At 73.4% G+C, this 57340-nt stretch carries 52 protein-coding genes, 1 other RNA gene and 1 pseudogene (2 of these 54 running past the window's edge); 36 read left to right on the plus strand and 18 right to left on the minus strand.

What is annotated here, in order from left to right:
* Positions 1-682, plus strand: partial view of a septum formation family protein gene (locus AB0M79_RS08415; RefSeq protein WP_364209538.1) — the 3' portion only. 11 nt of this gene lie to the left of the window's left edge; the window shows 682 of its 693 coding nt (coding positions 12-693); its start codon lies beyond the left edge, outside the window; its stop codon occupies positions 680-682.
* 59 nt (positions 683-741) lie between these two features.
* Here the strand turns inward: AB0M79_RS08415 and AB0M79_RS08420 are convergent, their stop codons facing one another.
* Positions 742-990, minus strand: a complete 249-nt coding sequence (locus AB0M79_RS08420) for a DUF3040 domain-containing protein (RefSeq protein WP_357537800.1) — start codon at positions 988-990, stop codon at positions 742-744.
* Between the two features lie 435 nt (positions 991-1425).
* Between AB0M79_RS08420 and AB0M79_RS08425 the strand changes: the two genes are divergently transcribed.
* The 5 genes and pseudogenes from AB0M79_RS08425 to AB0M79_RS08445 form a co-directional block, all read left to right on the plus strand.
* Positions 1426-3537, plus strand: a complete 2112-nt coding sequence (locus AB0M79_RS08425) for a DUF1800 domain-containing protein (protein ID WP_364209542.1) — start codon at positions 1426-1428, stop codon at positions 3535-3537.
* 20 nt (positions 3538-3557) lie between these two features.
* Positions 3558-4928: a DUF1501 domain-containing protein gene (locus AB0M79_RS08430; RefSeq protein ID WP_364209545.1), complete on the plus strand. Its 1371-nt coding sequence runs from the start codon at positions 3558-3560 to the stop codon at positions 4926-4928.
* A complete protein-coding gene (locus tag AB0M79_RS08435) occupies positions 4925-6349 on the plus strand; it encodes a ferric reductase-like transmembrane domain-containing protein (RefSeq protein WP_364209548.1) in 1425 nt (474 codons plus the stop codon). Before AB0M79_RS08430 ends, AB0M79_RS08435 begins: the two co-directional genes overlap by 4 nt.
* A gap of 9 nt (positions 6350-6358) precedes the next feature.
* Positions 6359-6964 (plus strand): FMN-binding protein, encoded by a 606-nt coding sequence (locus AB0M79_RS08440; RefSeq protein ID WP_364209551.1) that lies wholly within the window; start codon positions 6359-6361, stop codon positions 6962-6964.
* Positions 6965-7022: 58 nt separating this feature from the next.
* Positions 7023-7703 (plus strand): annotated as a pseudogene (locus AB0M79_RS08445) (FAD:protein FMN transferase); the annotation flags it as partial.
* 331 nt (positions 7704-8034) lie between these two features.
* On the opposite strand, the gene AB0M79_RS08450 reads toward AB0M79_RS08445, so the two are convergent.
* Positions 8035-8700, minus strand: a complete 666-nt coding sequence (locus AB0M79_RS08450) for a bifunctional DNA primase/polymerase (RefSeq protein ID WP_364209554.1) — start codon at positions 8698-8700, stop codon at positions 8035-8037.
* Between the two features lie 298 nt (positions 8701-8998).
* Between AB0M79_RS08450 and AB0M79_RS08455 the strand changes: the two genes are divergently transcribed.
* From AB0M79_RS08455 to rnpB, 7 genes are all read left to right on the plus strand, one after another.
* Positions 8999-10225: a helix-turn-helix domain-containing protein gene (locus tag AB0M79_RS08455; protein WP_364209557.1), complete on the plus strand. Its 1227-nt coding sequence runs from the start codon at positions 8999-9001 to the stop codon at positions 10223-10225.
* A gap of 37 nt (positions 10226-10262) precedes the next feature.
* A complete protein-coding gene (locus tag AB0M79_RS08460; RefSeq protein ID WP_364209560.1) occupies positions 10263-10808 on the plus strand; it encodes a flavoprotein in 546 nt (181 codons plus the stop codon).
* Between the two features lie 142 nt (positions 10809-10950).
* Positions 10951-11811 carry a Nif3-like dinuclear metal center hexameric protein gene (locus AB0M79_RS08465; RefSeq protein ID WP_364209927.1) on the plus strand — a complete coding sequence of 287 codons (861 nt, stop codon included), beginning with the start codon at positions 10951-10953 and terminating at the stop codon, positions 11809-11811.
* The gene (locus AB0M79_RS08470; protein WP_364209563.1) at positions 11808-12548 is read left to right on the plus strand and encodes a C4-type zinc ribbon domain-containing protein; all 741 of its coding nucleotides are present in this window, start codon (positions 11808-11810) and stop codon (positions 12546-12548) included. The genes AB0M79_RS08465 and AB0M79_RS08470 overlap by 4 nt, the downstream gene beginning before the upstream one ends.
* Positions 12545-13819 (plus strand): bifunctional RNase H/acid phosphatase, encoded by a 1275-nt coding sequence (locus tag AB0M79_RS08475; RefSeq protein WP_364209566.1) that lies wholly within the window; start codon positions 12545-12547, stop codon positions 13817-13819. Before AB0M79_RS08470 ends, AB0M79_RS08475 begins: the two co-directional genes overlap by 4 nt.
* Positions 13820-14057: 238 nt before the next feature.
* Positions 14058-15401, plus strand: a complete 1344-nt coding sequence (locus tag AB0M79_RS08480) for a glycoside hydrolase family 18 protein (protein WP_364209569.1) — start codon at positions 14058-14060, stop codon at positions 15399-15401.
* Between the two features lie 167 nt (positions 15402-15568).
* Positions 15569-15983: RNase P RNA component class A (gene rnpB / locus AB0M79_RS08485), an RNA gene on the plus strand.
* A gap of 29 nt (positions 15984-16012) precedes the next feature.
* Here the strand turns inward: rnpB and AB0M79_RS08490 are convergent.
* Positions 16013-16474 (minus strand): DUF1707 domain-containing protein, encoded by a 462-nt coding sequence (locus tag AB0M79_RS08490; RefSeq protein ID WP_364209572.1) that lies wholly within the window; start codon positions 16472-16474, stop codon positions 16013-16015.
* 159 nt (positions 16475-16633) lie between these two features.
* On the opposite strand from AB0M79_RS08490, the gene AB0M79_RS08495 reads away from it, so the two are divergent.
* The 5 genes from AB0M79_RS08495 to AB0M79_RS08515 all read left to right on the plus strand — a co-directional run bounded on the left by AB0M79_RS08495 (position 16634) and on the right by AB0M79_RS08515 (position 20672).
* Positions 16634-17056, plus strand: a complete 423-nt coding sequence (locus tag AB0M79_RS08495; RefSeq protein WP_364209575.1) for a hypothetical protein — start codon at positions 16634-16636, stop codon at positions 17054-17056.
* A gap of 127 nt (positions 17057-17183) precedes the next feature.
* Complete coding sequence (locus AB0M79_RS08500; protein WP_364209578.1) at positions 17184-17387, plus strand: hypothetical protein; 204 nt, start codon at positions 17184-17186, stop codon at positions 17385-17387.
* 161 nt (positions 17388-17548) lie between these two features.
* Positions 17549-19006 (plus strand): RNB domain-containing ribonuclease, encoded by a 1458-nt coding sequence (locus AB0M79_RS08505; protein ID WP_364209581.1) that lies wholly within the window; start codon positions 17549-17551, stop codon positions 19004-19006.
* A gap of 193 nt (positions 19007-19199) precedes the next feature.
* Positions 19200-19898, plus strand: coding sequence for an NADPH-dependent F420 reductase (npdG, locus tag AB0M79_RS08510; protein WP_364209584.1), 699 nt, complete (start codon positions 19200-19202; stop codon positions 19896-19898).
* Between the two features lie 21 nt (positions 19899-19919).
* Entirely contained in the window at positions 19920-20672 is a 753-nt protein-coding gene (locus AB0M79_RS08515; RefSeq protein WP_364209587.1) for a helical backbone metal receptor, read from the plus strand.
* A gap of 174 nt (positions 20673-20846) precedes the next feature.
* On the opposite strand, the gene panB is transcribed toward AB0M79_RS08515, so the two are convergent.
* From panB to AB0M79_RS08530, 3 genes are all read right to left on the minus strand, one after another.
* Positions 20847-21734 (minus strand): 3-methyl-2-oxobutanoate hydroxymethyltransferase, encoded by an 888-nt coding sequence (gene panB / locus AB0M79_RS08520; protein WP_364209590.1) that lies wholly within the window; start codon positions 21732-21734, stop codon positions 20847-20849.
* Between the two features lie 127 nt (positions 21735-21861).
* A complete protein-coding gene (locus tag AB0M79_RS08525) occupies positions 21862-23670 on the minus strand; it encodes an NAD+ synthase (protein ID WP_364209593.1) in 1809 nt (602 codons plus the stop codon).
* Positions 23652-24581: a hypothetical protein gene (locus tag AB0M79_RS08530; RefSeq protein WP_364209596.1), complete on the minus strand. Its 930-nt coding sequence runs from the start codon at positions 24579-24581 to the stop codon at positions 23652-23654. The genes AB0M79_RS08525 and AB0M79_RS08530 overlap by 19 nt, the downstream gene beginning before the upstream one ends.
* A 182-nt stretch (positions 24582-24763) precedes the next feature.
* On the opposite strand from AB0M79_RS08530, the gene glnA (AB0M79_RS08535) reads away from it, so the two are divergent.
* The 4 genes from glnA (AB0M79_RS08535) (at position 24764) to AB0M79_RS08550 (ending at position 28292) form a co-directional block, all read left to right on the plus strand.
* A complete protein-coding gene (glnA, locus tag AB0M79_RS08535; RefSeq protein ID WP_357521476.1) occupies positions 24764-26116 on the plus strand; it encodes a type I glutamate--ammonia ligase in 1353 nt (450 codons plus the stop codon).
* A gap of 80 nt (positions 26117-26196) precedes the next feature.
* Positions 26197-26481, plus strand: coding sequence for a hypothetical protein (locus AB0M79_RS08540; protein WP_364209600.1), 285 nt, complete (start codon positions 26197-26199; stop codon positions 26479-26481).
* Positions 26482-26484: 3 nt separating this feature from the next.
* Positions 26485-27645, plus strand: a complete 1161-nt coding sequence (locus tag AB0M79_RS08545; protein ID WP_364209603.1) for a histidine kinase — start codon at positions 26485-26487, stop codon at positions 27643-27645.
* Positions 27642-28292, plus strand: coding sequence for a response regulator transcription factor (locus AB0M79_RS08550; RefSeq protein WP_364209606.1), 651 nt, complete (start codon positions 27642-27644; stop codon positions 28290-28292). The genes AB0M79_RS08545 and AB0M79_RS08550 overlap by 4 nt, the downstream gene beginning before the upstream one ends.
* Before the next feature lie 24 nt (positions 28293-28316).
* Here the strand turns inward: AB0M79_RS08550 and AB0M79_RS08555 are convergent, their stop codons facing one another.
* Positions 28317-29249, minus strand: a complete 933-nt coding sequence (locus tag AB0M79_RS08555) for an LD-carboxypeptidase (protein WP_364209609.1) — start codon at positions 29247-29249, stop codon at positions 28317-28319.
* Positions 29250-29412: 163 nt separating this feature from the next.
* Between AB0M79_RS08555 and AB0M79_RS08560 the strand changes: the two genes are divergently transcribed.
* Positions 29413-29838 (plus strand): DUF350 domain-containing protein, encoded by a 426-nt coding sequence (locus AB0M79_RS08560; RefSeq protein ID WP_357537762.1) that lies wholly within the window; start codon positions 29413-29415, stop codon positions 29836-29838.
* A 61-nt stretch (positions 29839-29899) separates the two neighbouring features.
* On the opposite strand, the gene AB0M79_RS08565 is transcribed toward AB0M79_RS08560, so the two are convergent.
* A complete protein-coding gene (locus AB0M79_RS08565; protein WP_364209612.1) occupies positions 29900-30535 on the minus strand; it encodes a TetR/AcrR family transcriptional regulator in 636 nt (211 codons plus the stop codon).
* Between the two features lie 129 nt (positions 30536-30664).
* Between AB0M79_RS08565 and AB0M79_RS08570 the strand changes: the two genes are divergently transcribed.
* The 5 genes from AB0M79_RS08570 (at position 30665) to mptB (ending at position 38715) form a co-directional block, all read left to right on the plus strand.
* Complete coding sequence (locus tag AB0M79_RS08570) at positions 30665-31594, plus strand: SDR family NAD(P)-dependent oxidoreductase (protein ID WP_364209615.1); 930 nt, start codon at positions 30665-30667, stop codon at positions 31592-31594.
* A gap of 79 nt (positions 31595-31673) precedes the next feature.
* Positions 31674-32441, plus strand: a complete 768-nt coding sequence (locus AB0M79_RS08575) for a type 1 glutamine amidotransferase (protein ID WP_364209618.1) — start codon at positions 31674-31676, stop codon at positions 32439-32441.
* Between the two features lie 8 nt (positions 32442-32449).
* Positions 32450-35494 (plus strand): bifunctional [glutamine synthetase] adenylyltransferase/[glutamine synthetase]-adenylyl-L-tyrosine phosphorylase, encoded by a 3045-nt coding sequence (locus AB0M79_RS08580; RefSeq protein ID WP_364209621.1) that lies wholly within the window; start codon positions 32450-32452, stop codon positions 35492-35494.
* Positions 35487-37148, plus strand: a complete 1662-nt coding sequence (locus tag AB0M79_RS08585) for a hypothetical protein (RefSeq protein ID WP_364209624.1) — start codon at positions 35487-35489, stop codon at positions 37146-37148. Before AB0M79_RS08580 ends, AB0M79_RS08585 begins: the two co-directional genes overlap by 8 nt.
* Before the next feature lie 4 nt (positions 37149-37152).
* On the plus strand, positions 37153-38715 hold the full coding sequence (gene mptB / locus AB0M79_RS08590; protein WP_364209627.1) for a polyprenol phosphomannose-dependent alpha 1,6 mannosyltransferase MptB: 1563 nt from the start codon (positions 37153-37155) through the stop codon (positions 38713-38715).
* Here the strand turns inward: mptB and AB0M79_RS08595 are convergent.
* The 3 genes from AB0M79_RS08595 to glnA (AB0M79_RS08605) form a co-directional block, all read right to left on the minus strand.
* A complete protein-coding gene (locus AB0M79_RS08595; RefSeq protein ID WP_364209630.1) occupies positions 38712-39683 on the minus strand; it encodes a hypothetical protein in 972 nt (323 codons plus the stop codon). The two genes, mptB and AB0M79_RS08595, sit on opposite strands and share 4 nt — an antisense overlap.
* Complete coding sequence (locus AB0M79_RS08600; RefSeq protein WP_364209633.1) at positions 39680-40066, minus strand: helix-turn-helix transcriptional regulator; 387 nt, start codon at positions 40064-40066, stop codon at positions 39680-39682. The genes AB0M79_RS08595 and AB0M79_RS08600 overlap by 4 nt, the downstream gene beginning before the upstream one ends.
* 849 nt (positions 40067-40915) lie before the next feature.
* The gene (gene glnA, locus AB0M79_RS08605) at positions 40916-42340 is read right to left on the minus strand and encodes a type I glutamate--ammonia ligase (protein ID WP_364209636.1); all 1425 of its coding nucleotides are present in this window, start codon (positions 42338-42340) and stop codon (positions 40916-40918) included.
* 254 nt (positions 42341-42594) lie between these two features.
* Here glnA (AB0M79_RS08605) and AB0M79_RS08610 point away from each other — a divergent pair, with 254 nt between their 5' ends.
* The 6 genes from AB0M79_RS08610 (at position 42595) to AB0M79_RS08635 (ending at position 48652) form a co-directional block, all read left to right on the plus strand.
* Complete coding sequence (locus tag AB0M79_RS08610) at positions 42595-43011, plus strand: RDD family protein (RefSeq protein ID WP_364209639.1); 417 nt, start codon at positions 42595-42597, stop codon at positions 43009-43011.
* A gap of 249 nt (positions 43012-43260) precedes the next feature.
* Positions 43261-44898, plus strand: coding sequence for an ABC transporter substrate-binding protein (locus tag AB0M79_RS08615; RefSeq protein WP_364209642.1), 1638 nt, complete (start codon positions 43261-43263; stop codon positions 44896-44898).
* Positions 44895-45872 (plus strand): ABC transporter permease, encoded by a 978-nt coding sequence (locus AB0M79_RS08620; RefSeq protein ID WP_364209645.1) that lies wholly within the window; start codon positions 44895-44897, stop codon positions 45870-45872. Before AB0M79_RS08615 ends, AB0M79_RS08620 begins: the two co-directional genes overlap by 4 nt.
* Positions 45865-46947, plus strand: coding sequence for an ABC transporter permease (locus tag AB0M79_RS08625; RefSeq protein ID WP_364209648.1), 1083 nt, complete (start codon positions 45865-45867; stop codon positions 46945-46947). Before AB0M79_RS08620 ends, AB0M79_RS08625 begins: the two co-directional genes overlap by 8 nt.
* Positions 46944-47999: an ABC transporter ATP-binding protein gene (locus tag AB0M79_RS08630; protein ID WP_364209651.1), complete on the plus strand. Its 1056-nt coding sequence runs from the start codon at positions 46944-46946 to the stop codon at positions 47997-47999. The genes AB0M79_RS08625 and AB0M79_RS08630 overlap by 4 nt, the downstream gene beginning before the upstream one ends.
* Positions 47993-48652, plus strand: a complete 660-nt coding sequence (locus AB0M79_RS08635) for an ATP-binding cassette domain-containing protein (protein ID WP_364209654.1) — start codon at positions 47993-47995, stop codon at positions 48650-48652. Before AB0M79_RS08630 ends, AB0M79_RS08635 begins: the two co-directional genes overlap by 7 nt.
* A gap of 191 nt (positions 48653-48843) precedes the next feature.
* Here AB0M79_RS08635 and AB0M79_RS08640 read toward each other — a convergent pair whose 3' ends face one another.
* The 4 genes from AB0M79_RS08640 to lipA all read right to left on the minus strand — a co-directional run bounded on the left by AB0M79_RS08640 (position 48844) and on the right by lipA (position 53615).
* Complete coding sequence (locus tag AB0M79_RS08640; protein ID WP_357537733.1) at positions 48844-49533, minus strand: DUF4191 domain-containing protein; 690 nt, start codon at positions 49531-49533, stop codon at positions 48844-48846.
* A gap of 10 nt (positions 49534-49543) precedes the next feature.
* Positions 49544-51076, minus strand: coding sequence for a hypothetical protein (locus AB0M79_RS08645; protein ID WP_364209657.1), 1533 nt, complete (start codon positions 51074-51076; stop codon positions 49544-49546).
* The gene (locus tag AB0M79_RS08650; RefSeq protein ID WP_364209660.1) at positions 51073-52548 is read right to left on the minus strand and encodes an NAD(P)/FAD-dependent oxidoreductase; all 1476 of its coding nucleotides are present in this window, start codon (positions 52546-52548) and stop codon (positions 51073-51075) included. The genes AB0M79_RS08645 and AB0M79_RS08650 overlap by 4 nt, the downstream gene beginning before the upstream one ends.
* 146 nt (positions 52549-52694) lie before the next feature.
* Complete coding sequence (gene lipA / locus AB0M79_RS08655) at positions 52695-53615, minus strand: lipoyl synthase (RefSeq protein ID WP_364209930.1); 921 nt, start codon at positions 53613-53615, stop codon at positions 52695-52697.
* Positions 53616-54041: 426 nt separating this feature from the next.
* Between lipA and aspS the strand changes: the two genes are divergently transcribed.
* The gene (gene aspS / locus AB0M79_RS08660) at positions 54042-55328 is read left to right on the plus strand and encodes an aspartate--tRNA(Asn) ligase (RefSeq protein ID WP_364209663.1); all 1287 of its coding nucleotides are present in this window, start codon (positions 54042-54044) and stop codon (positions 55326-55328) included.
* Between the two features lie 128 nt (positions 55329-55456).
* Here aspS and lipB read toward each other — a convergent pair whose 3' ends face one another.
* On the minus strand, positions 55457-56095 hold the full coding sequence (gene lipB / locus AB0M79_RS08665; RefSeq protein WP_357537727.1) for a lipoyl(octanoyl) transferase LipB: 639 nt from the start codon (positions 56093-56095) through the stop codon (positions 55457-55459).
* A gap of 73 nt (positions 56096-56168) precedes the next feature.
* Here lipB and AB0M79_RS08670 point away from each other — a divergent pair, with 73 nt between their 5' ends.
* On the plus strand, positions 56169-56630 hold the full coding sequence (locus tag AB0M79_RS08670; protein WP_364209667.1) for a hypothetical protein: 462 nt from the start codon (positions 56169-56171) through the stop codon (positions 56628-56630).
* 12 nt (positions 56631-56642) lie between these two features.
* Here AB0M79_RS08670 and AB0M79_RS08675 read toward each other — a convergent pair whose 3' ends face one another.
* Positions 56643-57038 carry an NUDIX domain-containing protein gene (locus tag AB0M79_RS08675; RefSeq protein ID WP_364209933.1) on the minus strand — a complete coding sequence of 132 codons (396 nt, stop codon included), beginning with the start codon at positions 57036-57038 and terminating at the stop codon, positions 56643-56645.
* A 7-nt stretch (positions 57039-57045) separates the two neighbouring features.
* A protein-coding gene (locus AB0M79_RS08680; RefSeq protein WP_364209936.1) for a DUF2079 domain-containing protein crosses the window boundary here: on the minus strand, positions 57046-57340 show its final stretch. Its footprint extends 1526 nt past the window's final position; 295 of the gene's 1821 nt are visible here — the last part of the coding sequence; its start codon lies beyond the right edge, outside the window; it ends in the stop codon at positions 57046-57048.

Genomic DNA, 57340 nt, shown 5'->3' on the forward strand with positions numbered 1-57340 from the left:
CCCACCCCCACCTTCAGCCCCACCGGCCTACCCCGTCCACCCGGGGGCGCACCATCCGGCACCCGGCGGCTACGGCCCGCCCGGTATGCCGCAGCCGCCGCGACCGGTCAACGGGTTCGCCATCGCGTCACTGGTGCTGGCCCTGCTGACCCTCATCCCGCTCAGCGTGATCACCGGCATCGTCGCGCTGGTGCAGATCCCCCGCCGTGGGCAGCGCGGCAAGGGGCTGGCCATCGCCGGCATCGCGATCAGCGGAGCCATTCTGCTGTCGGCCATCATCCTCGGGGTGGCCGCCGAGTTCGCCGGAGCGGGGGACCAGGACGCGCCGGAGCGGGCGCCGCAGTCGCGCTACACGATGCAGTATGTGCCCGGCGACTGCATCGAACAGGTCGACGAGAACAGGACGGTCGACCCGCCGCCGGTCAAGTGCGGCGAACCGCACCAGGGCGAGGTCTTCGCGGTGTTCGACATGTCCGGATCAGCCTATCCAGGCGACGAGGCGGTCTGGGAGTACGCCACCAAGGGGTGCGACGAGCGGCTGCCCGGCTATGCCCCGTCCGCCGATCCGGACGCCGAGTACATGATCTACTTCCCGACCGCCGAGTCCTGGGCCGACGGTGACCGCTGGGTTGTCTGCGTCGCGTTCGACGAGACCCCGCGTACCGGGTCCATCCGGGACTGAACCGATCGTCGGGCCGGTGCCATCCGCACCGGTCCGCCGTCGGGCCGCCGCGCGACAACTCAGCGGCGCAGCCAGAACGTCAGCGCGCCGGCCACGCCGAGCAGCACGGCACAGATCGTGGCGGCCAGCCAGCCACCGACGACGACGAGTGGCGGTACGGCGGCCCACAGGGCCACCACGACCGCGGCGACCAGTCGGCGGCGCCGGGTCGACGCCCGGTCGCCGACTCGGGCCACGAACTCCGGGTCGGTGCTGCGCAGCCGGCGGGTGATCTGTTCGAACCGGCGCTGGTCCTCTCTGCTGAGCATGGGTACTGGCCTTTCCCTCACGTCAACGGGCCGCTGCCGGGATACCCGTTCGGCGGGCCCCTAACTGCTTCTCCTGTTCCTTCTTCGGGTCCCGCTTAGTGCTTCCTTAAGTTTGGCTGTGCCGTCCGGACCGCCCACCGATCCGGCGATCCGCCCCAGGCGGCGCGCTTGCGGACATCGGCGCTGCTCACGGTCATCCGGTCGCAGACCCGCCGATCCGGCGCGTCCGTACCCGTCTGAACGCTGTCTTAAGTGCCCGGTCAGGGCCGGTCCGGGTGACCTTGATGCGGTCCGGGTGGCTGGCTACCGTCCGTGCAACCGGGCGCAGGGCGACACACCCCCTGGGCACCGGAAACCCCCGAAGCGGACGCCGACCGCACCCGCCCGTCGTCGCGGCGGTCGTGCCGGTGCCAGCCAGAGAAGACGGAACGGTACATGCCTGACCAGAATGTGCCATCACACCGGTCGCGTGACGACGGTCGACGGGTCGGCCGCCCGCGATCCGCCGCCGACCCCCACGACCGTCCCGACGACCGGTACGGCCCGTACCCCCGCGACGGCCACGCCACGCGCGGGTACGGCGAACGTGCCCACGCCGGACCCGGCCGTACCGGCGACGGTTACGCCGGCGACGGTTACGCCGACCCCCGCCACGAGCCCCGCCCGGGTCCGCGCTGGGTCGGCCCGCAGGGCGACGGCGTCATCCAACCCGGACGGTCCACCACCGACGTACTCCCCGATCTCGACGACGACGAGGACGACGACCGGCGGCGGCGCGGCCGGCGCCGGGCGCTGGTCGCGCTGACCGGAACGGCCGCCGTCGTCGCCGGCGGTGCCGCCCTGGCCATGTCGCCGCAGGGGGCCGGGCTGATCGACTCGCTACTCGGCCGCGGCGGCGGCCCGGACGCCACCGCCCCGGCGGTCACCGACGGCAGCGCCGCCCGGCCCAGCGGCCAGCAGCCGAGCACGGTGCGTACCTACACCGAGCAGAACGAGAGCTACATGGGCTCGCGGGCCGGTGAGGTGCTGAAGAAGAACTCGCCGGTCACCGGCAAGAGCCACCCCGGGCCCGCGTCGGCCGCCGCGGAAACCAAGGTGACCGTCAAGACGGTCCTGGCCAAGGACCCGATCCGGCACCTCGCGCAGCGGGCCACGTTCGGCGCGACGCCGAAGGTGCTGGCCGACATCAAGCGGATGGGTATCGACGCCTGGCTGCGCGAGCAACTCGACCCGGACAAGATCGCGCCGACGCCGGCCGAGCTGAGGCTCGCCGACCTGAAGACCCTGCGCATGTCGATCCCGCAGTTGCGCGAGCGGCGCGAAGCCCTCGACGCCGACGGTGTGCACGCCGACGACGAGACGGTGTGGGCGACCATCGCCCGGCAGATCTGGTCCGACCGTCAACTCTTCGAGGTGATGGTCGACTTCTGGACCGATTTCCTGCATGTGGCGGCGTACTTCGAGGGTTCGCGGACGCAGCGGGCCTCGTTCGAGACCGAGGTGATCCGCAAGCACGCGCTCGGCAACTACGCCGACATGCTGGTCGCCGCCAACCGGCACCCGGCCCTGCTGACCTACCTCAACCAGAGCCAGTCGAGCAAGGACAAGGTCAACGAGAACCTGGCCCGGGAGAACCTCGAGCTCTACTCGGTCGGGGTCGACGGCGGCTACACCGAGGCCGACGTACGGCAGGCCGCCCTGCTGCAGACCGGCCGGGGGGTCCGCGAGGACCAGTACGTCTACCGGCCCGAGCGGCACTACGTCGGCGAAGTACGGATCATGGGCTTCCAGCACGCCAACAACAGCGCCGAGGGCGGCGAGGCGGCCGCCGACGCCTACTTCCGCTACCTGGCCCTGCACGACTCGACGGCCCGCTACATCGCGACGAACCTGGCCACCCGCTTCGTCTCCGACACCCCGCCCAGGTCGCTGGTCGACCGGCTGGCCAAGGCGTACACGGCCGGCAAAGGCGCGATCAAGCCGGTCCTGATGAGCCTCTTCAGCGCCTCGGAATTCTGGGCGTCCGTCGGCCAGAAGGTGCGCCGGCCGATGGAGTACCTGGTGGCGACGTACCGGGTGCTCGGGGTGTCGGCCGAGACCCCGGCCGGCTACCAGCACTCCAACCCCAACCGGACGGCGTTCGCCGAGGGCCTGCGGCAGATCAAGGGAAAGCTGGAGGAACTGGGCCAGTTCCCGGCCGGCCAGCCCACCCCGAACGGCTACCCGGACGTCTACGTCGCGTGGACCTCGGCCGGCACGATGGTCAACGGCTGGAACGAGGCCGGCAACATCCTCACCGGCAACCGCAAGATGTTCACCTACCGCAAGCCGCAGGAACTGGTCCCGGCGCCGCCGGCCACCGCCGGCGCCTACCTCGACGCCCTGGCGCAGCGGCTGGTGTTCCAGAAGCTGACCGACGGACAGCGGAAGCTCATCCTCGGCATCGCCGGGGTCCAGGCCGACACGAAGGTCGACGCGACGTTCAACGGCGCCATCGTCGCCGTCGCGCGGGCGATCCTCGCTTCCCCCATGCACCACCTCCGGTGAGGCACCCGATGGAGACCAACGTGCGATACCCGCTGCATCCGACCTGTCCCGACCTGCGCCGGCTCGGACCCACCCGGGCCGACGCGCTCCTGCGGGCCGAGGCCGCCGCCGTCGCGGCCGAGGATGCCGCCGAGCGCGACCGCTTCCGGACGCTGAACGACGAGGAGGAGGCCCAGCAGGACGGGCGCGGGGTGACCCGGCGTACGTTCGTCGCCGGCGCCGCCGCCACCGTGACGGCCCTGGCCACCACCCAGTTCGTGTCGGCGCGGGCGTCGTTCGCGGCGACGCCGGGCGGCACGCTGGTGCACGTCTTCCTCTACGGCGGGCTCGACGGGCTCAGCCTCATCGCCCCGGCGGACGAGGACGACCTGCTCGCCAAGGTACGCCCCGACCTGGTCCTGCCCGACAACGACTCGATCGCGCTGGACCGCAACTTCAAGCTGACCGGCGCCTTCCGGCCGCTGGAGAAACACCTGAAGGCCGGGCAACTCGGCTTCGTACCGGCGGTGTCCGACCCCCGGCTGTCCCGCAGCCACTTCCAGGCCGCCGACGCCTGCAACCTCGGCGGGCTGCCCAATGAGACCGGCGGCCGCGGCTTCCTCGACAGCCTGGTCGACGTACTCGGTCCCGGCACCGCCTTCCGCAGCGTCGGCATCGGCAGCACGCTGCCCCGGTCACTGGTCGGCACCAACGGCGCGATCTCGCTGAACAGCGTCGGGTCGCTGAACCTCAACGGCGACGGCCGGTTCCGCGACGCCACCGCCGAGGCGATCAAGGGCCTCTTCACCGGAATCAACCACCCGGTGGAGGAGTCGGTGCACGCCGGCCTCGCGGCGCTCGCCACCGCGCGGAAGCTCGCCGCGCAGGGCTACGAACCGGCCGAGGGCGTGACGTACGAGGGCGTCGGCAACGCCTTCCGCCAGCTCGCCCACCTGATCAAGGGTGGCGCCAACGTCCGGGTCGCCACGATCGGCATGGGCGGCTACGACACGCACGAGAACCAGGGCACCCGTGACGGCGGCTACCTGTACCGCCGGCTCGGCGAGCTGGCGTCGGCGCTGGCCGCGTTCTTCGACGACCTCGGTGACACGGCCGCCGACGTCACCGTCATGGTCTCCAGCGAGTTCGGCCGCCGGGTCGCCCAGAACGGCAGCGGCACCGACCACGGCCACGGCGGCGTGGTCACCGTGCTGTCCGGCCGGAAGCTGGCCGGCTCGCTGCTCGGCGACTGGCAGGGGCTGGACAAGCTCGACAGCGGCGACGTGCCCGAGTTCAACAACATGTTCCACGTCTACGGATCGGTGGCGCAGGGCCGCTTCGGCCTCACCGACGCCGAGGTGGAGAAGATCTTCCCGCGGCAGAAGTACACACCGGTGAAGCTGTTCGCGTGACCAGCCACCACACCCGGTCCGCCGCGCGTCGGCGGGAGACCCCGGCCCGGACCGGCACCGGGCCGTCCGCGCCGCCGGCCGTACCGGTCGCGGTTCCGTCGCGGCGCGGGGCGGCCGGCCGGCGCGGCGTCGCGGTGCTGCTCTGGACCGGCCTGGCGGCCAGCGTCGTGCCGTGGTGGCTGGGCACCCCGGCCGGGTCGCTCGACAGCACCGGTGAACTGCTGACCGCCGCCGGCCGGATCACCGGGCTCTTCGCCGGCTACGTGCTGCTGGTCCAGGTCCTGCTGATGAGCCGGCTGCGGCCGCTCGAACGGTGGATCGGCGCCGAGCACCTGACCCGCTGGCACCGCGAGATCGGCGCCACCCTGGTCGTCGCCGTGCTCGCCCACATGGCCCTGATCGTCCTCGGCTACGCCAGCCTGGACCGCATCTCGGTGCCCGGCGAGGTGCGGCTGCTGCTCACCGAATACCAGCACATGGTCGCCGCCTTCGCCGCCGCCGGCGTCATGGTCCTGCTCGGCCTCACCGGCATCCGGGCGGTCCGCCGGGTCCTGCCGTACGAGCTGTGGCACGTCCTGCACCTGTCCGGCTACGCCGTACTCCTGCTCGGGTTCGGGCACCAGTTCGCGCACGGCCAGCAACTCTTCCGGCCCGGCCCGGTCCGCACCCTGTGGATCGCGATGTACGCGGGGGTGCTCGTCGCCCTGCTGTGGGGCCGGATCGTCGAGCCCCTGGTGTTCAACTTCCGGCACCGGCTGCGGGTCGCCGACGTGGTCGCCGAGAGCCCGGACACCGTCTCGGTCTACCTGACCGGCCACCGGCTCGACCAGCTCGAGGCGCTCGGCGGCCAGTTCTTCCGCTGGCGGTTCCTCGCCCGCGGCTGCTGGTGGCAGGCCCACCCGTTCTCGGTCTCGGCCGCCCGCAACGGCCGCTGGCTGCGGATCACCGTCAAGGTCGTCGGCCGGCACACCGCCGACCTGCGCGACCTCGACCCGGGTACGCGGGTCTGGGCCGACGGTCCGGCGGGCACCTTCACCGCCGCCCACCGCACCCGCGACAACGCCCTGCTCATCGCCGGCGGCAGCGGCATCGCCCCGGTCCGGGCCCTGCTGGAGGAGCTGCCGCCGGGCGCGGCGCTGATCTACCGGGCCCGTACCACCGCCGACGTGCTGCTGCGGCGCGAGCTGGACTGGCTGGCCCGGGCCCGGCACGCCGACGTCTGGTACGTCATCGGCTCCCGCGACGACCCCGGCCCCCGGCAGGTGCTCAGTGCCGCCGGGCTGCGTCACCTCGTACCCGACGTGGCCCGCCGCGACGTCTACCTCTGCGGCCCGCCCGGCCTGGTCGAGGCGTCGGTACGGGCGCTGCGCCGGGCCGGTGTGCCGCGCCGGCAGATCCACGTCGCCACGTTCGAGCTGTAGGGAGATCCGATGCGTCGCGCCGTCCTCGGCCTCGCCGGCCTGGCCGCCGGCACCACCCTGCTCGTGGTGGTCAAGGGCGCCGCCGCCTCCGGTCCGGCCGCCCCGCCTCCGGTCCTGGCCGGGCCGACCGGCGCGGTGCCGTCCGGTCCGGTCCCGCCGTCCGCCGACCCGGCCACCCCGTCGCCGGCGCCGTCGGCGACCCCGGCGGACGAACCCGCCCCGTCGGCCCGACCGTCCCGGTCCGCGCCGGCCGGGCAGCCGACCCGGACCGCCGCGGCGCCCGGCCCGGCCCGCACCACGCCGGCCGCGCCGTCGCCGGCGGCCGGTCCGCACAAGGTGACCGGGCCGATCGCGGCCAACGACTACGGCGCCGTCCAGGTGCAGATCACCGTGACCGGCGACCGGATCACCGAGATCCGCACGCTGGAGATGCCGGAGAGCTCGTCGCGCTCCAGCCAGCTCAGCGCCCGCGCCGAACCGCTGCTGCGGGCCGAGGCCCTGCGTGAGCAGGGCGCCGACCTCGACACCGTCTCCGGCGCCACCTACACCAGCCAGAGCTACCGGGAGTCGCTGCAGGGCGCGATCGACACCGCCGCCCGGGGAGAGCGGGGCTGACATGGGGGTCCGGCCCGGCCGGCGGCTGCGGCCCGGCCTGCGCCGGGTCGAGCACGTCATGGGTACGGCGGTCAGCCTCGACCTCGCCGACCCGCTACGGCCATCCACACTGGACGAGCTGGCCGACGGGGTGTTCGCCTGGCTGCGCCTGGTCGACGCGCGGTTCAGCACCTACCGCGACGACAGCGAGGTCAGCCGCCTCGACCGGGGGACGCTGTCGCTGCCGGACGCCTCGGCCGACCTGCGGGCCGTACTGGAGCGCTGCGCCGAACTGTGGGGTGAGACCGACGGCTACTTCGACGCGTACGCCACCGGCCACCTCGACCCGTCCGGCTACGTCAAGGGCTGGGCGGTGCAGGTCGCCTCGGACCGGCTGCTCGCCGCCGGCGCGGCCAACCACTGTCTCAACGCCGGTGGCGACGTACGGGTGCGCGGCCACGCCTCGTCGGGACGGCCGTGGCGGATCGGCGTACGGCATCCGTGGAACGCCACGAAGGTCGCCTGGGTGCTGGCCGGCACCGATCTCGCGGTGGCCACGTCCGGGGTCTACGAGCGCGGCCACCACGTCGTCGACCCGCGCACCGGTCGACCGGCCCGCGGCCTGCGCTCGGTCACCGTCGTCGGCGCCGACCTCGGGGTCGCCGACGCCTACGCGACGGCGGCGGTGGCGATGGGCCGCTCCGGCCCGGACTGGCTGGCCGGGCGGGCCGGCCACGAGTGCGCGGTGGTCGCCGACGACGCGACGTGCCTGCGTTCCGCCCGGCTGCCGGTCGTCGGCGACGGCGGACCGATCGACGGCGAATCGGCCAGCGGAGAATCGGCCAGCGGAGAATTGATCGGCGGCGGGTCGAAGGGCGGCGCGGCGGACGGCGGCGGGTCGGCCGGCGGTGCGGCGGACGGGGCCGGATCCGGCGGGACCCGCGCAGGTCGAGGGGCGGATACGCCGTTCAGGGGATCGACCCATGATCGTTATCGCACTACGTTGTGACCTGACATGGCTGACCCCGCCCGCGCCGAGCCCGCGACCCCGGTCCCCGACCGGGCACCGCGGCGCGGGCCGGCACCGGGGCTCAGGCGGCGTTGTGCAGTGTGGATGGTTGCCGGGCCAGCGCCCGGAGCGCCGGCCGTGGCGGGCCGAGCGCGTCGACCAGCATCGCCTGTACGGCGTACGAGTCGGGCAGCCGCCACCGGCACTCGTGCGGCGCCACCATCCAGCGCACCGGCCCCTCGGGCAGCCGGGTCGGTGGCGCGGGCACCCACGAGCCCGGCCCGTGCCGGACCACGTCGAGGCTCTCTTCGAGTTCGGGACGCAGTGGGTCGCCGGGGCGTACCAGGAACATCCAGCGGGCCGTCGGCGTCACCGCGACCGGGCCGCGGACCCGGAGCTGGCTCGAGCCGAGCCCGGCGTGCAGGCGGGTCGCCCCGAGCACCCGCAGGCCGAGAGATGCGGGCACCTCCAGTGCGTCGAAGGTGTGCCCGGTCGCCAGCAGCACGGCGTGCGGGCGGCGGCGCCACCACCGGCTGATCCGGCCCCGGTCGGCGCTGGCGGTACGCTCCCAGTGCTCGTCGGCCGGGTGGCAGCCGGTCGTCGGGCAGCCGGCCCGGTCGCAGGTGAACCGGCGGCCGGCGAGATAGGCGCCCGGGGTCACCGGCCAGCCGCGCTCGGCGAACCGGTCCGCGGCTCGCCGCAGGCGCAGCCGGTCGAGGGTCGGGAATGGTCGCAGTGTCCACCGCATAGGTCAGGGAACTCCCCACGTGGGCGGCCGGGCGTCATATCAGGCGCCCGGCATCGTCACTAAACACGACACGCCGTCGTTGCGTACTCCAAGAGCCGTTTGCAACTTGCATCGAAAACTACGAGCATCAGTCAGCCACGTGACGTACCCGCTGTGCGACCAGCACCAACGGGTGGCACCGGCGCCGCCGCGCCCTGACTGGGGGAACAAGGCACGACCGCGCCGGGCGTAGTCCCGTCGGGGGGACTCTGGAGCTCGCGGCCCGGAAGCGCCGCGCAAGCGAGGGGGAGGAACGGACGTGGACGAACTGCCCATCGGGCGCCGCGTCGCATACTGGCGGTCCCGCCGGAAGATGTCGCAACAGGTGTTCGCCGACCGGCTCGACAAGTCGAAGAGCTGGGTGGACAAGGTCGAGCGGGGGGTCCGCCGGCTCGACAAGTTCTCGGTGGTCTACGAGATCGCCGACGTCCTCCAGGTCGACGTCCAGTTGCTGGTCGGCAAGGAGCCGGAACGCCGGCCCGACAGCGTCAACTGCATCGACCAGATCGAGGTCGACCAGATCCGGGCCGCCCTGGAGCGGTACGACTCCATCAGCGCCTTCTTCGACGCCCCGCCGCAGCCGCAGCCGCTGGGGGAGTTGCGCAAGGCGGTCAGCCACGCCTGGCTGACCTACCAGCACGCCAAGTACGGCGTACTGGCCCGGGCGTTACCGAAACTGGTCCGCGACGCGCAGTGCGCCGACAGCGCGTACGCCGGCAGCGCCGAGGGGCGCGACGCCGCCCACCTGCTCGGCCAGGTCTACCAGATCGCGTCGTCGGCCCTGCGCAAGGTCGGCGAGCACGAACTGTCCTGGCTCGCCGGCGACCGGGCCATCGCGGTGGCGCAACGGGCCGGTGACCCGCTGCTGGCCGGCGTCGCCACCTACCGGGTCGGCAACGCCCTGCTCGCCCTCGGCCGGGCCCGCCCGGCCCTGGAGGTCAACGTCAACGTCGCCAACCGCCTCGCCCCCGGTGGCGCGAAGGAGACCACCCCCGAACGCCTCTCGGTGTACGGGATGCTGCTGCTCCAGGGGGCGATGGCCGCCGCCCGGATCGGCGACAGCGCGACGGTACGCGACCTGTTGCACAGCGCGGGCGAGGCCGCTGAGGCCGTCGGCGAGGACCAGAACCACTACTGGACCAGTTTCGGGCCGACCAACGTCCGGCTGCACCGGGCGGCCGCCGCCGTCGAGTTGGGCGAGGGGCGCCACGCGGTCGAGACACATGAGACCATCGGCGATGGCTTCAACGCGCTGCTGCCCGAGCGCCGGGCCCACCACTACATAGACATCGCTCGCGGCTACACCCAGATCGGCGACGTGGAGAAGGCCAGCGAAATGCTCCTCGAGGGCGACCGGCTGGCCCCCTTCGAGATCCGGTGCCGGCCGGTCGCGCACGAGGTCATGGCCGACGTACTGCGCCGAACCCGTGGTGTGCCCTCCGCCCCGGTGGCAGAGTTGGCGGAGCACATGGGTGTCGGCGTATGACGCGGGGACCGACCGCGTGAGGGGGTACTCGACGCGGGTGCTGTACATCATCGCCTGTGGCTCACCGCTCGCCCGCAACGTGGGCCGCCTGGTGGCGCTGGCCCAGGACCAGGGCTGGGACGTCTGCGTCGTCACCACACCCGACGGCCGCAAGTTCGTCGACGTGCCGGCCCTGGCCGCCCAGACCACCCATCCGGTACGCAGCAACTACAAGAACCCCGGCGACCCCGACGTGTTACCGCCGCCCGACGCCATCATCGTGGCGCCGGCGACGGTGAACACGGTCAACAAGTGGGCCGCCGGGATCGCCGACACCCTCGCCCTCGGCCTGCTGGTCGAGGGGCAGGGCCGGGGGTTGCCGATCGTCGTGATGCCGTACACCAACTCGGCGATGGCGGCCCATCCGGTGTTCCGCGACAACCTGACCCGGCTGCGGGGCTGGGGGGTGACCGTCCTCTTCGGCGACGACGTGATGCCCCTGCACGCCCCGGGCACCGGGGAGAAGAGCCTCGACAGCTTCCCGTGGCGGCTCGCCATCGGCGCGCTGCACGCCGCCGTCGGCGTCGACGGACGCCGCCCCTGAGGACCCACCCGCCCGGCGGCCCCGGCGACGTGGCCGGCGGGCGGCGGCCGCCCACCGCCGAGGAGGGCTCCGGGCCGGGCGGTAGCCGGTAAGCTGGGCCGCCGTGAGCACAACTGGATCGCGACCGGGGCCCGCCGACGGGGTGGCGGGCGACGGCGGCCACACGGTCGGTGACGTCGTCGCGGCGCTCGAACGCCGCTACCCGCCGGCCTGGGCCGAGCAGTGGGACCGGGTCGGGCTGGTCGTCGGCGACCCCCGGGCCGCCGTACGGCGGGTGCTGTGCGTCGTCGACTGCGTGCCGGAGACGGTCGCCGAGGCGGTCGAGGCCGGCGCCGACCTGATCGTGGCCCACCATCCGCTCCTGCTGCGCGGGGTGTCCTCGGTCGCCGTGACGACCTACAAGGGCCGCGCCGTCCACCGGCTCATCAAGCACGACATCGCCCTCTACGTGGCGCACACCAACGCCGACGTCGCCAGTCCCGGCGTCTCCGACGCGCTGGCCGCCCGGCTGGGCCTGACCGACCTGCGTCCGCTGCGCCCGGCGGCCCCGGACGGCCCGGCCGCCGGCGGCGGGCGCGGGATCGGGCGGATCGGCCGGCTGTCCCGCCCGATGACCCTCGCCGAGCTGACCGCGTTGGCCGCCGTCGCCCTGCCGAGGACCACCTGGGGCGTACGCGCCGGCGGCGCCGCCGACCGCCGGATCGAGACGGTGGCGGTCTGCGGCGGGGCCGGCGACTCCTACCTCGGTGCCGCCGTCGCGGCCGGCGTCGACGCCTACCTGACCGCCGACCTGCGCCACCACCCGGCCAGCGAGCACCTGGCCGAGGGCGGCCCGGCACTGCTCGACGCCGCGCACTGGGCGACCGAGCGGCCCTGGCTCGACGACGTCGCCGACCACCTGCGCGCCGATCCCGGCCTGCCCGTCATCGTGTCCGATGTGGACACCGACCCGTGGACGTTGCACGCCAACTCCGTACCCACCCCAAAGGAGCCCACTCCGTGAAGGCCGACCCGCAAGACCAGCGTCGCCTGCTCGACCTTCAGGCGATCGACACCGCGCTCGCCCAGCTCGCCCACAAGCGGCGTACCCTGCCCGAGCACGCCGGGCTGGACGAGCTGGCCCGGGAGCTGTCGGCGCTGGAGGACGAGCGGGTCCGCGCCCAGGTCACCGTCGACGACCTCGACCGGGACATCGCCCGGCTGGAGCGCGACATCGAACAGGTCCGGGTCCGCAAGGACAAGGACCAGGACCGGCTGACGGCCGGGCGCGGCCCGGCCCGCGAACTCGAGGCCCTCCAGCACGAGCTGAACTCGCTCAACCGCCGGCAGACCGAACTCGAGGACGCCGAACTGGAACTGATGGAGCAGCGGGAGACCGCCCAGGCCGCCGTCGACGACGTCGAGAGCCGGCTCGCGCAGACCCGGAACAAGCGCGCGGCGACCGAGGTGCGACGCGACCAGGCGCTGGCCGACATCACCAAGGAGGAGGAGTTCAAGACCACCGCCCGCCAGCCGCTCGCCGCGGACCTGCCCGCCGATCTGGTCACCCTCTACGACAAGATCCGCGAGTCGTCGGGCGGCCTCGGCGCCGCGCTGGTGACCCACGGCCGGTGCGGTGGCTGCCGGCTGGAGCTGTACGGCGCGGACCGGGCCCGGATCAAGGCGGCCCCCGCCGACGAGGTCGTGCGCTGCGAGGAGTGCCGGCGCATCATGGTCCGTACCGCGGAATCCGGTCTGTGACCGGCGGCCCGAAGGTCGTCGTCGAGGCCGACGGCGGAGCCCGCGGCAATCCCGGACCGGCCGGCTTCGGCGCCGTCGTCCGTGACGCCGGCACCGGCGAGGTGCTCGCCGAGCGGGCCGAGGCGATCGGCGTCGCCACCAACAACGTCGCGGAATACCGCGGGCTGCTCGCCGGCCTGGAGGCCGCCGCCGAACTCGGCGCCAGCGAGGTCGACGTCCGGATGGACTCGAAGCTGGTCGTCGAGCAGATGTCCGGCCGCTGGCAGATCAAGAACGCCGGCCTGCGGCCGCTCGCCGCCCAGGCCGCCACCCTCGTACGCCGCTTCGACGCGGTCACCTTCGGCTGGATCCCGCGCGAGCGCAACAAGCACGCCGACGGGCTGGCCAACGCCGCGATGGACCGCGCCGCCGGCAAGCCGGCCCGGGGGCCGGCCGGTGCCGTCGTCACCGCCGCCGAGCCGGGCGCGGTCGGGCCGGCGCGGGCCGCCGCGCCGGTCCCCGGGCCGGCGGCCGGCGGGGTGGACGAGGAGGCCCGCCAGGTCGCCGGCCCCGACTCGGCGGCCCGGGCACAGGCCCGGGAGGTCGCCGCGCGGGCGGCGGCGAAGGGCGGCGCGGCCCGGCCGACGTGGGAACCCCGGCCGGTGTCGGCGGCGACCCGGCTGGTGCTGCTCCGGCACGGCGAGACCGACTACACCGCCCAGCGCCGCTACTCCGGGCGCGGCGACATTCCGCTGTCCGAACGGGGCCGGGACCAGGTCGCCGCCGCCGCCGACCGGATCGCCCGGCTCGTCGGCGACACGCCGGTCGCGGCCGTGGTCACCTCACCGCTGTCGCGCTGTACGGCCACCGCCGAGGCGGTCGCCGCGACGCTCGGCGGACCGCCGGTGGTGGTCGAGCCGGACCTGATCGAGGTCGACTTCGGCGTCTGGGAGGGACACACCTTCGCCGAGGTACGCGACCGCTGGCCGGCCGAACTCGACCGGTGGCTGAAGTCGGTGGCGGTGGCGCCGCCCGGTGGCGAGTCGTTCGCGGCGGTCACCAAACGGGTCCGCCGGGTCGCGGCGGGGCTGCTGACGACGTACCCGGGTGGGACCGTGGTGGTGGTCTCGCACGTCTCGCCGGTGAAGATCCTGCTGCGCGACGCGCTCGCGGCGGGCGACGCGTTCCTGCACCGCCTCTACCTCGACCCGGCTGGACTGTCCGTAGTGGACACCTGGCCGGACGGCAACGTCGCCGTACGCACGGTCAACGACACGTCCCACCTGCGCTGAAAGCCGAAAGCCGCCCCCCGACGCCTGGCGCCGGGGGCGGCTTCTGCGTTGATCAAGGGGATGTTGTGGGCGAATCAGACGCGGATCGCCATGATTTCTCCTCGATCGGCGGGCTTTGGTCCGCCGACGTGGGAGCCCTGGGGCGGGTGGGGATTGACCCGGGTCGTGGTTCGGCATACCTTCGTCAATCAGCAAAGTTTCCTAACTGATTTCGGCTCCAACCCGCCAGGGAGTACGAATGCGCAGAGATCTCGGCCGCCGCGTCGCGGCCGTCGTCGCCACCGTCGCCGTGCTGGTCACCGTGGCCCCCGCCAGCTCCGCCAACGCCTTCGGGGGCAACCGGCACCGCGACGGCTTCCACAAGGTCGGCTACTTCACCCAGTGGGGCATCTACGGCCGGGCCTTCACCGTCAAGAAACTCCACGACTCCGGTGCCGCCGCCCGCCTCACCCACGTCAACTACGCCTTCGGCAACGTCTCCGAGGACGGCCGCTGCTACATCGACGGCGGCCCCGGCGAAGGCGACCCGTGGGCCGACTACCAGCGGCCGGTGCCCGCGGAGGAGAGCGTCGACGGCGTCGCCGACACCTGGGGCGAACCCCTCAACGGCAACTTCGGCCAACTCCAGAAGCTCAAGACCCTGCACCCCGACCTCAAGGTGATGATCTCGCTCGGTGGCTGGAGCTGGTCGACGTACTTCTCCAACGCGGCCGTCACCAAGGAGGCCCGGGAACGGTTCGTCGCCTCCTGCATCGACCTCTACATCAAGGGCAACCTGCCCAACCCGGACGGCAGCGCCGGCGGCCCCGGCGCCGCGGCCGGCCTCTTCGACGGCATCGACCTCGACTGGGAATGGCCCGGCTCGGCCGGTGAACCCGGCAACGTCATCCGCCCCGAGGACAAGCAGAACTTCACCGCCCTCGCCGCCGAGTTCCGCCGCCAGCTCGACGCCGTCGGCCACACCGACCGCAAGCACTACGAGCTGACCGCGTTCGTACCGGCCAACCCGACCGCGATCGACGCCGGCTTCGAGGTCCGCAAGGTGCTGAAGAGCTTCGACTTCGTCACCGTGCAGGGCTACGACTTCCACGGCAGCTGGGAATCGGTCGCCAACCACCAGTCGGCGCTGCGGGTGCCGGCCGGCGCCACCGAACCGGCGTACTCCGTCGACCGCACCATCGACGCCTGGACCTCCCGGGGCGCGCCGCGCGACAAGCTCGTGCTCGGCATCCCCTACTACGGGCGCGGCTGGACCGGGATCACCGGCAGCCGGACCGGCCTGTTCGGCAACTCGACCGGGCCGGCGCCGGCGACGTGGGACGCCGGCTACGAGGACTACAAGCTGCTGAAGAACCTGGTCGGCAAGAACGGCTACCGGGTGCACCGCGACCTGCGCGCCGGCCACGCCTGGCTCTTCGACGGCACCACCTTCTGGACGTACGACGACCCGGCCGTCGTGCTGCAGAAGGCCCTGTACATCCGGACCAAGGGCCTCGGCGGCGCGATGATGTGGTCGCTGGACGGCGACGACGAGAACGCCACCCTCACCCGCACCATCCACCTGGGCCTCTGGACCCCGTAACGCGTTGTGGCCCGGCGCCCTTCCGGCGCCGGGCCCTTGATCCCCGTGATCAGGGACTTTGTCACGCGTGTCGTCGGTGTGCCGGGGTGCACGGCCCCTGATCACGGGGATCAAGGGCGGGGTGGGCTGCTCCGACGACCAGAACGTAGGATTGTCGGCGCGACGGACGAGTCGATCGGGCGGTCGCGTCGGTGGGTGCGAACCCGCCGCCGAGGAACGTCCGGACTCCACAGGGCAGGGTGGTTGCTAACGGCAACCCGGGGCGACCCGCGGGAAAGTGCCACAGAAAACAAACCGCCGGACCGGACAACCGGGCCGGTAAGGGTGAAACGGTGGGGTAAGAGCCCACCAGCATCCCGGGTGACCGGGATGGCTCGGTAAACCCCACCCGGAGCAAGGCCAAGAAGGGCCCTCGCCGCAAGGCGATGGTCTGCGCAGGCGTTCGAGGGCGGCCCGCCCGAGCCTGCGGGTAGGCCGCTCGAGCCTGCCGGCAACGGCAGGCCTAGATGGATGGCCGCCACCGACGTCACCGGTCTCCGGTGGCGCCGGTCACAGAATCCGGCGTACAGGTCGACTCGTCCGTCGCTCCCAGTTCGTTGGTCTGTTACGCACTAGAAGATCGAGTCGTGCACGTGACTCAGTACGTGCAGAGCGACCCAGGCGGCTTGCAGTACGACGCCGACCGAGCCCCCGACAAGCCCCAGGACCGCCACCGCACGGCAGAGAGCGTGGGCGCTTGCCCGGATCCCGAAAACGCCGAACACGACGCCGGCGACTCCCGAGAGGGCGCTGAATTCGAGGTGCGGGAACAGCGGCATCCAGACCACGCCTCCGGCCAGCGCCAAGAGCGACAGGGCCGGGCCCGTGTAGTCGACGACCGGGCTCCGGTGCTCGCGCTCCGCCAGCGGCAGGTCGGCGACCAGGGCCTCCAGTTCGCTGTAGGTCTTCGCGGCATACGCCTGCCCTGACCGATCGCCAAGCTCGGCGAGGGACAGTCGCCCCTCGCCGGCAGCGGTACCGAGCCGGGTCACGACAGCTTCCCGGTCACGATCGGACACCCGCAGGTCGTTCACAAGCGGAGCCTACTGACGACCCGGTCATGCTGATGGGCTCTCGCCGATTCTCGCTGTGCCAGGTGTGCCGTGACGAGTCGGGCGGCCGCGTCCAGGCCCGCTCTGCCCAGACTGACGTCGAGCGGTCTGCCCCATCGGCCGGTCAGACATCATGGGGCCGTGCACGCGGTGCGGATGCCCTGCTGGGTGGACGGAACCCTGATCGGCCTCGGCGAGGTCATGCGGTGCCTCGGTGATCGCGGGTCGCTGCACTGGCGACTGTTCTGGGCGGAGTTCAACGGCGACGTCCGCGCCGTGTGGCCGCAGGGCACCCTTGCCGTCGAGGATCAGTCACGGGAGCCGGCGGGTGTGCGGCTCTCCTGGGCGGAGATGGTGGCGCTGGCCGACACGGACGTTCAGGTCATCGACGGTGACTTCGTCGGGTTCGACGACGCCGGCCTGCCACGGTCGCGGATCCTCATGGTCGACAGCGGTCACTGGTGGGTCTGGTCCGTCGAGCCCGCCGACTATGCGCGCGTCCGGGAGACCTTCGTCCGCGTGGCGACGGAGTCCCACGTACCGCCGGAGCCCGCCGTCGGATGACCGGTGCCGCGTCCACAGTGTTCGGAGTCGCGTCACGTGTGCCTCGCCGACGCCCGGCCGGCGGCCGGAACGCACCGGGTACGGCGCAGCGGTGGCGGGGCGGCCGTGCGCGGTGCAGAGTTATGCCATGAGTGGCATCGGAAGTGATGTGCAGTACTACTGGTGCACGCGTCACCACCGGGTCGAGACCCCGAGCGACAAGTGCGCCGACCGGTACGTGCTCGGGCCGTACCCGACCCGGGCCGCCGCCGAGCAGGCGATGCGGCGGGTCGACGAGCGCAACGCCGCCTGGAAGGCGGAGGACGAACGCTGGGCCGGCGACGAGCGGTAGCGCCGTTCACGATCGTCAGGTGCACAGCGGCGGCAGGTACGGCGTGTCGTACCGCTGGGCACCTGACGATCAAGGGAGAGGGAGCGGGAGCACGATCGAGGGAACCGGATCGAGCCGTCGCGGTGATCGCGTCGGGCCACCGGCACTGGTAGGAATGACCGGTGGTGATCCGTCGCATACTCGCGCCCCGCATCGACTTCGGCGGCCTGCGCCGCGAACTGGACCTGCCGACGGAGTTCCCGCCCCCGGCGCTGGTCGAGGCCGAGGAGGCGGCCGGTGTGGCGCCGCCCGAACTCGACCGCACCGACCTGCCGCTGGTGACGATCGACCCGCCGACGTCGCGTGACCTGGACCAGGCGGTGTGCCTGGCCCGCCGGGCGGGCGGCGGCTACCGGGTGCACTACGCGATCGCCGACGTGGTGCCGTTCGTCCGGCCCGGTGGCGCGCTGGAGGCGGAGACGTGGCGGCGCGGCCAGACCATCTACCTGCCGGACGGCAAGGTGCCGCTGCACCCGACCGTGCTGAGCGAGGGCGCGGCGAGCCTGCTGCCGGACGTCGTACGACCCGCCGTGCTGTGGACGATCGACCTGGACGCCGACGGGGCGATCACCGAGGTCGACGTACGGCGGGCCCGGGTACGCAGTCGCGCCAAGCTCGACTACGCCGGTGTGCAGGCCGACGTCGACGCGGGAACGGTGCCGGAGCCGGTCGCCCTGCTGCCGGAGATCGGGGCGCTGCTGGTCGAGCGGGGGCTGGACCGGGGTGCGGTCAACCTGCCGCTGCCGGAGCAGGAGATCGAGCCGCACGGCGACGGTTGGCGGCTGGTGCTGCGCCCGCCCCGGCTGATCGAGGACTACAACGCGCAGATCTCGCTGCTGACCGGGATGGCCGCCGCCGGTATCATGCTCGCCGGCCGGATCGGGCTGCTGCGTACGATGCCGGCGCCGCGACCGGACGCGGTCGAGCGCCTTCGGGTCGCCGCGGCCGGACTCGGCGTCGACTGGCCGGCGGATCTCGCGGTCGGGCGGATGCTGGCGGCGGTCGACCCGGCCGACCCGCGTGGTGCCGCGTTTCTCGACCAGGCGGCCGAGTTGATGCGGGGCGCCGGCTACACCGCCTTCGACGGTGACGTCCCGGACGATCCCGGGCACGGGGGAGTGGCGGCGCCGTACGCGCACGTCACCGCGCCGCTGCGCCGGCTCGCCGACCGGTACGCGACCGAGGTGTGCCTGGCCCTGCACGCCGGGGAACCGGTGCCGGACTGGCTGCGGGCGGCGCTGCCGAAGATGCCGGAGCTGATGACGTCGACCGACCGGGTCGCGTCGGCCGCCGACCGGGGCGCGATCGACCTGGTGGAGGCGGTCCTTCTGCGGGACCGGGTCGGTGAGGAGTTCGACGCGGCGGTGGTCGACGTGGACGCCCCGCCGAAGCCGCCGGCCAGCACCGGGGACGGCGGCAACGCGGGGCGCAAGGTCCGCCGGCCGGCCGGGCGGATCGCGATCGACGAGCCGCCGGTACGCGCCCGCTGCGAGGGTGAGCTGCCGTTGGGTGAGCGGATCCGGGTACGCCTGGTCGCGGCCGACCCGGCCACCCGCAAGGTCCTCTTCGAACGCGCCTGACGGCGGGCGCCGTCGCGCCTGACGGCGGGCGCCGTCGCGCCTGGCGGCGGGACGGCTGTGATCGTCTGCTGTTCAGGCGTTCGTCGTGCGGCGTGTCGACCGTCTGGGCAGCAGACGATCATGAGGCGGTTCACGTCACAAACACCGGCGCACCGCTGCCGGAAGGTGACCGTCATTTGCGAGGATGATCCGCATGGGATATGACGCGAGCACGCTGCCCGACGTGTCCGGGCTCACCGTAGGCATCATCGGCGGCACCGGCGATCAGGGGCGCGGCCTCGCCTACCGGTTCGCGCGGGCCGGCCTGTCCGTGCTCGTCGGCTCCCGTTCCGCCGAGCGCGCCGTCCAGTCGGCGCGCGAGATCGCCGCGCTGCCCGGCGTACCGGCCGGCACCGGCGTCGACGGCGGTGACAACGTCGACGTCTCCACCCGCTCCGACATCGTGATCATCGCGGTGCCGTGGGACGGGCACGCCGCGACCGTCGCCGCGCTCCGCGAACCGCTCGCCGGCAAGATCGTCATCGACTGCGTGAATCCGCTCGGCTTCGACAAGCAGGGGCCGTACGCGCTCAAGGTCGAGGAGGGCAGCGCCGTCCAGCAGGCCGCCGCCCTGCTGCCCGAGTCCCGGGTGGCGGCGGCGTTCAACCATGTCAGCGCCCCGCTGCTCGCCGACCCGGAGATCGACCGGATCGAGTTGGACGTACTCATCGCCACCGAGGACCGCGAGGTGGCGGGGGTGGTGGCCGCGCTGACCGCCACCATCCCCGGGATGCGGGGCGTCTACGCCGGGCGGCTGCGCAACGCCCACCAGATCGAGGCGTTCACCGCCAACCTGATCGCCATCAACAAGCGCTACAAGGCGCACGCCGGCGTCCGCGTCACCGACGTCTGATCCCGGCCGTCCGGCGCCGTCGTGCGTGACGACCTGGGTACGGAGGTACGGCTGCCGGCGCCACCGCGCCGGGTGGTGTCGCTGGTGCCGTCGCTGACCGAGGCGGTGGCGGTGAGCGCGCCGGGACTGCTCGTGGCGGCCACCGACTACTGCACCCATCCCGGCGACCTCGACGTGCCCCGGGTCGGCGGCACGAAGTTTCCGGCGCTCGACGGCGTGCTGTCCGCCGTACCCGATCTGGTGCTGGCGAACGCGGAGGAGAACCGGCGCGCGGACGTCGAGGCGCTGCGGGCCGCCGGGGTGCCGGTGTGGGTGACGTATCCGCGGACGCTGCCCGAGGCGCTGCGGTCGCTTGCGCGGATGCTGGCCCGGCTCGACGTGCCGGCGCCGCCGTGGCTGGCGGCGGCCGCCGACGCGTGGGCGCGGCCGTGGGACGGGCCGGTACGCCGGGCGGTGGTGCCGGTGTGGCGGCGGCCGTGGGTCGTCCTCGGGGGCGGCACGTTCGCCGGTGACCTGCTGCGCCGGCTCGGCGTGCACAACGTCTACGACGACGCGGCCGACCGCTATCCGCGCCCGCCACTGCCGGAGTTGCTCGGCCGGCGGCCGGAACTGGTGGTGCTGCCCGACGAGCCGTACGCGTTCACCGCGACGGACGGGCCGGAGGCGTTTCCCGGGGTGCCGTACGCGCTGGTCTCCGGCCGCCACCTGACCTGGTACGGCCCGTCCCTGGCCGAGGCCAGAACCCTGCTGGCCACCCAGCTGGCAACAACCTGACGCCCGGCCGCCGCCCCGCCCGTCCGGGCGGCGGGCGCCGCCGCAAGATCCGCGTGATCAGGGATTACGTCGCCCGACGCGCCGACGACACGCCAGACTTAATCCCTGATCACGCGGATCAAGGGGATCACGCGGATCATGGCGGAGCATGCGGATCCGGGCGGGGTGCGGCGGTTAGAAGGTGTGTTCGGCCGCCGGGAAGGTGGCCTCGCGGACCTCTTCGGCGAAGGCCAGCGTGGCTTCGGTCAGGACCGTCGCCAGGTCGGCGTAGCGCTTGACGAAGCGGGGGGCCTTGCCGGTGCGCAGGCCGGCCATGTCCTGCCAGACCAGCACCTGGGCGTCGGTGTGCGGGCCGGCGCCGATGCCCACCGTCGGGATGGCCAGGTCGTGGCTGATCCGCTTGGCCACGTCGCCGGGCACCATCTCCAGCACCACCGCGAACGCGCCCGCCTCGGCCACCGCGTGCGCGTCGGCGACGACGTCCTCGGCCGCGCCGCCGCGTCCCTGCACCCGGTAGCCGCCGATCGCGTGCTCGCTCTGCGGGGTGAACCCGATGTGCGCCATCACCGGGATGCCGGCGCCGGTGATCGCGGCGATCTGCGGCGCGGTCCGCCGGCCACCCTCCAGCTTGACGGCGTGGCAGCCGCCCTCCTTCATGAACCGTACGGCGGTGCGCAGCGCCTGGGTCGGCCCCTCCTCGTACGACCCGAACGGCAGGTCGCCGACGACCAGCGACCGCTTCGTGGCCCGTACGACGGCTCTGACCAGCGGGATCAGTTCGTCGACGGTGACCGGGACGGTCGTCTCGTAGCCGAACACGTTGTTGGCCGCCGAGTCGCCGACCAGCAGCACCGGCACCCCGGCCTGGTCGAAGATCGCCGCGGTGTACTGGTCGTACGACGTCAGCATCGGCCAGCGTTCGCCGCGCTCCTTGGCGGCGAGCAGGTCGCGGGTGCGGACCCGCCGGGTGGCCGGCCCGCCGTAGAGGGTGGGCACCTCGTCGGACCGGGCCGGGCCGGCCCCGGCTGTGGCGGGGCGGTCCGGCGCGTTCTTCTCGGTCATGCTGCTCTCCTCTCCTCGAGGCCGCGTTCGCGGTCCCCGGGTCTGCGGCGATCGTCGCACCGTCGCCGGGCCGCAGGTGAGGGCGCAGTGCAGCTTTTCACACTTCTGATGCCCGCTTTCTCCGTCGTTACTCGGACTGTTCCCGCCACCGGTTGGTGATCGGCAGCCGCCGATCCCGGCCGAATGCCTTGATCGATATCTTGCTGCCGGGTGCGGACTGCCGGCGCTTGTACTCGGCGATGTCGACCATCCGTAGCACCCTGTCGACGACGGCCGGGTCGTGGCCGGCCGCCACCAGGTCGTCGCGGCCGAGGTCGCCGTCGACGTAGCCGGTGAGGATGGCGTCGAGCACCGCGTAGTCCGGCAGCGAGTCGGTGTCGAGCTGCCCGGGCCGCAGTTCGGCGCTGGGCGGCTTGCTGATCGAGCTTTCCGGGATCGGCGGCTGCGCGCCGCGCCGGGCGGCGTCGGCGTTGCGCCACTCCGCCAGCTTCCAGACCAGCGACTTCCACACGTCCTTGAGCGGGTTGAAGCCGCCGACCGAGTCGCCGTACAGGGTGGAGTAGCCGACCGCCAGCTCGCTCTTGTTGCCGGTGGTCAGCACCAGGTGGCCCTCCTGGTTGGAGACCGCCATAAGCAGCACGCCCCGGACCCGGGCCTGCAGGTTCTCCACGCTCATCCCGGAGAGCGACAGGTTGGCCAGGAACGCGTCGACCATCGGCTGGACCGGTTCGGTGCGGTAGTCGAGGCCGGTGCGCTTGGCCAGGTCGGCGGCGTCGTCGCGGGAGTGTTCCGAGGAGTGCTGGCTCGGCATCGAGACGCCGACGACCCGGTCCGGGCCGAGCGCGTCGACCGCGATGGCGGCGACCACCGAGGAGTCGATGCCGCCGGAGAGCCCGAGCACCACCGACCGGAAGCCGTTCTTGTTCACGTAGTCGCGCAGGCCGAGCACCAGCGCCTGCCAGATCTCCGCCTCGTCGGTCACCCGCTCGGCGATCCCGCCGTCGACCCGGTCACCGGCCGGGCCGGCCGCCGGGGCGGTGTCGCTCAGGTGGACCCGGACCACGGTCAGGCCGTCGGCGGCGGTCTCCGGCGACCCGTCGGCCGCCGACGCGGTGCCGGTCGTGGCCGTGCCGGACGCCGGGTCGGTGGCCGCCGGCAGTTCCACGTCGTGCAGCAGCAGGTGCCCGTCGAACTGCGGGGCCCGGGTGAGCAGCGTCCCGTCGGCGGTCACGATCATCGAGTCGCCGTCGAAGACCAGTTCGTCCTGGCCGCCGACCATGTTGACGTACGCGATCGTGGCGCCGGCCTCGGCGGCCCGCCGCTGGACCAGCGGCAGCCGTACGTCGTCCTTGTTGACCTCGTACGGCGAGCCGTTGATGTTGACGACCAGCCCGACCCCGGCGCGGCGGGCGGCGGCGAACGGGCCGCCGGCCTGCCACAGGTCCTCGCAGATGGTCAGGGCCACGTCGACGCCGGCGATGCGGACCACGGTCAGCGTGTCGCCGGGTACGAAGTAGCGGTCCTCGTCGAAGACGCCGTAGTTGGGCAGGTGGTGCTTGAAGTAGCTGGCCACGATCCGCCCGCCGTGCAGGACCGCCGCCGCGTTGCGCGGCCCCCGGCCGGGCGTCGCCGCCGCGCTGATCGTCGCCGGCCCGTCGGCGTCGAGGTAGCCGACGACCACCGGCACCGACCCGAGGCCGGCCGCGTCGAGGTCGGCGGCGAGGCCGCGCAGGGCGGCCCGGGACGCGGTCACGAACGACTCCCGGAACACCAGATCCTCGACCGGATAGCCGGTCAGCATCATCTCCGGAAAGGCGATCAGGTGGGCCCCGGCGGCGACGGCGGCACGGGTGCGATCGACGACGATCGCCGCGTTGCCGGCGAGATCACCGACGGTCGGGTTGACCTGGGCGAGGGCTAGACGCAGGGTCGGCATGTGCCCATCTTGCCCCGCCGGTGCCGGGCCGACCGTCGTGACGCGGTCCGTGGGCCGGTGGGCTCGGTCACCGCCTCGGTCACCGGCGGCCGGCCGAGGCGGCGCAGCAACCCGAGAAGCTTGTCGACGGCCCGGCCCAGCGTCGGCGCCGCCCGCGCCGGGTCGACGGTGCCCGCCGGCCCGAGGTGGCGCAGCACCGACAGCACCGGCCCGACCCGGCCCACCGCGAGATAGCCACCGACCTCGCCGTGCGCGCCGCGGGCGGTCAGGACCAGGCCGTACGTCTCGTCGGCGACCCGCCCCAGCGTCAGCGGTCCGACCCGTACGGTGACCGCCGTGCCGTCGTCGAGCCGGGCGTCGAACTCCCGGCACCCGCCGGACGCGGTGCGCAGGTGCCCGACGGCGCGTTCCGCCCCGTCACCGGCGAACCTGACCGACGCCTGCCGCAGCAGCGCGCCGGTCGGGTGCGCGTGGTCGGCCGTCACCGACTCGGTGGCGTCCTCCGGTTCGGTGGCGAGGTCCCAGGGGCGTTCGAAGAGCGTCCGGCACCGCTCGGTGCGGTCCGGGCCGGACGTGGCCGGGCCGGCGCGACCCGGGCCGGCTGGCGCCGGGCCGGCGCGACCCGGGGCGGTCGACGCGGGGCGGGGACGCGGGCTGAACCCGGCCGGCAGGTCGGTCCGGTCGAGCAGCGTGGTGCCCAGTTCCGGCTGGCGGGCGATGGCCGGCCCGTCCGGGGTGGACGGGGCGGCGGCGGGGGCGGCGGCCGGCGGCCCGCTGCGGGGTACGCCGACCACGCCGGTCAGCACCAGGACGGCGGCCAGGACCGGGCCGAGGGCCACCCCGGCCAGGACCGTCGTACGCCGGACGCGGCCCGGAATCCGGCGGCCGGCTCCACGTGTTCGGTGTCCCATGAGCCTCCTCTGCCGTACGTTTGGGATCAACGTCGAGGAACCGGACAGGTTGTGTGCGACCCGCCATCCGGGTGGCCGGCCGCCCGGCGTAACGTCGGCGTAACGAGCGAGTTGGAGACTGACCGGCCAGGCGTCCAGCCAGTGGGGCCGGTCTGCGCGGCGAAGCGTCACGAGGGGTTGAAGTGGACCGTCAACAGGAGTTCGTGCTCCGTACCCTGGAAGAGCGCGACATCCGTTTCGTCCGGTTGTGGTTCACCGACGTGCTGGGCACGCTCAAGAGCGTCTCCGTCGCACCCGCCGAACTGGAGTCCGCCTTCGAGGAGGGCATCGGCTTCGACGGTTCGGCGATCGAGGGGTTCGCCCGGGTCGTCGAGTCCGACATGGTCGCCATGCCCGACCCGACGACCTTCCAGGTCTTCCCCTTCGAGGGCGGCGCCAGCGGCGAGAGCGCCCGGATGTTCTGCGACATCCTGCTGCCCGACGGCAGCCCGTCCTGGGCCGACCCGCGCCACGTGCTGCGCCGGGCGCTGTCCCGGGCCGCCGAGAAGGGCTTCACCTTCTACACCCACCCCGAGATCGAGTTCTTCCTGCTGGAGGACGGCCCCAACGACGGCTCGGTGCCGACGCCGGTCGACTCGGGCGGCTACTTCGAACACACCACGCACGCCGTCGCCCGCGACTTCCGCCGGCAGGCGGTGCTGTCGCTGGAGCGGATCGGCATCTCGGTCGAGTTCAGCCACCACGAGGTCGCCCCCGGCCAGCAGGAGATCGACCTGCGCTACGCCGACGCGCTCACCACCGCCGACAACATCATGACGTTCCGGCACGTCATCAAGGAGGTCGCGCTGTCGGCCGGGGTACGGGCCACCTTCATGCCCAAGCCCTTCACCGACCAGCCCGGCAGCGGCATGCACACCCACCTGTCGCTCTTCGAGGGCGAGCGCAACGCGTTCCACGACGCCGGCGACCCGATGAAGCTCTCCAAGGTCGCCAAGGCGTTCATCGCCGGGCTGCTCGTGCACGCCCGCGAATACACCGCGGTCACCAACCAGTGGGTCAACTCCTACAAGCGGCTGTTCCCGCAGGCCCTGCCCGACCGGATCACCGAGTCCCCGGCGTACGTCTGCTGGGGACACCTCAACCGCTCGGCGCTGGTGCGGGTGCCGGCGTACGGCAAGCCGAACTCGGCCCGGGTCGAGATCCGCTCGCTGGACTCGGCGACCAACCCCTACCTGGCGTTCGCGGTCCTGCTCAGCGCCGGCCTCAAGGGCATCGAGGAGGGCTACGAGCTGCCGCCGGGCGCCGAGGACGACGTGTGGTCGCTGTCCAACGCCGAACGCAAGGCGATGGGCTACAAGGCGCTGCCGGAGAACCTCGCCGAGGCGATCGACGTGATGGCCGGCTCCGAGCTGATCGCCGAGGTGCTCGGCGAGCACGTCTTCGACTACTTCCTGCGCAACAAGCGCGCCGAGTGGGAGGAGTACCGGCGCGAGGTCACCCCGTACGAGCGCCGCCGCTACCTCGGCACACTCTGACCTCCACCGCCCGTCTCCACCCCGATCTCCACCCTCCGATGGTCCCGGCCCACCCGGTCCCGCTCGTAACGTTCCGGGTCATGAACGAGCGGAACCGTATTACGAAGCCCGAGGCGCCGGCCGGCCGTCGCGTCGACGCCATGCGTGCCGCGAACTACCTGCTGACCGGCAAGCGCGACGGCAGCCGGGGCACCCGGCTGGCCGGGGCCGTCATCGACCGGGTGCTCGAACGGGAGGGTGGGAAGATGACCGGCCGTGTCGTCGTCGCGATCCTGGTGGTGCTCGGCGTGGTGGGGCTGGCGTTCGTCGCCTACCGCCTGCTGGTGCTCGACCTCATCCTGACCGTGGTACGGGAACGCGGCTGACCGGTGGGGCTGCGTCGGCTGACCAGTCGGGGCGTACGGCTGATCAGGGCCGACGACCCGGAGACGGGCTGGCTGGTCCGGATCGTGGTCAGCGCGCTGCTGATCTGGTCACTGGTCTTCCTGACCCCGCCGAGTCCCGCCGTACGGCTGGTCCTCGTCGCCGCCCTCGCCTGCTGGGGCGTCTTCCTGGTCGCCGACACCCGGTGGCCGCGGGTCGCCCGCGGCGGCCTGGCCCTCGCGACGCTGCTGCCGGCCACCGTCGCGGGGGTGCCCGAGAGCGCGTCGGCACCGCTGTTCCTCTACTCCATGCTGTTCACCTTCGTGCTGCTGCCCCGGACCCCGATGTGGTCGATCCTGGCGCTGACCGGGGCGGTCATCGTGGTTCTCCTGACCGGCATGTGGCTCGCCGGCCGGGGGCCGACCGCGATGCTGACCCAGCCCGCGCTGATCGCCGTCCTGGTGCTGTTCAGCCTGCACCGGAGGGAATACCGGCTGCGGGCCGAGCAGACCGCGCTGCTGTTGGAGCAGACCGGGCGTACGCAGGAGGCGCAGGCCCGGGCGGCGGCCCTCTCCGAGCGGACCCGGATCGCCCGCGAACTGCACGACGTGCTCGCCCACTCGCTCGGTGCGCTCGGGGTGCAGCTGGAGGTCGCCGAGGCCGAACTGACCGAGAAGGGTGACGTGGCGGCCGCGGCGGCCCGGATCCGGCGGGCCCGGCGGCTCGCCGTCGACGGCCTGGCCGAGGCCCGCTCGGCGGTCGCGGCCCTGCGCACCGACGTGCCGCCGCTGGCCCGGGCCCTCGGCGACCTCGTCGCCGACCACCGGGCGGACCACGCGGCCACGATCACCCTGCGCACCGGGGGCAGCCCGCACGACCTGCCGCCCGGCGCCGAGGTGGCGCTGCTGCGCACCGCCCGCGAGGCGCTGACGAACGCGGCCAAGCACGCCCCGGGGGCGCCGGTCGCGGTCACCCTCGACTACTCCGATTCGGCTGTCCGGCTCACGGTACGCAACCCGGCCCCGGACCGCCCCGGCCCGGCCGACGACGGCGTCGGCGGGTACGGGCTGACCGGGGCGCGGGAGCGGGTGGCGCTGGTCGGTGGCACCCTGGAGGCGGGCGTCGTGGACGGGGCGTGGCGGGTCGGCGTGGAGGTGCCGGGATGAGCGACGAGCCGCTGCGGGTGCTGGTCGTCGACGACCAGCAACTCGTCCGGGAGGGGCTGACCGCCCTGCTCGAACTCACCGACGGGGTCACCGTCGTCGGCGCCGCCGGTGACGGCGCCCGGGCCCTCGACCTGATCGCCGAGCGGCGGCCGGACGTGGTCCTGATGGACCTGCGGATGCCCGTACTCGACGGGATCGCCGCCACCGGCCAGGTCCGGGACCGGTTCCCGGACGTCGCGGTCGTGGTGCTGACCACGTACGCCGACGAGGAGTCGATCGCCGGCGCGCTCGCCGCCGGGGCCCGGGGCTATCTGACCAAGGACGCCGGGCGGGCCGAGATCGGCATGGCGCTGCGGGCGGCGGTCGCCGGCCACTCCATGTTCGACCCGGTGGTCTCCGCCCGGCTCGCCGACGCGATGAACCGGCCGGCGCCGCAGCCGCGCGACCGGTTGCCGGACGGCCTGACCCAGCGCGAGGCCGAGGTGCTCGGCCAGCTCGCCCTGGGGCGGACCAACGCCGAGATCGCGGCGGCCCTGTTCGTCGCCGAGACGACGGTGAAGACCCACATCAACAACGCGTTCGCGAAGATCGGCGCCCGGAACCGGACCGAGGCGGCCGGCTACGCGACCCGGCACGGTCTCGGCTGACCGGGGCCCGTCCCGTGGCCGTGGTCAGCGGACGGCCGGGCCCACGGTCAGCGTGCCGGCGGTCGGGTCCAGGGTCGCCGGCACGCCGACCGGCACGGTGACCTGGCCGACGCCGTGCCCGACCGGCAGGCCGCCGAGCACCGGCACGCCGAGGTCGCCGAGCCGCTCGGCCAGCACGTCGGCCACGTCGACCCGCCAGCCGTCGCGGCAGTTGGTGAACTGCCCGACCGCCACCCCGGCGACCCGGTCCAGGACCCCGGCGCGGCGCAGGTGGGTCAGCATCCGGTCCACCTTGTACGGCGGCTCCTCCACGTCCTCGATCAGCAGGATCGCGCCGGTCAGGTCGGGCATGTCCGGGGTGCCGACCGAGGAGACGACCAGGCACAGGTTGCCGCCGATCAGCGGCCCGGTCGCGGGTGCGGCACCGACCCGTACGGCCGCGGTCTCCTCGGTGTCGATCCGGGCGACCACGATCTCGTCCGTGGTCATCAGGGCCCGGCGCAGGGATTCCGCCGACGCCGCCGGGGTGCGCTCGTCGAGCCAGGCCGCGCCCGGGCCGTGCACGGTGGCCAGCCGGGCGCCGCGCCAGAGCGCGAACTGCAGGGCGGTGATGTCGGAGAAGCCGGCGACCACCTTCGGGTCGGCCCGTACGGCGGCCATGTCGACCAGGTCGACGACGCGCTGCGCGCCGTACCCGCCCCGGGTGCAGAGCACACCGCGGACCAGCGGGTCGGCGAACGCGGCGTTGAGGTCGGCGGCGCGCAGTTCGTCGCCGCCGGCCAGGTAGCCCTGTCGGGCGTACGCGTTGGGGGCCAGCACGGGGCGCAGGCCCCAGCCGGTCAGCAGTTCGATGCCGCGGGCGACCCGTTCGGGGCGGGTCGGCCCGGACGGCGACACCAGCATGACGGTGTCACCGGGGCGCAGGGCGGCCGGGCGTACGGCTTGGTCTCGACTCACGGCAGCGCAGCCTAGCGACCCACCCCGCGATCTTGCACTTGTCGCCTCCCATAGCGGACGAAAGGGGGAGAGAACCGCAAGATCGCGAGAATGTCGTCGGTCGGCTATCGTGCGGATCACGCCGCGTCCGTATCGAGCGTGACGCGGGGCTGGAGGTGGATCGGTGTACGCGGACCTGCTCACCGGAGCGTGGCAGAGCCTGGTCTACGGCGCGGTCGGAATCGGCCTGATGGCGGTCGGGTTCCTGCTGGTCGACCTGCTCACCCCCGGCCGGCTGCGCGACCTCATCTGGGTACGGCGCAGCGGCAACGCCGCGCTGCTGCTGGCCGCCAACCAGCTCGGCATCGCCGGCATCGTCTTCACCGCGATCCTGACCAGCTACGACTCGTTCACCAAGGGCCTGGTCTCGACGCTGATCTTCGGTGCCGTCGGCATCGTGATCATGGCGTTGGGCTTCTTCGTGCTCGACTGGCTCACCCCCGGCAAGCTGGGGGAGATCATCGCCGCCACCGAGCCGCACCCGGCGGCCCGGGTCAGCGCCGCCTCGCACTTCGGCGCCGCGCTCATCGTCTGCGCCTGCATCGCCTGAGCGCGCCCGCGTCGCCGCGCGGCGCCCGGCCGGCGGTGGCGCCGCCCGGTGGGCCCGCCGGCTACGGCGCGCGGAGGCCGTCGAGCAGCCAGCCCGCGTAGCGGCCGGCCAACTCGCCGACCGCGGTCGGGTCGGCGGCCGTCGGCCCGACCGGTTCCGCGGGCCCGAGCGGCCCCGCCGGACCGCCGGTGTCGCCGGCCAGGCGGGCCGCGTAGGAGACGCCGCACATCAGCCGCAGGATGTCGTCGCCGTCCACCCCGGGCCGCAGGGCGCCGGCGTCGCGGACCCGCCGGAGGAGCTGGTCGACGGTGTCGTACAGCTCGTGTTTGAGCTGGCCGGTGCGCGGGAGCGTGTCGGTGCCGGTGGCCAGCACGTCGGCGAACCCGGGGTCGGTGACCATCAGGGCGATCCCGGTGGTGAGCAGCCGGGTCAGGCCGCTCCACGGGTCGGCGGCGGCCAGTTCCCGCCGGGCCTGGTCGAGCACGTCGTCCAGTTGGGCCTGCACGAGCGTCTCCAGCAGTGCCCGCGGCGTGGGGAAGTGGCGGTAGGCGGTCCCGACGCCGACGCCCGCCCGCCGGGCGATGTCGTTGAGTTGCAGCGACCGGTCGCCTTCGGCCAGCGCCTGCCCGGCGGCGTGCAGCAGCCGCTCGCGGTTGCGGGCCGCGTCGGCGCGCGGCGGGGAGTCTGACCCGGGCACGGAGTCAGGCTACCGGAACCGGCCGACATTAGCGGATTGGCTATCCGTTTATGCTACGGTGAAGCGGATAGCTAATCCGCTTCGTTCGACGGCCGGCCCCACCCGGGGCCAGAACGGGAGCCTTCCGACATGCCCGAGTCACCACCCCGCCGGCGCTGGACCGCCGCCGACATCCCCGACCAGTCCGGACGTACCGTCCTGATCACCGGCGCGAGCAGCGGCCTCGGCCTGCACATGACCGGTGAGCTGGCCCGGCGCGGCGCCCGCGTCGTCATGGCCGTGCGCGACGTCGCCAAGGGGGAGCGGGCCCGGGCCGCGCTGCCGGCCGCCGACCGGATCGAGGTACGCCACCTCGACCTGGTCGACCTCGACTCCGTACGCGACTTCGCGGCCGGGATCGTCGCCGACGGCGGCGGGCACGTGCTGGTCAACAACGCCGGGATCGGCAACCTGCCCCGGCGGTTGAGCCCGCAGGGGCACGAGCGCCAGTTCGCCACCAACCACCTCGGTCACTTCGCGCTTACCGGGCTGCTGCTCGACGCGCTGACCGGACCCGACCCGCGGGTGGTCACCGTCACCTCGGGCCTCTACCCGCTCGGCACGATCCCGTTCGACGACCTGACCGGCGAGCGGCGGTTCTCCCCGGGCCGCGCCTACATCAACACCAAGCTGGCCAACGTCCTGTTCGGTCTCGAACTCGACCGCCGGCTGCGCGCCGCCGGGTCACCGGTCCGCAGCCTGCTCGCCCACCCCGGGATGGCCCGTACGGCGTTCATCGACCAGGGGCCGCCCGCCCTCGTCGGCCTGGCCAGGTCCGTCGCCCGGGTGATCGGCCGGCCCGTCGCGGACGGCGCGGTGCCGATCCTGTACGCCGCCACCGCACCGGACGCCCCGACCGGAGCGGTCATCGGCACCGGCCCGACCTTGCGCAAGGTCGCCCCCACCGTGGAGGCGGTCCGCCGCCCCGGCACCGACGCCGGGCTGGCCACCCGCCTGTGGCAGGTCTCCGAGGAGCTGACCGGCGTCACCCCGCTGCTGCCGGTCCGGCCGTCCCGCTGAGCGGGCAGGCCCACCCGTCGGCCCGCGCACCGCGAGGCGGGGCGGTGGCCCCCGCCGGCCACCCGATAGCCTCGGGTGCGTGGCAACCGCGCTCGTAATCGAGAACGATCCGACCGACGACCTCCGCCGACTCGGCGAGTGGCTCACCGAAGCCGGGCTGGACCTGCGGGTCGTACGCGCGCACGCCGGTGAGGAGCTGCCGGCCGACCTCGACGGATACGACGCGTTCGTGGTCCTCGGCGGCGCGCAGGCGCCCTACCCCGCGCCCGACGGCACACCCGGCGCCCCCTGGTTCCCGGCCCTGGAGGGGCTGCTGCGCAAGGCGGTCCGCAACTCGGTGCCGACCCTCGGCATCTGCCTGGGCGCCCAACTGCTCGCCACCGCCCACGCCGGCACCGCCGAGCGCAGCGCCGCCGGGCCCGAGGTCGGCCCGGCGGTCGTCGGCAAGCGCGACGCCGCCGAGACCGACCCGCTCTTCCGCTACGTGCCGCTGATCCCCGACGTGTTCCAGTGGCACCGCGACGAGGTCACCGAGCTGCCCCGTAACGCGGTGCTGCTCGCCGCGTCGACCCGCTATCCGCACCAGGCGTTCCGGATGGGCGACCGGGCCTGGGGCATCCAGTTCCACATCGAGTGCGACACCGCCATGATCGCGCAGTGGGCCACCGACTCGGAGACCCTTGCCGAACTCGGGTACGACCCGGAGGTCGTCGTCGCCGCCTGCGACGCGATCATGGTCGACGTCGAGGAGGTGTGGCAGCCGTTCGCCGCCCGGTTCGCCGCCCTGGCCCGCGGCGAACTCGACGTACCGCGCCCCGGCCGCAACCTGCCGCTGCTGGGGCACTAGCGCCGCCGATGACCAGACCCACCAGCGCACAGGCCCGGCTCGCCCGCTACGGCTTCGGCGGCGCCGGGGGACCCGCCACCCGCCCCGGTACGGCCGCCGCCGACCTGCTCGGCCCGGACGGGCTCGGCCTGTGGAACCCGGCCACCCACGAGCCCACCGACGGGGCGGCCGCCGAACTGCTCGCCGCGCTGTCCCGGGCCGCCGATCCCGACCTGGCCCTGCGCCAGCTGCACCGGCTCGTCGAGTCCGAGCGCCGCACCGCTCCCGACGGGCCGGGGGTCGTCGACGCGCTGCACGCCGACCAGGGGCTGCGCCGCCGGCTGATCGCCGTACTCGGTGCCTCGTCGGCGCTCGGCGACCACCTGGTGGCCAACCCCGACCAGTGGCGCGTCCTGGTCACCGGGGCCGACGGCGCGGCCCCGCCCGCCGACGGCCGGCTCGAACCCGAGCCACCTCCGGCCGGCGACGCCCCGGCGACCGGACCCGCCGTCGGCAAGGCGGCCGTGCCGGGGCTGCGGCGGGCCTACCGGCGGGCCCTGCTGCGGATCGCGGCGGCCGACCTGACCGGCGGGCGCGGCCTGGAGCAGACCATGGCCGCGCTGTCCGAGCTGGCCGACGCGACCCTGGCGGCGGCCTACCGGATCGCGGTCGCCGAACTGCCGGCCGGCACCCCGCAGCCCCGGCTCGCCGTGGTGTCGATGGGCAAGTCCGGTGGCTGCGAACTCAACTACGTCTCCGACGTCGACGTGATCTTCGTGGCGGCCGAGGACGACGACCTGCCCGCCGCCACCGCCGTCGCCACCCGGCTGATCCACATCTGCGGGCTGGTCGCCTGGCCGGTCGACGCCGCCCTGCGGCCCGAGGGCAGCCGCGGGCCGCTGGTCCGCACCCTGGCCAGCCATCTGGCCTACTACCACCGCTGGGCCCGCACCTGGGAGTTCCAGGCCCTGCTCAAGGCCCGGCCGGCGACCGGCGACACCGAGCTCGCCAAGGCGTGGATCGACCAGCTCGCCCCGCTCGTCTGGCACGCCGCCGAACGCCCCGAGGCGGTCACCGACGTACGCGCCATGCGCCGGAAGATCATCGACAACATCCCGCCCCGCGAGCTGGAACGCGAGATCAAACGCGGGCCCGGCGGATTGCGCGACATCGAGTTCGCCGTTCAGCTCCTGCAGCTCGTGCACGGCCGGGTCGACGAGACGCTGCGGGTCACCGGCACGCTGCCGGCCCTGCGCGCCCTGGTCGCCGGTGGCTACGTCGGCCGCGCCGACGGCGAGGCGCTGCTGCGCGGCTACCGGTTCCTGCGCTCCGTCGAGCACCGGCTGCAACTCCAGGGACTGCGCCGCACCCACACCGTGCCCGACGACCCGGCCGCGCTGCGCTGGCTCGCCCACGCCCTCGGCTACGTCGCCAACCCGGGCACCAGCGCCGTCGAGGCGTTCCGCGCCGACTGGATCAGCCACGCCACCGAGGTCCGCCGGCTGCACGCCAAGCTGCTCTACCGTCCGCTGCTGGAGGCCGTCGCCCGGGTGCCGGCCGACGAACTGCGGATGACGCCCGAGTCCGCCCGCCAGCGGCTGGAGGTGCTCGGCTTCGGCGACCCGGCCCGCGCACTGAAGCACATCGAGGCGCTGACCGGCGGGGTGACCCGGACTGCCGCCATCCAGCGCACCCTGCTGCCGGTGCTGCTGCCGGAGTTCGCCGACGCCCCCGAACCCGACCGCGGCCTGCTCAGCTACCGGCAGGTCTCCGACAAGCTCGGCGGCACCCCCTGGTACCTGCGCCTGCTGCGCGACGGCGGTCCCGTCGCCGGCCGGCTGGCCCGGGTGCTCGGCCTGTCCCGCTACGCCGCCGACCTGCTCGCCCGCGACCCGGAGGCGCTGCGGCTGCTCGCCGACGACGCCGAACTCACCCCCCGATCCGCCGACACCCTGCGCGAGGGCTTCACCGCCGCCGCGTCCCGGCACGTCACCGGCACCGAGAAACCCGATCCGGTCCAGGCCATCACCGCCGTACGGGCCCTGCGCCGGCGGGAACTCGTCCGGCTCGCCTGTGCCGACGTACTCAGCCGGACCGGCGCGCTCGCCCCCGAGCGGCCGGTCGACGTCACCGGCATCGGCGTCGCGCTCACCGACGTCGCCGAGGCCACCCTCGCCGCCGCCCTACGGGCCGCGCTCGCCGCCCAGCCGCCGATGCCCGGCCTGCGGTTCGCCGTGATCGGCATGGGCCGGCTCGGCGGCTACGAGATGAGCTACCCGTCCGACGCCGACGTGCTGTTCGTCTACGAACCGCCGCCCGGCGTGCCCGACGACGCCGCCAGCGCCGCCGCCCGCGCCGTCGCCGAGGAGCTGCGCCGGCTGCTGGCCATGCCCGCCCCCGACCCGCCGCTCGGCGTCGACGCCGACCTGCGCCCCGAGGGCAGGCAGGGGCCGCTGGTGCGCAGCCTGGCCGCGTACGCCCAGTACTACGCCCGCTGGTCGAAGGTGTGGGAGGCGCAGGCGCTGCTACGGGCCCGGTTCGTCGCCGGCGACGCCGACCTCGGTACCCGCTTCGCCGAACTGGTCGACCCGATCCGCTACCCGGCCGCCGGCCTGACCCGCGAACAGGTCACCGAGATCCGCCGGATCAAGGCCCGGGTGGAGAGCGAACGGCTGCCCCGCGGCGCCGACCCGGCCACCCACACCAAGCTCGGCCGCGGCGGGCTCGCCGACGTCGAATGGGCGGTACAGCTCCTCCAGTTGCGCCACGGCGGCCGGATCGAGCGGCTGCGCGGCACCCGTACCCTCGACGCGCTGGCCGCAGCCCGCGACGCCGAACTGCTCGACCCGGCCGACGCGGTGGCGATGGCCGCCGGCTGGACCGCCGCCGCCCGGGTCCGCAACGCGCTGACCCTGGTCCGCGGCCGGCCCGGCGACCAGCTGCCCCGGCACGGCACCGAGCTGGCCGGCGTGGTGCAGCTGCTCGGCGGCGACGACCCCGGCGAGTTCCTCGACGACTACCTGCGCGCCGCCCGCCGGTCGCGGGCGGCCGTCCAGCGCGTACTCGATGCCTGACCGGCACCCGCCGCGTACCGCCGGCCGCCCGGCCGGCCCGCCGCGCGCCGGCCGCCGCCCCTCCGGGCCGGCACCCGGTGCCCGTCGCGCGGTCGGCGCGACGCTGGTCACCGCCGCCGTCCTGACGGCGGCGTTCCTGGCCGCGCCGCCGCTCGGCAGCGACCTGTCCGCCCAGGTCGCCCGCGCCGGCTTCTTCGAGCGGCACGGCTTCGCGCCCCTCGACCTCGGCTGGTACGGCGGCGTGGCCCCGCCCGGCTACAGCCTGGTCAGCCCGCCGCTGATGGCCTGGCTGGGCGGCGGCACGCTCGGCCCCCGGCTGGTCGGGGCGCTGGCCGCCGCCGGCTCCGCGCTCGTCCTGGCCCTGATCCTGGTCCGCACCGCCGCCCGCCGGCCACTGCTGGGCGGGGTGCTGGGGGCGGTGTGCCTGTTCGGCAACCTGGTCTCCGGCCGGGTGACGTACGCCGTCGGCATCGCGTTCGGCCTGCTCGCGATCCTCGCGCTCACGTCACGGCGGCGCCGGGCCGGACCCGTGGCGGCGGTGCTCGCCGCGCTGCTGGCCGGGGCGGCGAGCCCGGTCGCCGGCCTGTTCGTCGGGCTGGCCGGGGTCGCGCTCGCCCTGACCGACCCGCGGCGCCGGCTCGCCGGGGCGGCGGTGGCGGCCGGGGCGGCCGTACCGGTGCTCGGGCTGGCGGCCCTCTTCGGCTCCGGCGGCTGGATGAACATCAGCTTCCTCGACACCGCCCGGGCCGCCGTGGCGAGCCTGGCCGTGGCGCTGCTCGTGCCACACCGTGCCGTGCGGGCCGGCGCCCTGCTGTCGGCCGGCGGGGTCGTCACCGCCTACCTGGTGCACACCCCGGTCGGGCTGAACGCCACCCGGCTCGCCGTGATGTTCACCCTCCCGCTGCTGGCCGGGTACGCCGTCGTGCCGGGGGCCGCCCGGCTGCGCCGGCCGCTGGCCGCCGGGGCGCTGGGCCCGCTGCTGGTCGCGGTGGCCCTCGTGCAGCCGCCGGTGTCGACCGCCGACCTGCGCGCCGCCGGGGACCCGACCGCGTCGCCGGCCTACTTCCGGCCACTGCTCGACGAACTCGACCGCCGGCCGCCCGGCCGGGTCGAGGTGGTGCCGACCGGCAACTACTGGGAGGCGGCGTACGTGCCCCCGCACGCGCCGCTGGCCCGCGGCTGGCTGCGCCAGGCCGACATCGCGCACCACCCGCTGTTCTTCGACGGCTCGGTCGACACCGACTCCTACGGGCGCTGGCTGCGCGACAACGGCGTCGCCTACGTGGCGCTGGCCGGCGCCCCCACCTCGTGGGTCGGCCGGCGCGAGGCCGAGGTCGTCCGCGCCGGACCGCCGTACCTGACGCCGGTGTGGCGGGGCGGCGACTGGACCCTGTACGCCGTCGCCGCCACCCCGTCCATCGTGGACGGTGCGGTGCTGGTGGACGCCGACGACCGCGCCGTCGAGATCGACGTGCCGGCCGCCGGGGACGCGCTCGTCCGGGTCCGCTGGTCGCGCTGGCTCACCGTCGACGGCCCGGCCGGCTGCCTCACCCCGTCCGGCGACGGCTGGACCCTCCTGCGGGCCGCCGAACCCGGCCGCTACCGGATCACCGGAGCCTGGCGGACAGGCCCGACCTGCCCGCCGCCGCCGTGACACGATGAGCGGCGTGCAACGGCTGACAATCGTCCGGTACGCCGGCTTCGCCGGGGCGGTGCTGCTGGCCGTCGCCGCCTACCTCGGCGGCGCGCTCGTCGAACTCGAGATCGGCGTCACCCCGCTGAAGATCCTGCGCGGGGAGAACGGCCCGCTGATCATCGCCTGCTGGCTGGTCGGCACCGCGCTGATGACCGGCGCCTGGTGGGCCGCCCGCGACGCGGTGCAGTCGACCCGCTGGGCGCTGGTCACCACCGGACTGTGGCTGCTGCCGCTGCTGTTCGCGCCGCCGTTGGCCAGCCGCGACGTCTACGCGTACGCCTGCCAGGGCGCCACGTACGCGGCCGGGTTCAACCCGTACGAGCAGGGGGTCTCCGCCCTGCCCTGCCCCTGGCTCGACTCGATCTCCCGGATCTGGCGGGACACCCCCGCCCCGTACGGGCCGCTCTTCGTCCTGATCGCCGGCGGGGTCGTCGCCGCCACCGACAACCTCACCACGATCATCGCCACGTTCCGGGTGATCGCCGTACTCGGGGTGGGGCTCACCGCCGCCACCCTGCCGGTCCTGGCCCGGCGCTGCGGCGTACCCGCCGGTCGGGCCCTGTGGATCGGGCTGGCCTGCCCGCTCGTCGCGATCCACCTGGTCTCCGGGGCACACAACGACGCACTGATGATCGGACTGGTCCTCGCCGGCCTCGCCCTGCTCGTCACCCGCCCCGGGCGGGCCTGGGCGATGGTGGGCGCGGGTGCGCTGCTCGGCCTCGCCGTCGCGGTCAAGGCCACCGCCGGCGTCGTCGTGCCGTTCGCCGCCCTCCTCGCCCTGCCGGCCGCCTTCCGGTGGCGGGACCTGGTCCGGTACGGCGGCGTCGTGGTCGCCGGCGCGCTCGGCGCGATGGTCGCCGTCACCCTCGTGGCCGGCCGCGGGTTCGGCTGGATCGCCGGGCTGTCCAGCAGCGGCGACACGATCCAGTGGAGTTCCCCGCCGACGGCCGTCGGGCAGACCATCAGCTACGTGCCCCGCCTCTTCGGCGTGCACTTCGACGCGATACCGGCCGCCCGGCTGGTCGGCATGCTGGTGCTGCTGGTGTTCCTGGTCGCCCTGTGGTGGCGGTCGCGCCCGGCGGTCGCGCCCGGCGGGCCGTCCCGGGACGAGGCGGGTACGTCCGGCGCGGGTGGCGCCGGGGCGGCGGATGCCGCCGGGACGGCGGTGCCGGCGGCCAGCGGCGACCTCGGGCGGGATCCGCTGACCGCGGCGGCGATCGCGCTGGTCGCCACGGTGGCACTGTCGCCGGTCTTCCACCCGTGGTATCTCACCTGGCCGCTGGCCCTGGTCGCGGCGACCACGACCCGGCTGCGCTGGTTCGTCGGCGTGTGCGCGGTCGCCTGCTTCCTGGTCCTGCCCGACGGGACGGGCCTGCCCCGCTACACCAAGTTCCCCGGTGCCCCGCTCATGGCGATCCTGGTGGTGCTGGTCGGGATCCGGGTCTGGCGCTGGTGGCGGACCGCCCCCCGGTCCACCGGCCCGGCACCCGTACCCGCGCACGGCCGCGAAGCGGGCGATCGCTAGAGCCGGTGGCCGTGGCGGCGGGTGCGGAGCGCGAGGGCGAGCCCGAGTACGCCGGTGGTCAGCACCGTGGCCGCGACCGAGACGGCGAGCAGCGCCGCCCACGACGCGTTGAACTGGCCGGACGGGGTCAGGTATGTGGTCGCCAGCGACTGGGTGGCGAGCAGCCCGACCGGCGGAGCCAGCATCAGCATCGTCCAGACCCCACCGCCGCGCGCCGCGCCGCCACCCAGCACGCCACCGGTGACCGCGGCCAGCACCGCCACCACGCTGAGCAGGAGTGCGGCACCCGCCGGAACGTCATAGTGGTTCCAGTAGCCGAGCGGGCGGAACGAACGGTAGACCCCGAGGACCGCGGGCAGCGCGCCGAACAGGACCGCACCCGCGAACGGGACCACCCGCGCGACGGCGGTCGGACGTGCCGGCAGGGCGAGCGCGACCAGCCCGAGCGCGATCTGCGGCAGCAGCACGAACAGCGGCGGCCGGATCGTCCCGGTGAGCACGCTCGCCGGAACGACCGCGCCGGTGAGCACGATCGCGGCACCGATCCCGATCCGGACCCGGCGCCGGGGTGCCACCACGGCGACCAGGCCGACGGCGAGCCAGGCGATCCACGGCACCGCGCCGAGGCTCCAGAACGGGCCGAACTGCAACGGGATAGACAGCGGTTCGCGTGGCCCGAGCTCGAAGTACACGAGCCAGATGGCGGCCATCGCCACCGCGGTGGCCAGCGCGAGGACGGCGGCGAGGTGGGCGCCGGCGACGACGTCCGGGCCGGCCATCCGCAGGTGCTGGCGCAGCCCGCCGCGCAGCAGGTCCACGGCGTCCGCGGGCGACGGCCGCCGCCGGTCGGTCCCGGCCAGTTCCAGGTACGTCCCGACGATCTCGTCACCGCGCCGCGCCCGGTAGTCCTTCGGGTACGCCCACAGCAGCCGGCGGTAGCGGCGTTCCAGTCGCGTCCGGTCGCTCACGCCAGACCTCCGGTGGCGAGCGGGTTGGCGGCCGCGGCCGGCCCCGGCGCGGACCGGCGCCCGGCGGCCCGGTCGCGCAGCCGGGCGGTGGCGGCCTCGACGTTGCGGCGCAGGCGCTCGGTCTCGGCGGCCAGGGTCTCGCCACCGGCGTCGGTGAGCCGGTAGTAGCGGCGCAGCCGCCCGTCGACCACCTCCTCGCGGTCGGCCGCGACGAGGCCCTCGTCGGTGAGGCGGTCGAGCGCGCCGTACAGCGTGCCGGGGCGCATCGCCAGCCGGCCGCCGGACAGTTCGGCGACCTCACCGATGATCCCGTAACCGTGCATGGGGCCGCCCGCGAGCGCCGTGAGGATCAGGAACGTGGGTTCCCGCAACGGTGACGACATGGCACACAATATAACGGTGGCAAAGATATACCGCCACCAAACTCATACCCCGCCCTCGCCCCGCCGCGCGCCTCCGCCCCGCCTCCGTTGCGCCCGTCGCGCCGCCGTCCCGCCCTTGCCCTGCCCCGCCTTGGCCGCGTTGATCAAGGAGAAGGTGTGCCCGTTCTGTAGCGCTATGTCGCGGGACTTCTCCTTGATCAACGGGACGGTTCGGGGTGGGGGAGGGGAGGCGGGGAGATGTCCGGCCCTCTCGGTGGCCGGGACGGTTGCTGTTGGGGCTCACAGCGAATTCGCTGTGGATACGCCGAATTCGCTGTGGGGCGTGACAGTAGTAGCTCCGCCTTCTGAAGGCTGGAATTCGCTTGTCTTGATCGTCTGCGGCTCAGGCGTTCGACACGCCGGGATCGGTGTGTCTGAACAGCAGACGATCAACCGGCGGCGAGCGCCCCTGACAGGGGAGATGGCCAGGCCGCCCTTGCGGAGAGGGCGGGCCGGCCCGCGTGCCCGGAGACGGCGGGCCGGGCCGCCCATGCGCGTCAAACGGCGGGCTGGCCCCACGCGCGGAAGTAGCGGCCTGCGTGCGCGGAAGCGGCGGCCCCGAATGCGCGGAAGCGGCGGCCTGCGTACGTGGAAGCGGCGGCCCCGGTAAACGGGAGCGGCGGCCTGCGTGTGCGGGAGTGGCGGGCCGCGTAAACGGGAGCGGCGGCCTGCGTGCGCGGGAGCGGGGGGCGGGGTAGACGGGAGCGGTGGCCCGGCCGGGGCGAGTACCGCTCGGCCGGCGAGCCGTGTGGAAACGGCTGGGCCGGTCCCACGTACGCGAGACCGGCCCAGCCGGACAGATGGTGCGGGTCAGACGTTGTAGTACATCTCAAACTCGTGCGGGGTCGGGCGCAGGCGGATCGGGTCGACCTCGTTGGTGCGCTTCCACTCGACCCAGGTGGAGATCAGGTCGGGGGTGAAGACGCCGCCCTCGAGCAGGAAGTCGTGGTCGGCCTCCAGCGAGTCGAGCACCTCCGGCAGCGAGCCCGGAACCTGCTTGACGCTGCCCCACTCCTCCGGCGGGAGGTCGTAGAGGTCCTTGTCGATCGGCTCCGGCGGCTCGATCTTGCTCTTGATGCCGTCGAGGCCGGCCATCATCATCGCCGCGAAGGCGAGGTAGACGTTGGCCGACGGGTCCGGCACGCGGAACTCGACCCGCTTGGCCTTGGCGTTGCTGCCGGTGACCGGGATACGGGTGCAGGCGGAGCGGTTGCGCTGCGAGTAGACCAGGTTGACCGGGGCCTCGTAGCCGGGCACCAGGCGCCGGTAGGAGTTGACGGTCGGGTTGGTGAAGGCGAGCAGCGACGGGGCGTGGTGCAGCAGGCCGCCGATGTACCAGCGGGCCATGTCGGACAGGCCGGCGTAGCCGGTCTCGTCGTAGAACAGCGGCTCACCGTTGAGCCAGAGGCTCTGGTGGGTGTGCATGCCGGAGCCGTTGTCGCCGAAGAGCGGCTTGGGCATGAAGGTCGCGGTCTTGCCGGCGGCCCACGCCTCGTTCTTCACGATGTACTTGAAGAGCTGGAGCTGGTCGGCGGCGTGCAGCAGGGTCGAGAACTTGTAGTTGATCTCGGCCTGGCCGGCGGTGCCGACCTCGTGGTGCGAGCGCTCGACGGTGAAGCCGGCGCCGATCAGTCGCTGCACGATGCTGTCGCGCAGGTCGGCGTAGTGGTCGACCGGCGGGACCGGGAAGTAGCCACCCTTGTAGGCGGTCTTGTAGCCGCGGTTGCCGCCCTCTTCCTCGCGGCCGGTGTTCCAGGCGCCCTCGATCGAGTCGATGTAGTAGAACGCCTGGTGGGCCGAGGTCTCGTGGCGGATCGAGTCGAAGATGTAGAACTCCGCCTCGGGGCCGAAGTAGGCGGTGTCGGCGATGCCGCTGGCCGCCAGGTAGGCCTCCGCCTTCTTGGCCACGTTGCGCGGGTCGCGCGAGTACGGCTCCCGGGTGAACGGGTCGTGGATGAAGAAGTTGATGGCGAGCGTCTTCTGCACCCGGAACGGGTCGATGAAGGCGGTGGCGACGTCCGGCAGGAGCAGCATGTCCGACTCGTGGATCGCCTGGAATCCGCGGATCGACGATCCGTCGAAGGCGAGGCCGTCGGTGAATACGCTCTCGTCGAACGACTCCGCCGGCAGGTTGAAGTGCTGCATCACCCCGGGCAGGTCACAGAAACGTACGTCGACGAACCTGACGCCCTCTTCTTTGAGGTATCGCAGCAGTTCCTCTGGGTTGGCGAACACACGTCCTCCTGGCGTCCACGGTGTGGCTAGGCTGGTCGCGACGCTATGGCGGTGCGGTTGCCCGACCATGTCCCTCTTGTTTCTGCCGTGTTACGTCACTCGCGGAGCGTGATCTCCGCCGGTCGGACGCCATGTGGCCGCCAAACGGACGATACCGCAGTGGGGCGCTTCGGGCCGCTCGACGACCAGGAAGGCTGCCGATGTGCGCCGGCCGCCGACGGGTCGCCGGATCGACGCCGTTACCCTGACTCTCCGTGGCCAGACTTGACGCCCCCCGCACCGGATTCGAGCCGCCGAGCCTGGCCCGCCGCTTCGCCGCCCTGATGGTCGACTGGGCCGCCTGCGTCGCGGTGTCGAGCCTGTTCGCCGACCCGGTCCGTGACGGCTGGCCGCCGGTCGTCGTCCTGGTCGGTGTGTACGCCTTCTTCGTCGGCCTCTTCGCGCAGACCCCGGGCATGTGGGTGGCGAAGATCCGGTGCGTCTCGTACGCCGACAGCGGCCGGATCGGCGTCTTCCGGGCTCTTTTGCGCGGTCTGCTGCTGGTCCTGGTCGTGCCGGCGCTCATCATGGACGGCCAGCGGCGCGGTCTGCACGACCGGCTCGCCGGCTCGGTGATCGTGCCCCTCGACGGTCGATCGCCGGCCGACACGACCGATCGATCACGGTCCTGACCAGCGACTACGCTGAGTTGATCTTCCGCTGACCGGCGGCCGGGCGGTTGCCTGCCGGCCACCGAGTCTTCATCGCCCCGACCGTCCCGGATGTGGTGTCCGCCACGGCGTTCCGCCGTACTGTTGCCTAAAGTTTGCAACAACCATTGATCACCATCTGGCGTGTTCGCGCCTGGAGGACACCGTGAGCGAGCGAGCAGTCGGGCCCCGGTCCGCAGACGACGGCACCGTCCGGATCGAGGTGGCGGCATGAGTTCCCCGCTGAGCCGACCGCTGCGTGCCGCGCTGGGCGGCCTGACCGCCCTCGGCCTGCTGGCCGCCGCCGGCTGCGGCAACCCCGACGCCCCGGACGGCGCCGGCGCCGCGACCGGCATCGTGCTCGCCGACGCCTACGAGGACAGCACCCTCAACCCGATCGCCGGCTACTCCGAGACCGGATACAGCAAGATCTACGACGGCCTGGTCCGGCCGGCGCCGTACCAGCCCGGGGTGCTGCCCGCGATCGAGCCGGCACTCGCCGCGCAGCTTCCGGAACCCAGCGCCGACGCCCGCGAGTGGACCGTCAACCTGCGCACCGGCGTCACCTTCCACGACGGCTCCACCTTCGACGCCGACGACGTGGTGGCCACCTACCGGGCGGTGCTCGACCCCGTCTCCGGATCCCCGCTGGCCGGCTCCTTCGAGATGCTCCAGGCGGTCGACAAGGTCGACGCCACCACGGTCAGGTTCACCCTGAAATACCCGTACGCGCCGTTCGACCGCCGGCTGATGCTCGGCATCGTGCCGGCCGAGTCGGTCGCCACCCCGGGCCCCGCCGACGCGTCGCCGCTGGGCGAGAAGCCGATCGGCACCGGCGCGTACAAGCTGGAGTCGTGGCGCAAGGGCAGCGAGATGGTGCTCACCGCCAACCCCGACCACTGGGGTGGCGAGCCGGCGGTGAAGAAGCTGACCGTCGTGATCGCCGCCGACGACAACACCCGCACCCAGCGCACCGGCGCCGGCGAGTTCGACGGGGCGTGGCTGCCACCCAAGCTGGCCGCCACCTTCGCCGACCGTGACGGCTTCTCGGTCGTCGCGCACCCGAGCGCCGACTTCCGGGCGGTCAGCCTGCCCACCGCCCACCCGGTGACCGGCGACCCGGCGATCCGGCTCGCCCTCAACCACGCCGTCGACCGCCAGGCCATGGTCGACAACATCCTGGCCGGGTACGGCAAGCCGGCGTACACCCCGATCCCGGATTCGCTCGGGACCTTCCACAACCCGCAGGCCACCTTCGCCTTCGACCAGGCCAGGGCCGGCCAGATCCTCGACGCGGCCGGCTGGGTGCCCGGCCCCGACGGGATCCGGGTCAAGGACGGCCAGCGGGCCGCGTTCACCCTGATGTACTTCCCGAGCGAGACCCTGCGCCGCGACCTCAGCCTGGCGTTCACCTCCGACGCGAAGAAGATCGGCATCGAGGTCAACCTCGAGGGCGTCGACCGGCCGCAGTTCCGGCCCCGCATCCCGCAGGACGCCGGCCTGCTCGGCGGCGGGGACAACCCGTACGACCCGGACACCCAGGTCTACGCGACGCTGCACTCCAGCTACGCGCAGTACGACGCGAACAACCCGTTCCGCAACCCGGGCGCCTACCGTAACGAGGCCGTGGACGCGGCGCTGGACGCCGGCCGCCGGTCCGTCGACCCGGCCGAGCGGACCCGGGCCTACCAGGACATGCAGGCCGAACTGATCAAGGCACCGTCGAACGTCATGCTCGCCTACCTGGACCACACGTACGTCATGAAGGACGGCGACTGGACCGGCACCCGCCCGGTGCTGGAGCCGCACTCGCACGGCGTCTCCTGGGGGCCGTGGTGGAACCTGCGGGACTGGAAGCCCGGTCGGTGACCGTGACCCCCATCGCGCGGCTGGTGCTGCGGCGGGCGCTGCTGGCCGTACCGGTGCTGGTGCTCGTCTCGGTGGCGATCTTCGCGCTGGCGGCGGCGTCGCCGTTCGACCCGCTGTCGGCCTACCTCGGCGACCGCTACCTGACCATGGACCCGGACGACCAGGCCCGGCTCGCCGCCCAACTCGGCTTCGACGACCCGTGGCCGCAGCGCTACCTGCACTGGGCCGGTGACCTGCTGACCGGCGACCTCGGCACCTCGGTCGCGCTGCGCCAGCCGGTCGTCGACGTCATCGTCGAGCGGCTGCCGTGGACGATTCTGCTGGTCGCCGTCGCCCTCCTGATGGCCATGTCGACCGCCCTCGTCCTCGGGGTGTGGTCGGCGTGGCGGCAGGGCGGCTGGGTCGATCGGGCGGTGACCGCGTTCAGCCACGCCATCGAGGGCATCCCGCCGTTCGTCGTGGCGCTCGGCGCGATCGCCGTCTTCGGCGTCGCGCTGTCGTGGCTGCCGGTCGCCGGACTCACCGACGCCGGTGCACCGGTGACCTTCGCCCAGGTGGCCCGCCACCTGGTGCTGCCGGCGCTGGTGCTCGGCCTGTCGCAGACCCCGGTGCTGCTGTTGCACGTACGGCAGTCGCTGCTGACCGCGCTCTCCGACGACCACGTGGCCGGGGCCCGGGCCCGCGGCCTGCCCGAGGCCCGGGTGGTGCTGCGGCACGCGCTGCCGGCGGCGCTGCTGCCGTTCACGACGCTGCTCGGCGCCCGGGTCGCCGAGATCGTCACCGGTGCGGTGCTGGTCGAGGAGGTCTTCTCCTGGCCCGGTGCCGCCCAGGCGGTGGTCCGCGCCGCGGTCGCCGTCGACTTCCCGCTGCTGGCCGCCCTGACCCTGCTGTCCACGATCGCGGTGCTGGTCGGCTCGTTGCTCGCCGACGTGGCGTACGCGCTACTCGACCCGAGGGTGGCCGCCGATGGCTGACCTGACCGACACCGCCCGCCCCACCGAAGAAGGCGAGCGCACCGACACCGCCCGTGCCACCGGCGAGGGCCGGGTTGCCGAGCCGGGCCGGCCCGCTGGCGGAGGCCGGCTCCCAACCGGTTCCACGTCGACGGTCGACGCACCCCGCACGACCGACCCGGCCCCCGGCGAGGAACCGGCCGGCGGCGGGTGGATCGACGCGGCCCGGCCCCGGGCCGGGATGCCCCGGCGCCGCGGACCGGGCCGGGCCGGGTGGGCGCGGCTGCGGCCCGCCGTCGGCCTGGGCCTGCTGGCGCTCCTGGTCGGGTACGCCGTACTCGTGCCCTGGCTGGCCGACTTCGACCCGCGGATCACCGACTACTCCGCCGGGCTGTCCGCCCCGTCGGCCGAGCACCCCTTCGGCACCGATCCGGCCGGCCGCGACCTGCTGGTCCGGTCCGCCGCCGGGCTGCGCGTATCGTTGCTGATCGCCGCCGTCTGCGCGGTCGTCTCGACGCTGATCGGGACGCTCGTCGGCGCCCTGTCCGGGGTCGCCGGCGGGGTCGTCGACCAGATCGTGATGCGCCTGGTCGACACCGTCAACGCCGTACCGCACCTGCTGCTCGGCATCGTCATCGTCGCCCTCTACGGCGGCGGGCTGCCCGCCGTCATCATCTCGATCACGCTCACCCACTGGACGTCGGTCGCCCGGATCGTCCGTGCCGAGGTGCTGTCGCTGCGCGACCGCGAGTTCGTCGACGCCGCCATCAGCGGGGGAGCGTCGCGGTGGCGGGTCACCCGCCGGCACCTGCTGCCCGCCGTCGTACCGCAGGCCGCCCTCGCGGCGGTGCTGATGCTGCCGCACGCGGTCTGGCACGAGACCGCGCTGAGCTTCCTCGGGCTCGGCCTGGCCCCGCACGAGGCAAGCATCGGCATCCTGCTCGACGAGGCCCGCGAGGCGACGATGCTCGGCGGCTGGTGGGCGCTGGTCTTCCCGTCGGCGCTGCTCGTGGTGGCAACGCTGGGCGTCGCGGCGTGCGGTGCCGCGTGGCGCGACCGGCTCACCCCGCGCCGCAGGACGGAGCTGGCGCTGTGACGACGAAGGGACGGGGCACGACCGCCGGGCTGGCGCTACGCGACCTGTCGGTGCGGTTCCTGGTCGGCCACGGTCGCCGCCGGGGCGCCGCGCCGACCGTGGTACAGGCGGTCAACGGGGTCACCCTCGACCTCGTACCCGGTCGGGTCCTGGCCCTGGTCGGGGAGAGCGGGTGCGGCAAGTCGGTGCTGGCCGCCGCGATCCTCGGCCTGCTGCCGGCCAACGCCCAGGTACGCGGCACGGTGGAGCTGGCCGACCCGGCCGGCGGACCGCCGCTGGACCTGCTGCGCTGCCCCGAACGGGTGCTGGCCGGATCGGTCCGGGGCCGTCGGGTCGCGCTGGTGCCGCAGTCCGCGGCGACCCACCTGACGCCGGTCCGCCGGGTCCGCGGACAGCTCGCCGAGACGGTCCGGACCCTGACCGGGGTACGCGACAAGGCGGCCCTGCGGGCACACTGCGACGAACTGGCCGTCCGGGTCGGGCTGACCCCGGCCGACCTGGACCGCTTCCCGCACGAGCTGTCCGGTGGGATGGCGCAGCGGGCGGCACTGGCGTTCGCACTGGTCGGCGAACCGGAGGTGGTGCTCGCCGACGAGCCGACCGCGGGCCTGGACCGGCCGCTGGTCCGCAACACCACCGCCGCGCTTCGCGACCTGGCCGGCCAGGGCAGGGCGGTCCTGCTGATCACCCACGACCTGGCCGCGGCCGAGGACGTCGCCGACGACCTGGCCGTCATGTACGCGTCCCGGCTGGTCGAGAGCGGTCCGGCGGCGGCGGTGCTGGCCGACCCCTGGCACGACTACACCCGTGGGCTGCTGGCGGCGCTGCCCCGCAACGGCCTGACCCCGATCCCGGGGCAGCCGCCGGAGCTGTCCCGGCTGCCGGCCGGGTGCGCGTTCCACGCCCGGGTGCCCGGCGACTGCTCCGGCGACCCGACCGCCCGCCCGGTCGGCGACCGCCGGATCGCCTGCCGCCCCGGCGGCGACGCGGCGGTACCCGCGCTGTCCGGCGCACCGGCGGCCACCAACGGCGGAGGAGACGGGACATGCTGACCGCGAAGGGGATCACCGCCGGCTACCGGCGGGGCCGGCCCGTCCTGTCCGGAATGGACATCGAGGTGGCGCCGGGGGAGATCGTCGGGCTGGCCGGGCCGAGCGGCTGCGGCAAGTCGACCCTGGTCCGGGTGCTCGCCCTGCTCCAGCGCCCCTGGGCCGGCACGGTCACCGTCGACGGCACCGAAGTACGCCGGTTCCGGTACGCCGCGCCGCGCGCCGCCCGGACCGCGATCGGGGTCGTCTTCCAGTCACCGCGGCGGTCCGTCGACCCCCGGCTGTGCCTGCGCGACGTCGTCGCCGAACCGCTGCGTGCGACGGGGCGCGGCGACGCCGCCCGGGTGACCGAGGTGGCGGAACTCGTCGGCCTCACCGCCGACCTGCTCGGGCGGCTGCCGCACGAGGTTAGCGACGGCCAGTTGCAGCGGGCCTGCCTGGCCCGGGCCCTGGTGCTACGACCCCGCTACCTGATCTGCGACGAGATGACCGCGATGCTCGACGCGTCGAGCACGGCCGGGCTGGTGCAGGCGGTCCGGGCGGTCACCGCCGACGAGGGGCTGGGGGTGCTCGCCGTCAGCCACGACGAGGACCTGCTGGCGGTCTGGGCCGGCCGGGTGGTCCGGCTGGCCGCGCCGGTTCCGGTGGCCGGCTGAGCCTCCGGCGTCGCGGCCGGGACCCCGATGTCCCGGCCGGGGCGCCGGCACCCGGAAAGGCGCGGTACCCGGAAAGGGCGCGGTACCCGGAAAAGCAATGATCGTCTGCTGTTCCGGCACCGACATCACGGCGTGTCGGGTGCCGGAACAGCAGACGATCAACGTCGCTGCCCTCTGCGCGGGGCGTGGCGTCAGCGGCCGCGGCTCTGGCGGAAGGCGCCCTTCGGCGGCCGCATGTTCTTCGGGATCGCGCCCTTGGGCATCTGCGGCCGGGCGGACAGCGCCTTGAGCCGCTTGTCGAGGGCGTTGACGTCCTTGCCGCTGAGGTTGCGGGGCAGCCGCATCAGCGTCATCCGCAGCTTGCGGATCGGCAGCTCGTTCTCACCCTGACCGATGACGTAGTCGTAGAGCGGGGCGGTGCCGATGACCTTGGCCAGCCGGCGCTTCTCCTGCCCGAGCAGGCCACGGATGCGCTGCGCGTTGCCCTCGGCGAGCAGGATGACGCCCGGCCGGCCGATGACGAGGTGCACCATGTCCATCTGCGTGGTCGAGCTGACCGCCGGCGTCACCCGCCAGTCACCCCGCATGTTGTCCAGGATCGTCGCCGCCGCGCCCGGCTGCCCTTCGGCGGCGTTCATCATCGCCTTGTTGGACCGCAGGTTGAGCACGATCAGCAGGCCGAGCAGGGCGAGCATGATACCGATCGGCAGCCACAGCCAGCCCCAGAAGACGACCGCGACCACGGTGAGCGAGAGCGGCAACAGCACCGCCGCGGCGGCCAGCGGGACGAACCACCGGTCCCGCTTTGCGGTGAACGAGAACACCATCCCGATCTGCTTGAGCCGCGTGCGGAACGAGACCTTCTCCTGGGGCTTTGCCATGCGACGGAGTCTAGTGGTCGGCCCCGGTGGCCACGATCCGCGGCTCCGGGCTCGGCGCCGGTGCCGGCGGCGCGGACGGGGGCGGAGCCGTCCGGGTGGACCGGAACCGCTGCCAGGCCAGCGCCGCGCCGATCATGGCCAGGGGCAGCGACGGGATCGAGTAGCGCGGGTCGATCGTGGAGGTGCTGACCGAAACGACGATCATTCCGAGGCCGAGGCCGGCGAACGTCAGCGGGTCCAGGTGTTCGCGCCAGGTGGAGGCCCGGGGGCGGACCAGGGCCAACGCCACCACCAGCAGGAAGGCGAGACCGACGACGGTCGCCGGCACCGACGCCACCCTGGAGTAGGTGTGCAGTGGTGCCATCAGCGGATGCTCGTGGTCGGTGGCGTTGCCGGCGAACCGCTGCCGCCGCGGGTCGAACGGGGCGATGTGTGCCCGGCAGGTGGTCTGCTCCTCGGTGACCGGGAACTCCCAGACCTCGCCGACACAGGCGACCCGCTCGGTCGCCGGCGGCCCGGGGCGCAACGTACGCCAGGTCTCGGTGCCGACCATGGCCAGGAAGTCCAGTGGCTGGCCCAGGATCGCCTTGCGGGCGAACGAGCTGAAGACCGGGTCGTACGACCGGTCGGGGAAGTCGCTGTTCGGGCCGCCCCCGTTCCACAGGTAGAGGTCCGACGGCAGCCGCTCGCCGAGCGGCTGGCTGGGGCACAACTGCCGTTCGCGGTCGGTGAGGGTGAGCCGGTCGCACTCCACGAACGTGGCCGTACGCGACCACAGGAACCGCCCACCGTACGTGCCGAACGAGTACACGCCGTGGAAGCTGTGGTACCAGACCAGGTAGCCGCCGAGGACCACGCCGACCACCGAGGCGAACGCGGCCACCCGTAGCCACGGCACCCGCCGCAGGATCAGGTAGAGCAGGGGTACGGCCAGGGCCACCAACCCGACCGACCGGGTCACCGCGGCCCAGCCGAAGAGACCGCCGGCGACGACGCAGGCGAGCCAGCCCGGGGTGTCCCGCCAGCACAACAGCACCAGGCCGGCGGTGACCAGCACGGTGAAGAGCGTCTCGGCGAGCAGGAAGTGCTCCAGGGCGACGGTGCGGGCGTCGAGCACCAGCGGCACGGTGGCCAGCAGCGCCACCCACCGCGTCACGCCCCGGCGCTGGAGCAGCGCGTAGGCGGCGGCGGCCAGCCCGAGTCCGGCCGCGTGCTGCACGAGCACCATCAGCCGCACCGACTCGAACGGCAACAGCAGGTTCAGCAGGAAGCTGTAGCCGTACGGGCGGATGACCCCGGGCTCCTCCCGGTAGGCGAGACCGAGGTAGCCCTGGCTGTCGCCCTGGTACCACAGGGCCGGGGCGTAGCCGACCATCACCAGCAGGCGGAGGACCCCACCGATCGCGAGCAGCGCGAGGAGAGCCCAGTGGTCGCGGGCCAGCCGAAGCGTCGTGGCGGGCAGGCCGGACAGCAGGTCAAGCAGGTCGGTGACCCGCGCGCGGAGCCGGGCGGGACGCGCCGGCTCCGCGGCGACCTCGGTCACGCCGATGCGGGCTTGGGAAGAACCGGGGCGGCGCGGCCGGTGCCGTGGTCACCGGGCCGCTTCTCCTCGTGGTACTCCTCCTCCACGTTTACCTCCCACACGTCGTGGTCGGTGCCGTCGAGGATGTTCTCCACGGTGAGCATCGCCGTCATCATCGAATGGTCGGCGTTGTTGTAGCGGTGCATGCCGTTGCGGCCGACCGGGTGCACGTTGGGCACGTCCCGCTCCAGCCACCTGCGGATCTTCTCGACGTTGTCGCTGTACGAGAAGTCGTAGAACGGGTAGGCCTTCGGCATCCGTACGACGTACCCGGTCTCGACCAGGCCTGGCCGGACCAGCCCGAGCTGCTCCAACTCGGCCGTGCCGAGCTTGATCAGGTCCTCGTCGCTGCTGTTCCACAGGTCGTCGCCGAGCGTCAGGAAGTATTCCAGCCCCAGACAGGTGCGTCCGTCCTTGACCAGGTAGGGCGACCAGGAGCCGAAGTTCTGGATCCGGCCGACCTTGACCTCCGGCTCGTGGATGTAGATCCAGTTGTCCGGGAAGCTGAACTCCTCGGGAACCACCAGGGCGATGGTGAGGAAGTCCCGGTAGCGCAGGTCGTTCGCGGCGGCCAGCACCTCCGGCGGGGCCGGCGGGTCCATCACCTTGACCAGTTCGGAGATCGGCATCGACGACACGACGTGGTCGGCCGGCACACGCCGGTCACCGTCGGGGCCGCTGACGGTGACCGCCACCGCCCGCCCGTCCTCCCGGTGGATGGTTCGTACGCGGGTGTTGAGCGTGACTGTTCCGCCCCGCTTTTCGATGTGTTCGGTGCACCGTTCCCACATCATTCCGGGGCCGTACTTCGGGTACTGGAACTCCTCGATCAGGCTCGTGATGTCTTTCTGGTTGCGCTTGGGCATCAGCGCGTTGATCACGGCGTTGAGCAGGGAAAGATTCTTGATCCTTTGGGCGGCCCAGTCCGACGACAGTTCGGTTGCCGGCACCCCCCAGAGCTTTTCGTTATAGGTCTTGAAGAAGTGCGAATAGAGCCGCTTCCCGAAGCGGGCCGTCACCCAGCCGGCGAGGTGCGACTGGTCCTTGGGCGGCGAGATCCGGGCGGACAGGTAGGAGCCCACGCAGCGGATCGCCTCGAACACACCCAGGTTCTTCAGCGCGTTGCCGGCCTTCAGCGGATAGTCGAAGAGCCGGCCGCGGTAGTGGATGCGGCTCATCCGGGGCCGGAGCAGGAACTCGTCGTCCGGCAGGATCTCGTGCCAGAGCGTCTCGACCTGGAGCACCTTGGTGAAGAAGCGGTGGCCACCGATGTCGAAGCGCCAGCCGTCGCGTTCGACGGTGCGGCTGATGCCGCCCACCACTTCGTCGGCCTCGAAGACCTGGACGGGGGCCTGGCGCTTGGTCAGCTCGTAGGCCGCGGTGAGACCGGCCGGGCCGGCACCGATCACGACTGTCTGGGGTGGTGTCGTCATGCTCATTTCCGTCACGCTTTACCGCCATGCGGGGCCGGCACCCGCGTGGAGGGCGGTGTGGAGCGCACAGGCGCACGCCGGCCGCTGGGGGACCGCCGGAATGTAGCACGAAAATTGGTTGTGAACTGTTACCTACCGATGCCCTTTCAGGGGGCGGGGGTGGTGGTGCCGAGTTTGCGGGCGTCAATGGCCTGCTGGTAGAGCCGGCCGGCCCGGTAGGACGAACGGACCAGCGGGCCGCTCATCACGCCGGCGAATCCGATCGCCTCGGCCTCGGCGCTCAGTTCGACGAACTCCTCCGGCTTGACCCACCGCTCGACCGGGTGGTGCCGGGGGGTCGGCCGCAGGTATTGCGTGATGGTGATCAGCTCGCAGCCCGCGGCGTGCAGGTCACGCAGCGCCTGGACCACCTCTTCACGTTCCTCGCCCATGCCGAGGATCAGGTTGGACTTGGTGACCAGGCCGGCTTCCCGGGCCTTGGTGATGACGTCGAGCGAGCGCTCGTAGCGGAACGCCGGCCGGATCCGCTTGAAGATGCGTGGCACCGTCTCGACGTTGTGGGCCAGCACCTCGGGCCGGGCGGCGAACACCTCGGCGAGCTGGTCGGGGTCACCGTTGAAGTCCGGGATGAGCAGCTCGACGCCACAGCCCTCCTGGAGGGAGTGGATCTGCCGGACCGTCTCGGCGTAGAGCCAGGCACCGCCGTCGGGCAGGTCGTCGCGGGCGACGCCGGTGACGGTCGCGTAGCGCAGCCCCATCGTGGCCACCGACTCGGCGACCCGGCGCGGCTCGTCGGCGTCGAACTCGGCCGGCTTGCCGGTGTCGATCTGGCAGAAGTCGCACCGGCGGGTGCACTGGTCGCCGCCGATGAGGAAGGTCGCCTCGCGGTCTTCCCAGCATTCGTAGATGTTGGGACAGCCGGCCTCCTGGCAGACCGTGTGCAGCCCTTCCTTGGCGACCAGACCGCGCAACTCGGTGTATTCGGGGCCCATCTTCGCCTTGACCTTGATCCATGGCGGCTTGCGCTCGATCGGGGTCTCGGCGTTACGGGCCTCGATGCGCAACATGCGCCGGCCCTCGGGTGCGATGGTCACCTCACGAGCCTACGCCGCAGGCCGGACGGGATGGAGGGTGGGCGATGAGGGTCACGTCGTGATGTGACGGCGCTCACCCCGCGCCGTCGAAAACCGGTGGCGGTCGCTGTTAACGTCATGGGCAACAGCGACGACGGAGCCGAGTAGCACCTCGCCCCCGGAGTCCAGAGAGCCGCCGGCAGCTGCGAAGGCGACCTCCGGACGGGGTGTGAAGACCCTCCCGAGCTGCGGGAAGAACGGCGCCCCGGCGCCCAGTAGAGCCCGCCGGACTGGCCCACGTCACCGGGCGACGAACGAGGCCCCCGCCCGGCGGGGGCGAAGGTGTGGTGGCACCGCGAGGTTCCCGCTCGCCCACACCTCCCTGGGGATCGCGTTGCGATTACGCAAGGAGGTGCCGAAATGCAACGCATCCTTTCCACCCGACTGTCCGCCCACATCGGCGAACAGGTCGTCGTCGCCGGCTGGATCCACCGCCGGCGGCTGCTCAAGTCGGTCGCGTTCCTGATCCTGCGTGACGCCGCCGGGCTCGCCCAGGTCGTGGTCACCGCCCCGGACACCCGTACCCGGCTCGAGGAACTGCCCGAGGAGACGGTCGTCGAGATCACCGGCCGGGTGGTCGCCAACCCGTCGGCGCCCGCCGGGGTCGAGGTCGTCGACCCGGTCGTACGCCCGCTCGGCGCGCCCGCCGTACCGCCGCCGTTCGACCTGTACCGGCCGGCGCTGGCGGCGACCCTGCCGACCCAGTTCGACCACGCCCCGGTGGCCCTGCGCCACCCGACCCGGGCCGCGGCGCTGCGGATCTCGGCCGCCGCGACGGCCGGCTTCCGGTCCACACTCGACGGCCGGGGGTTCGTCGAGGTGCACACCCCGAAGATCGTCGGCTCGGCGACCGAGAGCGGCGCCAACGTCTTCGCCCTCGACTACTTCGGCCGGCCGGCCTACCTGGCCCAGTCGCCGCAGTTCTACAAGCAACTGATGGTCGGCGTCTTCGAACGGGTCTACGAGGTCGGGCCGGTCTTCCGGGCCGAGCCGCACGACACCGTCCGGCACCTGGCCCAGTACACCTCGCTCGACGTCGAGTTCGGCTTCGTCACCGACCACCGCGACGTGATGGCGATGCTGCGCGACGTACTGGCCGGGATGCTGGCGACGGTGGGCGAGCGGTGCGGACCCGCCCTCGCCACGCTCGACGTCACGGTGCCGGAGGTGCCCGCCGAGATCCCGGCGGTGCACTTCACCGAGGCGCTGCGGATCGCCGGGGCGCCGGCCGACGAACCCGACCTCGCGCCGGCCCACGAACGGGCGCTGGGGGAGTGGGCCCGCGCCGAGCACGGGTCGGAGTTTCTTTTCGTCACCGGCTATCCGATGGGGAAGCGGCCGTTCTACACCCACCCGGACCCGGCGCGACCGGCGTACTCGAACGGGTTCGACCTGCTCTTCCGCGGCCTCGAACTGGTCACCGGCGGGCAGCGGCTGCACCGGCACGCCGACTACGTCGCGGCGCTGGCCGCCCGGGGCGAGTCGGTCGGCCCGTACGCGTCGTACGTCGACGCGTTCCGGCACGGGATCCCGCCGCACGGCGGCTTCGCCATCGGCCTGGAACGCTTCGTGGCAAGGCTGACCGGCGCGGCGAACGTACGCGAGGTGGTGGCCTTCCCCCGCGACCTTCACCGCCTGACCCCGTAACCACCCTCATGATCCGCGTGATCAGGGACTTTTTCCGGCGCGTCGTCGGCGCGTCGGGGCTGGAACTCCCTGATCACGCGGATCTTGGCGTGGGGCGAGGCCCGGGGCCGGGCGAAGCGGGGGGCCGGTCAGGGCAGGAGGGTGGGGAGGTGGCGGTGCACCACCGGGAGTACGTCGGCGACCGTCACCGGCCGGCCCAGTTCGGCGGTCAGCGAGGTGACGCCCGCGTCGCGGATGCCGCACGGCACGATCCGGTCGAAGGCGGTCAGGTCGCAGTCGCAGTTGATGGAGAACCCGTGCTGGGTCACGCCCCGCGACACCCGGATGCCGATCGCGGCGACCTTGCGGGCCGGACCCCGGTCGTCCTGCGGCACCCACACCCCGCTGCGACCCTCGATCCGGTCGGTGGCCAGCCCGAACTCGGCGCACACGTCGATCAGCAACTGCTCGGTACGACGTACGTAGGCGACCACGTCGACCGGGTCGGGCAGGCGGAGGATCGGGTAGCCGACGAGCTGCCCCGGACCGTGCCAGGTGATCTTGCCACCCCGGTCGACGTCGACGACCGGCGTGCCGTCCACCGGCCGGTCCCACGGCTCGGTCCGCTTGCCGGCCGTGTAGACGCTCGGGTGCTCCAGCAGCAGCACGGTGTCCGGCTCCTCGCCGGCCACCACGGCCTCGTGGCGGCGGCGCTGCTCGTCCCAGGCGGCCAGGTAGTCGACGACGCCGGCGTCGACGACGGTCAGGCCGGAGATTGTGGTGGTCACCAGGCCAGCGTAGTCCCGCCGCCGGTCGTGCGGGCCGGTGAGACCGGTCACCGGGGCGGCTAGCCTGGCGGTCGTGCTGACGATCATGCTCCTGCTGGTCCACGCCGGGGTCGCCGCGCTCTGGCTGGGCGCCATGAGCTACAGCCTGTTCGTGCTCCAGCCGAAGATCGGCCGGATGTTCGACGGCGACCCGGTGCGGATCGAGGAGGCCGAACGGGGCCTCGCCCACGGCAACCGGCGGCCGGTGCTCGCGTTGATCACCGTGTTGTGGCTGTCCGGGATAGCGCTCACCGGCCTGGCCGCCGCCGACGGGATCAGCACCGCCGGCTGGCTGCTGGTCGCGGTCAAGGCGGTCCTGCTCGCCGGGGCCAGCGGTCTCTTCTGGTGGGTGTCCTGGCGGGGCTGGCCGCGCCGGGTCTTCGCCCTGCCGGCCGAATTGCCCGACCTGCGGCGCCGCTTCCGGCGGGTCGCCCTCACGATGCTGGTCCTGGTCGGCACCGCCGCGGTGCTCGGCTTCGTCGGCGGCCACGCCTGACCGCCCGGCCGGCTACAACTCGCCCCGGCCGCGCAGCCAGTCGAAGATCAGTTTGTCCACCATGGACGACCGCTCCCGGTCGGCGTACGTCAGCCAGCGGATCTCCTCGATCTCCGCCCCGGGCGCCAGGGTGCCCCGGTAGTCGGCCCGGTAGCACGTCATCCGCACCGTCACACCGTCCGGATGGCCATGGGCCTGCGCCTCGAACACCCCGGCCGGTTCGATCGTGCCGTCGACCAGCTCCACCCGCAGTTCCTCGACGACCTCGCGTTTCAGGGCCTCGTGGTCGGACTCGCCGGCCTCCCGCTTGCCACCGGGCAGGTAGTAGGTGTCCCTGCCGTACGAGCGGGCGCTCAGGATCCGGCCGTCCGTGACCCGGATCCAGGCGAGCTTGTCGATGACGCCCACGGGTGCCTCAGCCATCGGTCGGCTGCCAGAGCCAGACGTCCTCGACGCGTTCCGGCGGGCCGAGCAGTTCGGTCATCAGCTCCAGCAGCGCGTCCTGCCGTACCGGCCACGCGGTGCCGAACACGTGGTCGGCCAGGACCACCGCCTCGGCGTCCCAGTAGTCGAGGTCGGCGCGTACGCCGGCCCGCTCGGCCGCGCCGATCGGCGGCACCTTCCCGGTCCGGGCCACCTCCAGCAGCAGCCCGTCGGTGAAGCGGGGCAGCGGTCCGATCCGGCCCCGGCCGTCCGGGCCGCCCGGGCCG

It is taken from the genome of Polymorphospora sp. NPDC051019 (genome assembly GCF_040683055.1).
GTDB classification, from domain to species: domain Bacteria; phylum Actinomycetota; class Actinomycetes; order Mycobacteriales; family Micromonosporaceae; genus Polymorphospora; species Polymorphospora lycopeni.

Excerpts from the sequence above, each read along its gene's own strand:
- AB0M79_RS08420 (WP_357537800.1), bottom strand. The coding sequence starts at position 990 with ATGCTCAGCAGAGAGGACCAGCGCCGGTTCGAACAGATCACCCGCCGG.
- AB0M79_RS08425 (WP_364209542.1), top strand. The coding sequence starts at position 1,426 with ATGCCTGACCAGAATGTGCCATCACACCGGTCGCGTGACGACGGTCGA.
- AB0M79_RS08440 (WP_364209551.1), top strand. The coding sequence starts at position 6,359 with ATGCGTCGCGCCGTCCTCGGCCTCGCCGGCCTGGCCGCCGGCACCACC.
- AB0M79_RS08450 (WP_364209554.1), bottom strand. The coding sequence starts at position 8,700 with ATGCGGTGGACACTGCGACCATTCCCGACCCTCGACCGGCTGCGCCTG.
- AB0M79_RS08480 (WP_364209569.1), top strand. The coding sequence starts at position 14,058 with ATGCGCAGAGATCTCGGCCGCCGCGTCGCGGCCGTCGTCGCCACCGTC.
- AB0M79_RS08500 (WP_364209578.1), top strand. The coding sequence starts at position 17,184 with ATGAGTGGCATCGGAAGTGATGTGCAGTACTACTGGTGCACGCGTCAC.
- npdG (WP_364209584.1), top strand. The coding sequence starts at position 19,200 with ATGGGATATGACGCGAGCACGCTGCCCGACGTGTCCGGGCTCACCGTA.
- panB (WP_364209590.1), bottom strand. The coding sequence starts at position 21,734 with ATGACCGAGAAGAACGCGCCGGACCGCCCCGCCACAGCCGGGGCCGGC.
- AB0M79_RS08525 (WP_364209593.1), bottom strand. The coding sequence starts at position 23,670 with ATGCCGACCCTGCGTCTAGCCCTCGCCCAGGTCAACCCGACCGTCGGT.
- AB0M79_RS08530 (WP_364209596.1), bottom strand. The coding sequence starts at position 24,581 with ATGGGACACCGAACACGTGGAGCCGGCCGCCGGATTCCGGGCCGCGTC.
- AB0M79_RS08540 (WP_364209600.1), top strand. The coding sequence starts at position 26,197 with ATGAACGAGCGGAACCGTATTACGAAGCCCGAGGCGCCGGCCGGCCGT.
- AB0M79_RS08550 (WP_364209606.1), top strand. The coding sequence starts at position 27,642 with ATGAGCGACGAGCCGCTGCGGGTGCTGGTCGTCGACGACCAGCAACTC.
- AB0M79_RS08570 (WP_364209615.1), top strand. The coding sequence starts at position 30,665 with ATGCCCGAGTCACCACCCCGCCGGCGCTGGACCGCCGCCGACATCCCC.
- AB0M79_RS08580 (WP_364209621.1), top strand. The coding sequence starts at position 32,450 with ATGACCAGACCCACCAGCGCACAGGCCCGGCTCGCCCGCTACGGCTTC.
- AB0M79_RS08585 (WP_364209624.1), top strand. The coding sequence starts at position 35,487 with ATGCCTGACCGGCACCCGCCGCGTACCGCCGGCCGCCCGGCCGGCCCG.
- mptB (WP_364209627.1), top strand. The coding sequence starts at position 37,153 with ATGAGCGGCGTGCAACGGCTGACAATCGTCCGGTACGCCGGCTTCGCC.
- AB0M79_RS08600 (WP_364209633.1), bottom strand. The coding sequence starts at position 40,066 with ATGTCGTCACCGTTGCGGGAACCCACGTTCCTGATCCTCACGGCGCTC.
- AB0M79_RS08615 (WP_364209642.1), top strand. The coding sequence starts at position 43,261 with ATGAGTTCCCCGCTGAGCCGACCGCTGCGTGCCGCGCTGGGCGGCCTG.
- AB0M79_RS08625 (WP_364209648.1), top strand. The coding sequence starts at position 45,865 with ATGGCTGACCTGACCGACACCGCCCGCCCCACCGAAGAAGGCGAGCGC.
- AB0M79_RS08635 (WP_364209654.1), top strand. The coding sequence starts at position 47,993 with ATGCTGACCGCGAAGGGGATCACCGCCGGCTACCGGCGGGGCCGGCCC.
- AB0M79_RS08640 (WP_357537733.1), bottom strand. The coding sequence starts at position 49,533 with ATGGCAAAGCCCCAGGAGAAGGTCTCGTTCCGCACGCGGCTCAAGCAG.
- AB0M79_RS08650 (WP_364209660.1), bottom strand. The coding sequence starts at position 52,548 with ATGACGACACCACCCCAGACAGTCGTGATCGGTGCCGGCCCGGCCGGT.
- lipA (WP_364209930.1), bottom strand. The coding sequence starts at position 53,615 with ATGTTGCGCATCGAGGCCCGTAACGCCGAGACCCCGATCGAGCGCAAG.
- aspS (WP_364209663.1), top strand. The coding sequence starts at position 54,042 with ATGCAACGCATCCTTTCCACCCGACTGTCCGCCCACATCGGCGAACAG.